The 55810-nt window shown below is 41.0% G+C and carries 58 protein-coding genes, 1 rRNA gene, 1 other RNA gene and 1 pseudogene (1 of these 61 running past the window's edge); 36 read left to right on the top strand and 25 right to left on the bottom strand.

Going from position 1 to position 55810, the window contains the following annotated elements; translation table 11 throughout:
• Positions 1–54: 54 nt before the first annotated feature.
• The 6 genes from rrf to F824_RS0120930 all read left to right on the top strand — a co-directional run bounded on the left by rrf (position 55) and on the right by F824_RS0120930 (position 4742).
• Positions 55–166, top strand: a 5S ribosomal RNA gene (gene rrf, locus F824_RS0120955).
• A gap of 338 nt (positions 167–504) precedes the next feature.
• A complete protein-coding gene (locus F824_RS0120950) occupies positions 505–1752 on the top strand; it encodes a dihydroorotase (protein ID WP_019599902.1) in 1248 nt (415 codons plus the stop codon).
• On the top strand, positions 1745–2257 hold the full coding sequence (locus F824_RS0120945) for a DUF4199 domain-containing protein (RefSeq protein ID WP_026333840.1): 513 nt from the start codon (positions 1745–1747) through the stop codon (positions 2255–2257). The genes F824_RS0120950 and F824_RS0120945 overlap by 8 nt, the downstream gene beginning before the upstream one ends.
• A gap of 6 nt (positions 2258–2263) precedes the next feature.
• Positions 2264–2809, top strand: a complete 546-nt coding sequence (locus F824_RS0120940) for a DUF4199 domain-containing protein (protein ID WP_019599900.1) — start codon at positions 2264–2266, stop codon at positions 2807–2809.
• An 8-nt stretch (positions 2810–2817) separates the two neighbouring features.
• The gene (locus F824_RS0120935) at positions 2818–3780 is read left to right on the top strand and encodes a glycosyltransferase family 2 protein (RefSeq protein WP_019599899.1); all 963 of its coding nucleotides are present in this window, start codon (positions 2818–2820) and stop codon (positions 3778–3780) included.
• A complete protein-coding gene (locus F824_RS0120930; protein WP_019599898.1) occupies positions 3780–4742 on the top strand; it encodes a glycosyltransferase in 963 nt (320 codons plus the stop codon). Before F824_RS0120935 ends, F824_RS0120930 begins: the two co-directional genes overlap by 1 nt.
• Before the next feature lies 1 nt (position 4743).
• Here the strand turns inward: F824_RS0120930 and F824_RS0120925 are convergent, their stop codons facing one another.
• From F824_RS0120925 to fabG, 5 genes are all read right to left on the bottom strand, one after another.
• Entirely contained in the window at positions 4744–5508 is a 765-nt protein-coding gene (locus F824_RS0120925) for a class I SAM-dependent methyltransferase (protein ID WP_019599897.1), read from the bottom strand.
• A gap of 549 nt (positions 5509–6057) precedes the next feature.
• Positions 6058–6231 carry a hypothetical protein gene (locus F824_RS27315; RefSeq protein ID WP_019599895.1) on the bottom strand — a complete coding sequence of 58 codons (174 nt, stop codon included), beginning with the start codon at positions 6229–6231 and terminating at the stop codon, positions 6058–6060.
• Complete coding sequence (locus tag F824_RS0120910; protein ID WP_019599894.1) at positions 6221–6712, bottom strand: hypothetical protein; 492 nt, start codon at positions 6710–6712, stop codon at positions 6221–6223. The genes F824_RS27315 and F824_RS0120910 overlap by 11 nt, the downstream gene beginning before the upstream one ends.
• A gap of 3 nt (positions 6713–6715) precedes the next feature.
• The gene (locus tag F824_RS0120905) at positions 6716–7564 is read right to left on the bottom strand and encodes an SPFH domain-containing protein (protein WP_019599893.1); all 849 of its coding nucleotides are present in this window, start codon (positions 7562–7564) and stop codon (positions 6716–6718) included.
• A 206-nt stretch (positions 7565–7770) separates the two neighbouring features.
• On the bottom strand, positions 7771–8517 hold the full coding sequence (gene fabG / locus F824_RS0120900) for a 3-oxoacyl-[acyl-carrier-protein] reductase (RefSeq protein WP_019599892.1): 747 nt from the start codon (positions 8515–8517) through the stop codon (positions 7771–7773).
• A gap of 362 nt (positions 8518–8879) precedes the next feature.
• Between fabG and lpdA the strand changes: the two genes are divergently transcribed.
• The 7 genes from lpdA (at position 8880) to F824_RS0120855 (ending at position 15733) form a co-directional block, all read left to right on the top strand.
• Positions 8880–10280, top strand: a complete 1401-nt coding sequence (gene lpdA, locus F824_RS0120890) for a dihydrolipoyl dehydrogenase (protein ID WP_019599890.1) — start codon at positions 8880–8882, stop codon at positions 10278–10280.
• Positions 10281–10374: 94 nt separating this feature from the next.
• A complete protein-coding gene (locus F824_RS0120885) occupies positions 10375–10908 on the top strand; it encodes an RNA polymerase sigma factor (RefSeq protein WP_019599889.1) in 534 nt (177 codons plus the stop codon).
• The gene (locus F824_RS0120880; RefSeq protein WP_019599888.1) at positions 10908–11726 is read left to right on the top strand and encodes an anti-sigma factor; all 819 of its coding nucleotides are present in this window, start codon (positions 10908–10910) and stop codon (positions 11724–11726) included. Before F824_RS0120885 ends, F824_RS0120880 begins: the two co-directional genes overlap by 1 nt.
• A gap of 223 nt (positions 11727–11949) precedes the next feature.
• On the top strand, positions 11950–12408 hold the full coding sequence (locus F824_RS0120875) for a DUF2721 domain-containing protein (protein ID WP_019599887.1): 459 nt from the start codon (positions 11950–11952) through the stop codon (positions 12406–12408).
• On the top strand, positions 12398–13327 hold the full coding sequence (locus F824_RS0120870; RefSeq protein WP_019599886.1) for a glycerophosphodiester phosphodiesterase family protein: 930 nt from the start codon (positions 12398–12400) through the stop codon (positions 13325–13327). The genes F824_RS0120875 and F824_RS0120870 overlap by 11 nt, the downstream gene beginning before the upstream one ends.
• Complete coding sequence (locus F824_RS0120865; protein ID WP_019599885.1) at positions 13324–14340, top strand: threonine aldolase family protein; 1017 nt, start codon at positions 13324–13326, stop codon at positions 14338–14340. Before F824_RS0120870 ends, F824_RS0120865 begins: the two co-directional genes overlap by 4 nt.
• Before the next feature lie 130 nt (positions 14341–14470).
• On the top strand, positions 14471–15733 hold the full coding sequence (locus tag F824_RS0120855) for a replication-associated recombination protein A (RefSeq protein WP_019599883.1): 1263 nt from the start codon (positions 14471–14473) through the stop codon (positions 15731–15733).
• Between the two features lie 980 nt (positions 15734–16713).
• On the opposite strand, the gene F824_RS0120845 is transcribed toward F824_RS0120855, so the two are convergent.
• From F824_RS0120845 to F824_RS0120835, 3 genes are all read right to left on the bottom strand, one after another.
• Complete coding sequence (locus F824_RS0120845) at positions 16714–17013, bottom strand: helix-turn-helix domain-containing protein (RefSeq protein ID WP_019599881.1); 300 nt, start codon at positions 17011–17013, stop codon at positions 16714–16716.
• 4 nt (positions 17014–17017) lie between these two features.
• On the bottom strand, positions 17018–17353 hold the full coding sequence (locus F824_RS0120840; protein WP_019599880.1) for a type II toxin-antitoxin system RelE/ParE family toxin: 336 nt from the start codon (positions 17351–17353) through the stop codon (positions 17018–17020).
• Between the two features lie 136 nt (positions 17354–17489).
• Positions 17490–18221: a nitroreductase family protein gene (locus F824_RS0120835; protein ID WP_022582396.1), complete on the bottom strand. Its 732-nt coding sequence runs from the start codon at positions 18219–18221 to the stop codon at positions 17490–17492.
• 93 nt (positions 18222–18314) lie between these two features.
• On the opposite strand from F824_RS0120835, the gene F824_RS0120830 reads away from it, so the two are divergent.
• Positions 18315–19805, top strand: a complete 1491-nt coding sequence (locus F824_RS0120830) for a DUF5687 family protein (RefSeq protein ID WP_019599878.1) — start codon at positions 18315–18317, stop codon at positions 19803–19805.
• Complete coding sequence (locus F824_RS0120825; RefSeq protein WP_019599877.1) at positions 19802–20491, top strand: ABC transporter ATP-binding protein; 690 nt, start codon at positions 19802–19804, stop codon at positions 20489–20491. The genes F824_RS0120830 and F824_RS0120825 overlap by 4 nt, the downstream gene beginning before the upstream one ends.
• On the opposite strand, the gene F824_RS0120820 is transcribed toward F824_RS0120825, so the two are convergent.
• The 3 genes from F824_RS0120820 to F824_RS0120810 form a co-directional block, all read right to left on the bottom strand.
• Positions 20488–20778 (bottom strand): hypothetical protein, encoded by a 291-nt coding sequence (locus F824_RS0120820; RefSeq protein ID WP_019599876.1) that lies wholly within the window; start codon positions 20776–20778, stop codon positions 20488–20490. The genes F824_RS0120825 and F824_RS0120820 overlap by 4 nt on opposite strands.
• Positions 20778–20975, bottom strand: coding sequence for a hypothetical protein (locus tag F824_RS0120815; protein WP_019599875.1), 198 nt, complete (start codon positions 20973–20975; stop codon positions 20778–20780). Before F824_RS0120815 ends, F824_RS0120820 begins: the two co-directional genes overlap by 1 nt.
• A 257-nt stretch (positions 20976–21232) precedes the next feature.
• Positions 21233–21628 carry an arsenate reductase family protein gene (locus F824_RS0120810; RefSeq protein WP_019599874.1) on the bottom strand — a complete coding sequence of 132 codons (396 nt, stop codon included), beginning with the start codon at positions 21626–21628 and terminating at the stop codon, positions 21233–21235.
• 379 nt (positions 21629–22007) lie between these two features.
• On the opposite strand from F824_RS0120810, the gene F824_RS0120805 reads away from it, so the two are divergent.
• From F824_RS0120805 to F824_RS0120730, 15 genes and pseudogenes are all read left to right on the top strand, one after another.
• The gene (locus F824_RS0120805) at positions 22008–22193 is read left to right on the top strand and encodes a hypothetical protein (RefSeq protein ID WP_139189678.1); all 186 of its coding nucleotides are present in this window, start codon (positions 22008–22010) and stop codon (positions 22191–22193) included.
• A 57-nt stretch (positions 22194–22250) separates the two neighbouring features.
• A complete protein-coding gene (locus tag F824_RS0120800; RefSeq protein ID WP_019599872.1) occupies positions 22251–22511 on the top strand; it encodes a DsbA family protein in 261 nt (86 codons plus the stop codon).
• 443 nt (positions 22512–22954) lie between these two features.
• Entirely contained in the window at positions 22955–24184 is a 1230-nt protein-coding gene (locus F824_RS0120795) for a hypothetical protein (protein WP_139189680.1), read from the top strand.
• Between the two features lie 456 nt (positions 24185–24640).
• Entirely contained in the window at positions 24641–25312 is a 672-nt protein-coding gene (locus tag F824_RS0120790) for a hypothetical protein (protein WP_019599870.1), read from the top strand.
• A gap of 11 nt (positions 25313–25323) precedes the next feature.
• Positions 25324–25821 (top strand): hypothetical protein, encoded by a 498-nt coding sequence (locus tag F824_RS0120785; RefSeq protein WP_139189682.1) that lies wholly within the window; start codon positions 25324–25326, stop codon positions 25819–25821.
• A gap of 360 nt (positions 25822–26181) precedes the next feature.
• Positions 26182–27342 carry a hypothetical protein gene (locus tag F824_RS0120775; RefSeq protein WP_139189683.1) on the top strand — a complete coding sequence of 387 codons (1161 nt, stop codon included), beginning with the start codon at positions 26182–26184 and terminating at the stop codon, positions 27340–27342.
• A 67-nt stretch (positions 27343–27409) separates the two neighbouring features.
• Positions 27410–28671: pseudogene (locus F824_RS28145) on the top strand (cysteine peptidase family C39 domain-containing protein); the annotation flags it as partial.
• A 15-nt stretch (positions 28672–28686) separates the two neighbouring features.
• Positions 28687–29613, top strand: a complete 927-nt coding sequence (locus F824_RS28140; RefSeq protein ID WP_394358304.1) for a peptidase domain-containing ABC transporter — start codon at positions 28687–28689, stop codon at positions 29611–29613.
• A gap of 2 nt (positions 29614–29615) precedes the next feature.
• Positions 29616–30920 (top strand): HlyD family secretion protein, encoded by a 1305-nt coding sequence (locus F824_RS0120765; RefSeq protein ID WP_019599866.1) that lies wholly within the window; start codon positions 29616–29618, stop codon positions 30918–30920.
• A 1-nt stretch (position 30921) separates the two neighbouring features.
• Positions 30922–32553 carry a DUF6734 family protein gene (locus F824_RS0120760; RefSeq protein WP_019599865.1) on the top strand — a complete coding sequence of 544 codons (1632 nt, stop codon included), beginning with the start codon at positions 30922–30924 and terminating at the stop codon, positions 32551–32553.
• A 415-nt stretch (positions 32554–32968) separates the two neighbouring features.
• Positions 32969–34111, top strand: a complete 1143-nt coding sequence (locus tag F824_RS0120750) for a DUF4221 family protein (RefSeq protein ID WP_019599863.1) — start codon at positions 32969–32971, stop codon at positions 34109–34111.
• A 469-nt stretch (positions 34112–34580) separates the two neighbouring features.
• On the top strand, positions 34581–35729 hold the full coding sequence (locus F824_RS0120745) for a DUF4221 family protein (RefSeq protein ID WP_019599862.1): 1149 nt from the start codon (positions 34581–34583) through the stop codon (positions 35727–35729).
• Between the two features lie 27 nt (positions 35730–35756).
• Positions 35757–36023, top strand: a complete 267-nt coding sequence (locus F824_RS27290) for a cysteine peptidase family C39 domain-containing protein (protein WP_175526554.1) — start codon at positions 35757–35759, stop codon at positions 36021–36023.
• A 174-nt stretch (positions 36024–36197) separates the two neighbouring features.
• Positions 36198–36395: a hypothetical protein gene (locus F824_RS0120735; RefSeq protein ID WP_019599860.1), complete on the top strand. Its 198-nt coding sequence runs from the start codon at positions 36198–36200 to the stop codon at positions 36393–36395.
• 103 nt (positions 36396–36498) lie between these two features.
• A complete protein-coding gene (locus F824_RS0120730; protein ID WP_026333838.1) occupies positions 36499–37647 on the top strand; it encodes a hypothetical protein in 1149 nt (382 codons plus the stop codon).
• Between the two features lie 55 nt (positions 37648–37702).
• Here F824_RS0120730 and ssrA read toward each other — a convergent pair.
• Positions 37703–38109: a transfer-messenger RNA gene (gene ssrA, locus F824_RS27285) on the bottom strand.
• Between the two features lie 365 nt (positions 38110–38474).
• Here ssrA and F824_RS0120725 point away from each other — a divergent pair.
• The 3 genes from F824_RS0120725 (at position 38475) to F824_RS26345 (ending at position 41196) form a co-directional block, all read left to right on the top strand.
• Positions 38475–39263 carry a DUF481 domain-containing protein gene (locus F824_RS0120725; RefSeq protein WP_033405523.1) on the top strand — a complete coding sequence of 263 codons (789 nt, stop codon included), beginning with the start codon at positions 38475–38477 and terminating at the stop codon, positions 39261–39263.
• Positions 39264–39463: 200 nt separating this feature from the next.
• Complete coding sequence (locus tag F824_RS0120720) at positions 39464–40609, top strand: DNA polymerase III subunit gamma/tau (RefSeq protein WP_019599857.1); 1146 nt, start codon at positions 39464–39466, stop codon at positions 40607–40609.
• A 143-nt stretch (positions 40610–40752) separates the two neighbouring features.
• Entirely contained in the window at positions 40753–41196 is a 444-nt protein-coding gene (locus tag F824_RS26345; RefSeq protein WP_139189685.1) for a DNA polymerase III subunit gamma/tau, read from the top strand.
• A gap of 40 nt (positions 41197–41236) precedes the next feature.
• Here the strand turns inward: F824_RS26345 and F824_RS0120705 are convergent, their stop codons facing one another.
• The 4 genes from F824_RS0120705 to F824_RS0120690 are packed head-to-tail and all read right to left on the bottom strand — an operon-like array spanning position 41237 to position 45734.
• Positions 41237–42226 (bottom strand): DUF3078 domain-containing protein, encoded by a 990-nt coding sequence (locus F824_RS0120705; protein ID WP_019599855.1) that lies wholly within the window; start codon positions 42224–42226, stop codon positions 41237–41239.
• 28 nt (positions 42227–42254) lie between these two features.
• Positions 42255–43850, bottom strand: coding sequence for a lytic transglycosylase domain-containing protein (locus tag F824_RS0120700; protein ID WP_139189687.1), 1596 nt, complete (start codon positions 43848–43850; stop codon positions 42255–42257).
• An 8-nt stretch (positions 43851–43858) separates the two neighbouring features.
• A complete protein-coding gene (locus tag F824_RS0120695) occupies positions 43859–44503 on the bottom strand; it encodes an O-methyltransferase (RefSeq protein ID WP_019599853.1) in 645 nt (214 codons plus the stop codon).
• A 1-nt stretch (position 44504) separates the two neighbouring features.
• Complete coding sequence (locus tag F824_RS0120690) at positions 44505–45734, bottom strand: M16 family metallopeptidase (protein WP_019599852.1); 1230 nt, start codon at positions 45732–45734, stop codon at positions 44505–44507.
• A 204-nt stretch (positions 45735–45938) separates the two neighbouring features.
• Between F824_RS0120690 and F824_RS0120685 the strand changes: the two genes are divergently transcribed.
• Both F824_RS0120685 and F824_RS0120680 read left to right on the top strand, forming a co-directional pair.
• A complete protein-coding gene (locus tag F824_RS0120685; protein WP_026333836.1) occupies positions 45939–47228 on the top strand; it encodes an aminopeptidase P family protein in 1290 nt (429 codons plus the stop codon).
• Positions 47229–47291: 63 nt separating this feature from the next.
• Positions 47292–47720: an NUDIX domain-containing protein gene (locus F824_RS0120680; RefSeq protein ID WP_019599850.1), complete on the top strand. Its 429-nt coding sequence runs from the start codon at positions 47292–47294 to the stop codon at positions 47718–47720.
• A 59-nt stretch (positions 47721–47779) separates the two neighbouring features.
• Here the strand turns inward: F824_RS0120680 and tsf are convergent, their stop codons facing one another.
• The 8 genes from tsf to F824_RS0120635 form a co-directional block, all read right to left on the bottom strand.
• A complete protein-coding gene (gene tsf / locus F824_RS0120675) occupies positions 47780–48610 on the bottom strand; it encodes a translation elongation factor Ts (RefSeq protein ID WP_019599849.1) in 831 nt (276 codons plus the stop codon).
• 222 nt (positions 48611–48832) lie between these two features.
• Positions 48833–49594, bottom strand: a complete 762-nt coding sequence (rpsB, locus tag F824_RS0120665) for a 30S ribosomal protein S2 (RefSeq protein WP_026333835.1) — start codon at positions 49592–49594, stop codon at positions 48833–48835.
• Positions 49595–49637: 43 nt separating this feature from the next.
• Complete coding sequence (rpsI, locus tag F824_RS0120660; RefSeq protein WP_019599846.1) at positions 49638–50024, bottom strand: 30S ribosomal protein S9; 387 nt, start codon at positions 50022–50024, stop codon at positions 49638–49640.
• Positions 50025–50036: 12 nt separating this feature from the next.
• A complete protein-coding gene (gene rplM, locus F824_RS0120655; RefSeq protein WP_019599845.1) occupies positions 50037–50480 on the bottom strand; it encodes a 50S ribosomal protein L13 in 444 nt (147 codons plus the stop codon).
• Positions 50481–50601: 121 nt separating this feature from the next.
• A complete protein-coding gene (locus F824_RS0120650) occupies positions 50602–51312 on the bottom strand; it encodes an RluA family pseudouridine synthase (RefSeq protein ID WP_026333834.1) in 711 nt (236 codons plus the stop codon).
• 364 nt (positions 51313–51676) lie between these two features.
• Entirely contained in the window at positions 51677–52744 is a 1068-nt protein-coding gene (locus F824_RS0120645) for a sensor histidine kinase (RefSeq protein WP_019599843.1), read from the bottom strand.
• 3 nt (positions 52745–52747) lie between these two features.
• Positions 52748–53437, bottom strand: coding sequence for a response regulator transcription factor (locus F824_RS0120640; RefSeq protein WP_019599842.1), 690 nt, complete (start codon positions 53435–53437; stop codon positions 52748–52750).
• Positions 53438–53586: 149 nt separating this feature from the next.
• Positions 53587–54375 carry a DUF3108 domain-containing protein gene (locus F824_RS0120635; protein WP_019599841.1) on the bottom strand — a complete coding sequence of 263 codons (789 nt, stop codon included), beginning with the start codon at positions 54373–54375 and terminating at the stop codon, positions 53587–53589.
• A gap of 185 nt (positions 54376–54560) precedes the next feature.
• On the opposite strand from F824_RS0120635, the gene recA reads away from it, so the two are divergent.
• A complete protein-coding gene (gene recA, locus F824_RS0120630; protein WP_019599840.1) occupies positions 54561–55607 on the top strand; it encodes a recombinase RecA in 1047 nt (348 codons plus the stop codon).
• 73 nt (positions 55608–55680) lie between these two features.
• On the opposite strand, the gene F824_RS0120625 is transcribed toward recA, so the two are convergent.
• Positions 55681–55810, bottom strand: the 3' portion of a protein-coding gene (locus F824_RS0120625) for an ABC transporter permease (protein ID WP_019599839.1). It continues 1121 nt past the right edge of the window; only the last 130 of its 1251 coding nucleotides appear in the window; its start codon lies off the right edge, out of view; it ends in the stop codon at positions 55681–55683.

The raw sequence follows: 55810 nt of genomic DNA, 5'->3' as shown, positions 1-55810 counted from the left end.
GGGCGCTGACCGGAATACATTGTACTTGTTACTTTGTACATGGTACAGCAAAGCATAGGCGGCCTGGCGCAGGGGTCCCACCTCTTCCCATCCCGAACAGAGAAGTTAAGCCCTGCAGCGCCGATGGTACTGGGGTTACTCCCGGGAGAGTAGGCCGCCGCCTTATTGTCATTCAGCTCCCACCCTAAACAGGTGGGAGCTTTTTGCGTTTTGAGGCTTTTGGATTATTGACAACCGATAGAATTTACCCAAAAACCAAGTGACCACTATATTTTTAATTCCCTGTCTCTACCGGTTGATGGATACATGCTAAATTTAAATGGATAAATAGGTCTAGGTCTTTTTTAACAATAAGAATTCAAACCTTAAATTTCTTCAATATTTTTGTTGAGATTGTTTTGAAAAGAAACAATCTCTCTCAAATCCTTATTTTGAAATTCTGAGTGGTCTTATTATTTCCTTTTTTATGATTATTGTTGCAGTTTTGCACAAACATTTTCGGCTATGGCTATTTTATTCAAATCACTCCGGTTAATTGATGCAGAGACAATTCATCCCCCAAAAGACTATATGTATGATGGGGAGCAAATTCAAGTCTTGAACCCAAAGATTGATAAGGAATTTGACGAAGAGTTTGATTGTGCAGATCTATTGGCATCAAAAGGTTGGATAGACCTTCGCTGTATGTGTGGTGAACCTGGCTTGGAATTCAAGGAGTCCATTGAAAGTCTTGGAGCAGTACTTCAAGAAAGTGGATTTTGCAAAGGGGTATTGATGCCGAACACAGAACCTTCCATCCAATCCAAAAATGAAGTCCAATTTTTGAAAAACAGGTCGCAAAACCTTTTTTCAGACTTTCTCATTCAAGGTGCTGCCACCAAAAACAATGAAGGAGAAGATTTCACCGAAATACTCGATTTGCACAATGAAGGGGTCACTATTTTTGGAGATGGGATAAAACCCTTGTCAAATCCGGATCGCTTGCTCAAGGTTCTTCAATACCTTCAGAAGTTTGATGGAACCTTGTTTGACCAATCTTATGATCCTTTGATCGCATTGTTTGGTCATGTCCATGAGGGAACTACATCCACAATCATCGGTGTAAAGGGGATCCCCAGTTTGTCTGAGGAATTGGCTGTGAGAAGGAATGTGGAAATCTTAAGGTATACCGGTGGGAGAATGCATTTTCAAACCATAAGTACCAAAGGTGCCGTCGACATCATTCGCGAAGCAAAGAAAGATGGATTGAATGTCACTGCCGACATTTCGATTTTTCAATTGATGTTTTCAGATGAAGACTTGATCGATTTTGACACCAACCTAAAAGTAATGCCTCCTTTCAGAAGTAAGTCTGATAGAGAAGCCCTAATAGGAGGGTTAAAAGACGGGACGATTGACGCCATTGTTTCCAATCATCAGCCACAGGATAAGGATTCCAAACATATGGAGTTTGACTTGGCCTCTTTTGGGATGATTGGTCTTCAAACCTTTTTGCCAGCGATGGTGAAACTTTCACTGGAGTTGACTTGGCCCCTTTTGATCCAAAAAATCACTTCCGGTCCTGAACGTGTATTGAGATCGAAAGAAACCAAATTCAATACATTGACTGTTTTTGATCCCGAATTGGATTGGGATTATAACCTTTCCAGCAATAAATCCAATTCAAGCAACTCCCCTTGGTTCGATCAAAAACTCACCGGTAAAGTAAAATATGTGGTAAACGGTGCAAAATTTGTAAAAATTCATGAATAGATACCTCCAGTCTTCTTATCGTTTTGGCTTAATAGGCGGAGCTTTCTGCATACTCGCATTTTTGCTGTTCAAGTGGATGGGAATTGATCCCACCAACTTTAGTATGGTATTCGGGTATGTGTTGCTTCCCATTTTCATTTTTCTGGGAATCCGCTTCTTCCGGGACCAAATGAATCAGGGAGAGCTCAGTTTTTCCCATGGAATGTCCATTGGGTTTCTTATTTACTCCATTATTGCCACTGTATCGGGATTGGGTATTTACTTGATTCTCTTGCTTTATCCAGGTCTTTTTGAAGAAATAAAATCCTCAAAAATTACCGTCATAGAAGAAAACAGGGAGTTGATCATCAGTCAATTGAATGAAGAATCTTACCAAATCACCTATGCTAGTCTTTTGGAAATGAGCCCTGCAGATATTGCTTTTAATGATTTTATTTGGAAAATTATCCCAGGTTTGTTTTTTACAATAATAATTTCTATAATTTTAAGGAAAACTAAATTTTAACGACTTATGGAAAACGAGAACACTCCTTTTAAAGCTGGACTGAATTCAGGGTTGATCCTTGGGCTTATTTCAGTGGTATTGACTTATGTCATCTACTTTGTTGACTCAAGTCTTTTGGCGGCATGGTATGTAGGGATCGGTATTTTTGTCCTTTTTATTGGCTTAATCATTTATTTTGGGATTCAGTACAGAAATTCAATCGGGGGTTATATGCCTTTTGGTGCAGCCTTCAATTTTTCATTTATCACCTTGGTGGTGGCAGGGATTATCGGTGTTCTTGCCAATATCCTATTGTTTACGGTTGTGGACCCAGCCTTGCCAAATGTGCTTGTCGATGCTCAAATGGAAACCCAAATAGCCATGTTGGATAAGTTTGGTGCAGGTGATTCCATTTCCTCTGAGCAATTAGACGAAATGAGAACAAATCTACAAAATGCTTATACTCCTTTCGGTCAATTGAAAGGTTTTGGGTTTTTATTGATAGGATATGCTATTTTTGCATTGATCCTTGGGGCGATTTTGAAAAAAAGAGATAAATCCCTGGATTTTTAACATCAAAAATGCTTCAAATTTCCGTTATTATTCCAGTCTTCAATGAAGAGGAATCCTTACCTGAATTGTCAAACTGGATTAGCCGTGTTATGGAAGAACACGGCTTTTCCTATGAAATTATTTTTGTCAACGATGGAAGTACGGATGGTTCTTGGAAGATGATAGCGAAATTGAGTCAAATCAATCCAAATGTCAAAGGAATAAGTTTCACCCGAAACTACGGCAAATCGGCTGCTTTGGACATGGGATTCAGTAAGGCCAAAGGGAAAGTGGTCATTACGATGGATGCGGACTTGCAGGATAGCCCCGAGGAGATACCGGATCTTTATGATATGATTGTTAAAGATGGCTATGATATTGTCTCCGGTTGGAAGAAAAAGAGGTTTGATCCGATTACCAAAACAATTCCTTCAAGGTTTTTTAATTTCATCACCCGGATGATTTCAGGTATCCATCTCAATGATTTTAATTGTGGGTTAAAGGCCTACGATCAAAAGGTGGTTAAAAATATCCATATTTATGGAGAGATGCACCGGTACATCCCCTTGATAGCCAAGTGGAGTGGTTTTTCCAAAATCGGTGAAAAGGTAGTAGAGCACCGCGCAAGGAAATACGGAGAGACCAAATTTGGGATTGAAAGATTCCTAAATGGTTTTCTGGATCTTATTTCGGTTTCCTTTGTCAATCGGTACCGGAAAAAACCCATGCATTTTTTCGGCACATTAGGATCCGTATCATTTCTGGCGGGCTTTTTCATTACTTGCTGGCTGATAGGCCAGAAAATATTCGGATTGTATAAAGGGCTTCAGGTGCGGGAAATTACCGATCAACCCCTGTTCTTCCTTGCGCTTGTCGCTTTGATTGTAGGGATGCAACTGTTTTTGACAGGGTTTTTGGCTGAAATGATGACATCGCACAGTTCAAGAAAAACCGACTACAATATAGAGCAGGAACTGAATTTCAATGATTGATGTATTTTTCTGTAATTGTCCCTGTTTATAACCGTCCCCAGGAAATCAAGGATTTGCTTTCGAGTCTTGAGGGACAAGAATTCAGAGACTTCGAGGTGATTGTCGTAGAAGATGGGTCCAAGATTTCTTCGGAAGAGATTGTAAAAGAATTTACCTCATCGCTCGCGATCAGCTATTATTTTATTGAGAATATCGGTCAGGGATTTGCCCGAAATTATGGGATGGAAAAAGCCAAAGGTCAATACTTCGTACTTTTTGATTCGGATTGCATTATTCCTTCCCAATACTTAAGAATACTGCATGCAGCAATAGCAGACAGGAATCTAGACGCTCACGGTGGTCCCGATGGTGCGGATGTGGATTTTTCCCCATTCCAAAAAGCAATCAACTACAGCATGACCTCGCTTTTGACTACTGGCGGTATTCGGGGAAAATTGAAGAATCCCGGAAGCTACCAAGCCAGAGGGTACAATATGGGGCTTTCCAGAAAAGCCTTTGAGGTTTCCAAGGGTTTTATTGACCCCAATAAAGCCGAAGACATCGAATTGAGTCTAAGATTGAAAAAATTGGGATTCAAACTGGAGCTTGTAGAAGCCGCTTTTGTCTACCACAAAAGGAAAAATAATTGGAGTAGTTTTTTTGCCCAGAGTTTTTCATTCGGAAGAAATAGAATCAATGTGAGTCGCTATCATCCGGAAGCTGTCAAATTTATCCATCTGCTACCCGCCTTTTTTCTCCTGTTTTGTTTGGGGATTTTGTTGGCCGCAATCTTGGGGATTCAACAATATAAACTTGGCTTAGGACTGCTGGGTTTATGGCTTGCCGCAATCCTCGTCCATGCATCTGTGCTTAACAAGTCCCTAATTGTAGGAGGGCTATCTATTTTCACCTCTTTCGGGCAACTGTGTTCCTACGGTGCGGGGCTGCTTTTTGAGTATGCGATAAAATCAGTAAAGGGTTGATTCAATTTCCCTTCTGACAATAAAAAATAATCTCATTTTCCGGCAAAGCGTGTTTCTTAACCAATGTCGGATCAATTTCCTTCACATAATGATCCTCGGTCATTTTTAAACCGGATTGACTCAATCTTTGGGCGTAATCCCTTCCATACTTTCGGACGTGGTCCCGCTGACCGAAAAGTCTTTCGCGCTCGCTTGGATCGGTGATGCTTGCATCTTCTAAGGTGTTCTCCATGTTGTACACCGGAGATTGTATAATTCCCCAGCCTGAGGGTTTCAATACGCGATTGATCTCCCGACAGGCCTGAAGATCATCGGTGACATGCTCCATGACATGGTTGCAAAATACCACGTCAAAGCTGTTGGCCTCGAAGGGGATTTGATGGACATCCATCTTGACTTTTGCCAATGGAGATTCCAAATCTGCGGTGATGTATTCCAAATTGCCCAATTTCTCCATTCGGTCGATAAAGCAAATTTCAGGGGCAATATGAAGGACTTTCAATGTAGCGGTGAAAAAATTGGTTTTTTCCTTCAAAAAAAGCCACATCAATCGGTGCCTTTCTAAGGCCAAACAGTTTGGGCAAAGTGCATTTTCCCTCGCCTTTCGACCATAGGGAAGGAATTTTCGAAAGGAATGAGCACAAACATTGCAGGTGACATTTTTTCCTTTGTAAAAAACAGCCAAAACCCTCAGGAAAAAATGAGAGACAAGTTGTAGGTATTTTCTTGGGACAAAACGGATAACAAAGCTAATGATGGATTTCATGTTTCTTCAAATCAGGCCGCAAATTAATAAATCCCCTACGGTTTAACCCTAAATATGTATTAGATTTCCTAGTGAGGTTATAACTTTTAGAAAATCAGACTATTGAGAGAATATGGTCTATTTCCGTTGTGGTGAATTCATAAACAGGAAACAACCAGCTGATTATGAAGCATTTTTAGGCTAGAATTAAATTGGTAATGCATAAAATGGGTTTAATGGAGAAAGAGCCAATAATTAAAAGTCCAAATCCAGTTCTAAGGTATTTTTTGTATGAGACAATCTGGGTTGGATTTTGTAGAATATTCGCTGATGTTCAATTTTGTTTCTTTTTTTAACCCGTTTTATGCATTATGGACTCAAATCAATAATATAATTAACTGACATTCAATTTGATGCTGATTATTTTTGATTTCACCCTTTTGGTGTCAGGAATTATTATCCCAATACTTTGATTTTCTTTCAGTATCAATCCCATTTGGAAACCTATTCCATATTTCGGGTTTAACTGTAAAGAATTCTATTTCTTCCCCGAAACAAAAGGACCAAGCCCTAATTCGGGTCTTGGTCTTTTTGTTTCGGCAAGCGGCCGGATTTCCTGAGTGCTTCATAGATGATCCACTCGAGTTGGCCATTTGTACTTCGGAATTCGTCCGCAGCCCATTTTTCTACGGCCTTGATAAGCTTTTCGTCTATTCGCAAGGCAAAAGGTTTTTTAGCTGACATGATGGTTTCCCTCCTTCCAATTGGCAATCATTTCTTCCACTTCCTTTGGTTTTTTTGTACTGAAAACCAATTTTTTCCTGTTCAGTTGGACTTCGATCACGTGGTCCGCAGGGAATACATAAGCAGTCTGTTTCCTAGAAAGCCTCCAGCCAATACCCCCATATTCAAATATCCCATCCAATTGTTTAACATTTATCGATTGAACATCCTCTTTCATGATTTTCTTCCATTTGTTGCCAAAAGGAGGAAAGCGAAAGGCTAAGGATTTTTCATCCATTCTCAAGTCAAGTTTTATACTCATAAGTAGAATAAATGTCAAAAGCATTAGTCCTGCAACAATACCCACAGTCATGGGACCATCTTTCCCCAAGTTTCCGGTTTGCCAAAGCACGATTATCAATATCAATGTTGGTGTTTCCAACATGATCATTCCGTACATCAGAAAACTCCCCCGAAAACTTTGCGAATCATTGACCACCATCGGCTATTGGTTCAAAGTGCCTACATTCAAAACTGGGGTTGCCGCTCTATCGGAACATAAAACCACCATCAAATTGCTGACCATGGCCGCCTTTTTTTCATCATCGAATTCAATGATTTCTTTGGTCTTCAGGTCTTCCAATGCCATTTCCACCATTCCAACAGCGCCATCCACGATCTTTCTTCTTGCGGCAACGATGGCCGTTGCCTGCTGACGTTGGAGCATGGCAGAGGCAATTTCCTGGGAATAAGCCAAATGTGATATCCTTGCCTCAATGACTTTGATCCCGGCGTGATGCAAACGCTCTGAAATCTCAGCTTCTAAGGAATGGTTGACATCTTCCACACCAGAGCGTAAAGTGACTTCTGCATTTTCCGCTTCAAAATCATCATAAGGATATTTTCCTGCCATTTTTCGCACCGCGGCATCAGACTGTAAGTGAATGAAGTTTTCATAATCCTCTACTTCAAAAGTAGCTTTGAAAGTATCTTCTACTTGCCACACGACAATGGTTCCTACCATAACAGGATTACCGATTTTGTCATTAACTTTTAATGGCTTGTTTTCAAAATTTCTTACCCGAAGGGAGATTTTGTTTTTGGTCATAAAGGGGTTCACCCAAAAGAAACCATTTGCTTTTACGGTGCCTTTGTAAGCCCCGAATAAAATAAGCACCATTGCCTTGTTAGGCTGAAGCGTGAAAAATCCAGGAAGAATCAGAATAAATCCCAAACCAAGAACAAGTCCCAGAATGTGAATCTCGTTGATAAATGAAAATGCAGTGGCCGGAATCAGGGCTATCGCCACCAAAACCATGAAATAGCCCGAGAAAGGTTTTACGATTTTTTCCATATTGATATGATGTTATAATGATATCATATCAATGTACGAAATAATTTTGAAAAGGATATCCTGGGAGTGTTTTTTTTGAACCGTTTGGGCAGCACTTCCAATAATTGTCTTTTTGGAGTGCTGATTTGACCAAAATCAAAAAATAGCCCCACCAAGAATCTCTCAGCAGGGCAATCTTTGTACAATAGACTTAGTACTTGGGGCTTTTAAGTCAGCATTCCGCCATCCACCTGGAGCACCTGTCCGGAGATGTAAGAACTCATATCGGATCCCAAGAATACGCAGGCATTCGCCACTTCTTCCGGTTGGCCTCCTCTTTTCAAGGGAATGCCATCTCTCCAGCTTTGCACCGTTTTTTCATCCAGTACAGCCGTCATTTCTGTTTCTATAAATCCCGGAGCCACTGCATTGGAACGAATGTTTCTGGATCCCAACTCAAGCGCAATCGATTTGGTAAAACCAATGATTCCCGCTTTGGAGGCGGCATAATTTGCCTGCCCCGCATTTCCTTTGATTCCAACCACTGAGGTGATGTTGATGATAGAGCCTTTTCTTGCCTTCATCATGGTTTTGGAGGCCGCTTTGACGGTGTTGAAGCAAGACTTGAGGTTGATGGTGATCACTTCATCCCAAGCCTCTTCCGTCATTCTCATCAAAAGATTGTCGCGGGTAATGCCAGCATTGTTGACCAATACATCCAAAGCGCCAAACTCAGCCACGACACTGCTGATCAGTTCCTCCGCCGCCTTGAAGTCAGAAGCGTCTGATCGAAAACCTTTTGCTTTGATCCCAAATTCGGCAAGTTCCTTTTCCAAGGCAGCTCCTTTTTCCACACTGGACAAAAAAGTAAAGGCCACATTGGCACCTTCTTGTGCATATCTGATGGCAATGGCTCTACCGATGCCTTTGGAGGCCCCGGTGATCAGTGCGGTTTTGCCGCTTAATAATCCCATATCGTTTTTTGGTTGGTTTTAAATTAAAATCAAAAATAGGGATTAATATTAAAAAGTAAACCTTCCGGAGGATCTGGCCAAGAAAACAACTTATTTCAATGGGCTTTCAAACTACGGGCAAATAAAATTCAACCGATTGGTTGTCATTGAATTCTCTAAATATCTGATGCGTCCTGTAAAGGTCTTCCCAAACCATTCCTCTGATCCAAGTGACAATTGACCAAAATCTAAAGACTGGGTGATGTGTGGTTTAAAATGCATGGAAAGGATTGCGTAGAACTTCGGAGTCAAATTTTTTTCTGTGACCAAAAAGCTTATTTTTGCATAGTTTAATTGAGAAAATAAAATCTAAGAATAAGAATATGTCTTCAACTAAATTTGATCTAATTGTACTCGGTAGTGGTCCAGGTGGATATGTCGCGGCTATCCGTGCATCCCAATTGGGCTTGAAAGCCGCTGTGGTGGAAGCTGCTGAAGTAGGTGGTATTTGCCTAAACTGGGGTTGTATCCCAACCAAAGCCTTGTTAAAGAGTGCTCAGGTTTTTGAATATATCAATCATGCTGCTGATTATGGAATCACGGTAAAAGATGCCAAAGCGGATTTTTCCGGGATGGTCAAAAGAAGTAGGGATGTTGCCGCCAGCATGAGTAAAGGTGTGCAGTTCTTATTGAAAAAAAATAAAATCGAACAGCTGTTGGGTTGGGGCAAAATTCTTCCCGGCAAAAAGGTTGAGGTGGTGGACAAGGACGGCAACAAGACCATCTACTCCGCAGACAACATTATCGTTGCAACTGGCGGTAGAGCCAGAGAGCTTCCCGCCATCAAAATAGATGACGAGAAAATCATCGGCTACCGAAAAGCGATGACCTTGGAAAAACAACCCAAGAAAATGGTCGTGGTTGGTTCAGGTGCGATAGGAGTGGAATTTGCCTATTTCTACGCCGCTATCGGAACTGAGATTACCATTGTGGAATTTATGGACAGAATCGTCCCTAATGAGGATGAAGAGGTCTCCAAAGCCCTTGAGAAGATCTACAAAAAAGCAGGCATGACGATATTGACCAGTACTGAGGTGACTTCCGTAGACACCAAAGGAGCGGGATGTAAAGTGACTTACAAAAACAAAAAGGGTGAAGAAGCCACCATTGAATGCGATGTTGTCCTCTCCGCTGTAGGCGTGATCTCCAACCTTGAAAACATTGGTTTGGAGGATGTTGGGATTTTGGTAGACAAGGGCAAGATCAAGGTGGATGAATTCTACAAAACCAATATGCCAGGCTATTATGCCATCGGTGATGTGGTCAGTGGACCCGCTTTGGCCCACGTAGCCTCCGCTGAGGGGATTATTTGTGTAGAAAAAATTGCTGGACATACTCCTGAGCCTTTGGATTACAATAATATTCCAGGTTGTACCTATTGTTCGCCGGAGATTGCTTCCGTTGGATACACAGAGGCCAAAGCAAAAGAAGCAGGTTATGAAGTCAAAGTGGGGAAATTCCCTTTCTCTGCTTCAGGGAAGGCATCAGCTGCCGGAGCCAAAGATGGTTTCGTGAAATTGGTGTTTGATGCGAAATATGGGGAATTACTCGGAGCTCACATGTTGGGAGCCAACGTGACCGAAATGATTGCGGAAATCGTAGCCATCCGAAAATTGGAAATAACAGGTCATGAATTGATCAAAACTGTCCACCCACATCCAACCATGTCGGAAGCGATCATGGAAGCTGCAGCTGTGGCTTATGGTGAAGTCATCCATTTGTAATTTACCATAAGATGTTTTAATATTATAGGCACAAGATCAAACATTGGTCTTGTGCTTTCTATTTATAGAGATTAAACCAACAAATCGCGGACTTTTGGAAGAAGAACAATTGATTGCCGGACTTAGGGTCCAAGATCGAAAAACGATCGAGTACTTGTATGACAAGTACTCCCGCGCCCTATTCGCCGTCATTTCCAGGATAATTATTGATAAGGATATTGCGGAAGAAGTCTTTCATGATGCCTTTGTGAAAATTACCCGGAAAATAGAGGGCTATGATGAATCGAAGGGAAGGCTATATACCTGGATGGCAAACATTTGTCGCAATTCAGCAATAGACAAAACCAGGTCCAAGGAATTTTCCAAAAGCAATAAGACCAATACGATAGACGACTACGTATATGGACTTGAAAGTGAATCGGGGACTTCAGAATTGGTGGATGGGATAGGAGTAAAAGAACTGCTCAACAACCTGAAGGACGATCAAAAATTTGTGATGGACTGCATCTATTTTAAGGGATACACACATACCGAAGTCTCGGAAGAGTTTGATATCCCTTTGGGTACAGTAAAGTCACGGATCCGTGCAGCGATAAATATTTTGAAAAAGAACTTAGATAAAATTTAGTGGATATTCAAGCATTCATATCGTCGGGAAAACTCGAACTCTTCTTATTGGGAGAGTTGAGTGAAAGGGAGCGTGAGGAGGTAATCAAGCTATCCGAGCAGCATCCTGAAATCAGAAGGGAGCTGGATTTAATTGAAGAAGCAATGTTTGCTTTTGATGACAATAGTGGAGCAACACCTTCCATGGATGTCAAACAAAGGATTTTTGACACCTTGGACAATGAGCGCAAGCCTCAAGGTCACCTGGGTTCGAAAATCGAGCAAACAGCAAAAATTATACCGCTTCAGCCATGGAAAACGTATGCCGCAGCCGCCTCTTTGGTGGCCGTGATCGCTTCTGTTTTTGCTGTCTATTTTGCAACGCAGTATTATGACGTGGATGAAAAGCTTACGGCCATGGTTCAGGAAAAATCAGTGTTGGCACAGGATCTGAATCAATACAAAGTGAATTATGAGCAAACCGATGCACAATTGGAAACCCTTTTGTCAGGAAACTTTGAAAGAATCCAAATGACAGGAGAAGGCTTCGAAATGCAGAAAGATGCGGTAGTGGATGTTTGGTGGGACAAAACCGCTGCATCTGTTTACGTATCTGTCAACAATCTTTCCGGTTTGGAAGAACAATATGATTACCAACTTTGGGCGATTGGAGATCAAGGTCCAGTGGGGATTGGGTTGGTGAATGCGGATCAAAAATTCAGCCTTCAACAGATGAAAACAGTTGCAGCTGCGGGAGCTTTCGCCATTACGATTGAACCCAAGGGAGGCAGTGAAAGCCCGACTTTGGAAAAGCTGGTGGTTTTGAGAGAGGTGGTTTAGAACCATTCATCCCAAGTTTTTAATGATCAAGCCCGGCGGAAACGTAGGGCTTTTTTTGTGAAGCTTACAAAGTCAGGGGAAACGAATGGCCAATTCTTATTTGAACAAAAGGGGATAGTCAATTTTTGAGAATTATTCTGAAAGGAAATCATGAGGATCTGAGACATAGATTTTAATATCCTCTTTTTTATTCTCAAATTGGGCCTTTCAAATCTCCAAGTCAATGGAACTCGAACTCTCCACACCCGCCCTGTTGTTTTCCGCCATCACATTGATGATGCTGGCGTTTACCAACAGGTTTTTAGCAATCGCCAATCTCATCCGTGGCTTGCATAAAAAATTCCTAGAAAATCCTGAAAAAGCCATCATCGTGGAACAAATCCATAATCTAAAGCAGAGGCTGAACATGATCAAAAATATGCAGCTGTGTGGGGTTTTGAGCTTTTTGCTCTGTGTCATTTGCATGTATTTGATATTTAAAGGCTTTACTGTGGCTGCCAATTATGTTTTTATCGGAAGTATGCTTTCACTTCTCATTTCATTGGGTATTTCCTTTGTGGAAATTCAGATTTCCACAAAAGCGCTAAACCTTGAGCTTGCCGATATGGAGGAGATTTTCAAAAAAAGGGCAAGTAGCCTTGATTTCATTTTCAAAAAAGATCAAAAACACAATGAATCTTAATTTCACAAAAAACGGATTGCTATTTTCTTTCGCCCTTCTGTTCCTTGGCTGTCAATCCGTCACCCAACTATCCAGCCCAACAATTGAAATAAGTGATGTCCAAGCAGCACAGGATTTTTACTCCTGGACAGAAGATAGAATCCCCATGGTCAGCGCACATCGCGGTGGTCCATATCCAGGATTTCCTGAAAATTCGATAGAGGCATTTGAAAATGTAAGTAAGCAGACCCCCGCTGTCATTGAGTTTGACGTGGCCATTTCCAAGGATTCAGTTTTGGTCCTGATGCATGACAACACCCTGGACAGAACAACCACCGGCTCTGGGAAAGTAATTGACCACACTTATGCGGAATTAAAGGAGTTGTTTCTGGTGGACAATCAGGGAACCACCACCTCTTTTAGGATTCCCACTTTGGCAGAAGCCCTCCGATGGTCAAAGGGTAAGGTGCTTTTGACTGTTGACGTGAAGCGGGAAGTGCCATTTGAAATGGTGGTGGAAGAAATTGAGAAACAACAGTCAGTACCTTATGCTGCCGTGATCACCTATTCCATTGAGGATGCCAAAAAAGTGTACCAGCTCAATCCCGACCTGATGCTGTCCGTTACGATAAGAAATGAAGAGGAACTCGAAAGATTTGAGGACTCCGGGATCCCATTGAAGAATGCCATCGCTTTTACCGGGACCTCGGAAAGGCCTAAAGCTTTTAATCAATTGCTTCATGACAAAGGGATTTTCACCATTTTGGGGGTTTTGGGTAACCTTGACAAAAGTGCAGCATCCAGAGGGGATCAACTGTATGTTGGTTTTGTCCAAAACGGCGCCGATATTTTGGCCACTGACAGGCCATTGGAAGCAGCCAAAGCCATCCAGGAATTAGTCCCAGAAACGAGTTCAAAATCAAAGTATTTCAAAAAATGATCCTAGACCTAAGAAGTGATACGCTTACCCAACCCACTCAAGAGATGTTGGAGGCCATGTTTACCGCAAAAGTGGGAGACGATGTTTTTGGAGAAGACCCGACGGTGAATGCCTTGGAACAAAAATTGGCTGATCTTTTTGGGATGGAGGCAGGATTGTTTTGTCCTTCCGGTACCATGACCAACCAGATTGCCATCAGGCTCCACACCCGCATTCAGTCGGAAATCATCTGTCATAAATATTCCCATATCTATCTGTATGAAGGCGGTGGCATCATGTCCAATTCCCATGCTTCGGTAAAGCTTCTGGACGGAGAATACGGAAAAATCAGTCCTGGGGATATTGTGGACGCCATCAACGCTGATGATGTTCACGCTCCTGAGACCACCTTGGTTTCTCTAGAAAACACCATGAACAAGGGTGGAGGAAGCATTTATACCTTGGAAGAGATCAAACCCATTAAAGCCATTTGTGATCAAAATGGTTTGAAATTGCATTTGGATGGTGCACGGATATTCAATGCTTTGGCGGTGACAGGCGAAAGTCCCAAGGAATGGGGAGCCTTGTTTGATACCATTTCGATTTGCCTGAGCAAAGGCCTGGGTTGTCCCGTCGGATCGGTTTTGTTGGGGACAAAAGAAGACATCAAAAGGGCCAAAAAGGTCAGGAAATCTTTTGGCGGTGGCATGCGACAGGCGGGATTTTTGGCTGCTGCGGGTATATATGCTTTGGATCACCAAGTGGAAAGATTGAAGGAGGATCACGCAAGGGCCAAAAAGATAGGGGAAATGTTGACAGACCATCCCTTGGTTGCGGAAGTGTTTCCAGTGGTGACCAATATTGTCATTGCAAGACTCAAAGGGATATCGCCCGCAGATATGCTCCAGAAACTGGATGCTTCTGGAATCAAAGCTGTCCGATTCGGAAAAGACCAGATCAGGTTTGTTACCCACCTGGATTTTGAAGAAAATGGATTGACAGAATTTGAAAAAAGGTTAAAGGTGATCAAGTAGAGAAAGAAGGATTGAAGTAAATGGGAAGAGTTTATTCTTTGCCTTGAAATGAACCCTTCGCCAATGAAAACCTGTTCTGAATTGTCCTGGTTTTCCGGGATCCATTATTTTTTTCAAAAACCATATCAAAATGAATCAAACCCCACTTGCCGAAAGGATGCGTCCATCCAAACTGGAAGACTTGATCGGTCAGGAGCATCTTTCCAGTCCCAATTCATTTCTTTTTAGGGCCATCAAAAGTGGAAATGTGCCCTCATTGATTCTTTGGGGGCCTCCGGGAGTTGGGAAGACCACAATTGCCAACATCATTGCCAATGAGATCAAGGCGCCTTTTTATATCATCAGTGCGGTCAGTGCAGGCGTGAAAGATATCCGGGAGGTGATCGAAAAAGCCAAGTTTCAGATGGGAGTAGTGCTTTTTATCGATGAAATCCACAGGTTCAACAAATCCCAACAGGATGCACTCCTGGGCGCGGTGGAAAAAGGAGTGATCCGGTTGATAGGCGCGACTACAGAGAACCCTTCTTTTGAGGTCAATGCGGCATTGCTCTCCAGATGCCAGGTTTTTACGCTCAATTCACTTGGCAAATCAGAATTGGAAGCCATGCTGCGTCAAGCCTTGGAAAAGGATGTTTTCCTGAAGAAACGGGACGTGGTATTGGAAGAGACAGAGGCGCTGTTGCGCATTTCAGGCGGAGATGGAAGGAAGTTGCTCAACCTGCTTGAAATCGTGGTCGAAGGGATTGACGAGGATCCATGCGTCATCACGAATGAGAAAGTCACCGAAATCGCCCAACAGAAAATTGCCCTTTACGATAAATCCGGTGAGCAGCATTATGATATTATCTCGGCTTTTATCAAATCTATTCGGGGTTCCGATCCCAACGCCGCTGTTTACTGGTTGGCCAGGATGATAGAAGGAGGGGAAGATGTGAAATTTATCGCCAGGAGATTGGTGATCCTTGCGTCTGAAGATATCGGGAATGCCAATCCGAATGCCTTGCTGCTCGCCACCAACTGTTTTGAGGCGGTTAAAATCATTGGTTATCCTGAATCCAGGATTATCCTTTCCCAATGTGTGACCTATTTGGCTTCCTCCGCCAAAAGCAACGCCGCCTATATGGCAATCAACAAAGCCCAAGCCTTGGTGAGGGAAAAAGGAGACTTATCCGTCCCACTAGCGCTGCGCAATGCTCCAACCAAGCTGATGAAGGATCTGAATTATGGAAAGGCCTATAAATATGCCCATGATTATCCCGGTAATTTCGTCGCTCAGGAATTTTTGCCTGACGAAATCAAGAACACAAAACTCTACGAGCCCGGAAACAATGCCCGGGAAAATGAACTCCGCAGATACCTGAAGGATAAGTGGCAGGGGAAATATGGGTATTGAAGCCGCGTTATGCCTTAACATTTCCATTACAGGCTAAAATAGCCTTGAAATCAGTAAGTTGTTTATTGTTTCCGACTTCAACCCTATCGGTAAAATGCACTCTTTTCCAAATAGGCTGATTTGATTGCAGTTCCAACCTCGGTTGGAGACTTATTGCATATTTCCATCTAAACCACATCGGGATTCAGCTTGGAGACGGCGGGCATTCCGAGACGCTCTCTTCCAACCTACTCCAATCTTCTTAAAGGGAGTAAACTTTCTATTTACCCTAAACCGCTCCCTGTATCCAAGGTGATGTGTGTGCCTTGAATGGTAGATATAGTTCATTTAAATGAACGTTTCAACGGGTGAAATGCCTGTGCCGATTTTTCGGCATCCCTTACGTGCAGGGCTAATCCCGTTTTGACGGGACAGGCTGTCCCCGAAGCGAAGCAAGTGACATCCTCCATGAACCCCACATTCAGGATGGTGCGCTGGCATACCCTGTTTCCCGCATTACGGTAACTTTCCACCAGACGGTAATAAGCGCTCAGTTTTTCCGACTGTGGATGTTTGCGTAAGGAGAATTTGAAATACATTGGGTAAAGTTCTGTCCTTAACAGCCAAAAAGCAATACCCTCTGTGTACTACAAACCAAACCAAGACCTAATGGCTGAATGCTATAAATTCCCCCATAGGGGGATACAGGTAATCAAAGGGATTTTAACAGAAAATTAATTGAAATTTTTAATTTGACCCCAAAAAGCTGCAATCTGGGTTAAGTGGCTCAGGCAAGTAACGGTTTCATTTCCAAACCTGTTCTATCATTGGGAGTTGGGCTACAAGTTAGTCTAATGGACTAAAACCGAAGCATAATAAGAGCCGTATGCATCGAGAGGTTCACAGCCTGTCCCGAGAATCGGGATACGGTTCTGTGAGAGGTTTAGGGGTGGAATTCCCCTTTACCTACTCGACTAGAGTGTGTTATTCCTTTCGAGTCCTTATAGGAATGTTAACCCAATTCTTTTATTCAATCCTTGTTCAAAAATCCGGATCAATGTCGATAATTGGATATTTCCTTTCCCATTTTCTAGCTTGGAGATATAACTTTTCTTTGTTCCTGCCTTTTCCGCCAATTGCTCCTGGGTAAGATTTGCTTCCTTCCTAGCTTCTTTTAGCATTTCGCTGATGATGAACATCTGGGCATTCTCTTCATACTTATTCCTGCTTTCAGCTCCAATTTTGCCGTGTTCCAGTTCAATCAGTTCATCGAATGTTTTGACTTTGCTATAATCTTTCATAATCTTATTTCTTTGTTTGAAAATATTCCTTCATTAATCTTTCTGCTTTCTCTATTTCCTTCTTCGGGGTCTTCTGAGTCTTCTTTTGAAATCCGTTGAAAAGGACTACTAACTTTCCTTCATCAAAACAGCAGAATATTCTGTAAATATTTGATTGGTATTCCACCCTCACTTCAAATAACCCTTCAGTTCCTTCAAGATGCTTGAGAAACTTCCCGGGTACCCTTTCCACTTGCTTGATCAGTTCAAAAACATACTGAATCTTACTCTTGACCTTTTCATTCTGGCTTTGGTAAAACTCTATAAAGTGGTTTTCATAAAAAATTATCTTTCTTACCATATTTACAAAGTTATCTCAAAAGATAACATTTTCCAAAAGTGAGACGTTCTTTTAATGCACTCTAACAAGTTAGCTGCTTTACGTTACTTATCCGCTGTCTTAGAATTCGGGTTGAATTGAGAAAGAATCAAGTTTTTCACCTCTCAAAAATCACGTCTTTATTCGGAACCCTAAATCTTTCCCCATACACACCTTCAGGCAATCTTTTTCCACAACCAATAATCATGGAAATCTCGGCTGCATCGGGTAGATCGAGCAATTTCTTGACTCTTTTGGAGTCCAAGCCTTCCATGGGGCAGGTGTCATAACCTTCCGCGGTCATGGCATACATAAAAGTCATCGCTGCCAAAGCCACGCTTTTGTGGACGCTGATCCGCACATCCGTCTCTGACACTTCCCGCACCATGGGCTTCTTTAGACCTACAAACCAAGCGAAGACCTGCTTTCCGATCGACCACAATGGATATGTTGCATAAAGTTTTGGGATGAGTTTTCCATAATAGGCTAAGGCTTGTTTTTGTTTTTTGGATGGCGCGTCTTCATAAACAGCCTGGATATGGTTGTAATTTGCAGCAATGCGGCTTTTCCATTTGTCCCGACGGGCCACGACCACCACCAAATTTCGGGATGTAGTTGCCGCCTTTTGCCCCATACAAAGTTTGGCTAAGCGGTCCTTGAGAGGGGACGTTTCGGGGATCTGATAAAACTCCCATAATTGCAGGTTGCTGCTGTTAGGGGCCAAGGTAGCCGTCTCCAAGCATTTCCTGACGACCCCATGGTCAAAAGGTTCGGTTTGATCGAAAATCCTCACAGATCTCCTGTTTTCGACGACATCAAAAAAATCCAGGGAATATTTATTTTCTTTCATTTGGGGATTTTTTCCGAAACTGGTTTTATTATTCAAAACAATATTGGTTTATTTAAGGCCTAATTTATAAAGTTTTTGCCAAATCTAGGTCTTATGGTTGTTGAGTTTATCCGGCTGGAGCTGCTGAAAAGTATCCGCTCCACTTCTTTTGCAAAAAGCGTGATGGTGGGGGTTTTTTTAGCATTCCTTGCCGTTTTACTTCTTGGCTACCTTTTTCTTTTGGGTTTGGTTCTCAAGGACATCATCGTCAAGTACATGGGGATGCCCGATGCCTATGAAGTGGTGAGCGGCAGCTTGATTTACTTTTTTCTTATTGAATTTATGTACCGGTATTTTGTCCAAAAATTACCTGTCATTGATCTGGAGAGTTTCCTTCACCTTCCGATCAAAAAAAGCAGTATCATTCATTTTCTCTTGATCAGGTCCTTTATTTCTCCACTCACACTTGTGGCTTTGCTGGTATTTGGGCCTTTTTCCTATCAGGAAGTTGCCTTCCGATTTGGGAATGCGGCAGGTTTGATGTGGCTGGGTTCCCTGCTCTTGAGCAGTTGGTCATTGCATTGGCTGATGCTGTGGTTCAAGCAGCGTTTTGAGGACAGCCTGATCGGTATCGGAGTGGTCTTTTTGGTGATGTTGCTCGGGCTAGGCTCCAATTACTATGGTTGGTTCAACCTTGGCGATTTGATGAAACCGCTTTTCGATGCTTCCCTCACAAGCCCGATTCCAGTCATTGGGCTCTTGGTCCTTTTTTTTACATGTTATGGCCTGGCCTTTACATATTATCGGAACAATGCCTATATCGAGGATTTGACCTCGGAAGAAAATGTACGTTTTGTCAATCAATCTTTAGGGATTTTCTCCCGGTTTGGCTTGGCTGGCGAATTGGCCGACCTTGAATGGAAATTGATTATCAGACACAAAAAGAGCAGAACCTATCTCATGCTGGCTTCTTTTTTCCTGCTGTATGGATTGATATTTTATACGAATCCCATGTATAAAACCGAAGGTGGGGGATTCAACCACATGTTTGTTTTTGTGGGTTCATTTATCACCGGGATTTTCATGCTGCAATATGGCCAACTGTTTCTCAGCTGGAATTCCTCCAATTTCGATTTTTTCTTGGCAAAAAGGGATGGCCTTGCCTCCTTGGTGAAGGGAAAATACCTGTTGTTTATGGCCATTTCCTTTCTTTGCTTCCTGCTTTCCGTTCCCTATGCCTATTTTGGATGGGATATTTTATTGATACACTTGGCCACCTTTATTTTCAATATGGGCGTCATTATCCATTTGGTCATCTATCTTTCCCTATGGAAACCCAAACCGATGGACTTGAACAAAGGTGCGATGTTCAATTATGAGGGCGTCGGAATTGCCCAATTTCTGATGATCATTCCCATGATGGGCGCGCCCTATGTCGTGTATTTGCCATTTGCCATATTGGTTAACCAATATGCTGGGCTCTTGGCATTGGGGGTGATTGGAGGAATCGGGATATTGGCCTTCCCAAAATTGGCCAAATTTTCCATTGATAGAGTCATTGACAACAGACACGAAATCTCAGCATCTTTTAGACAGGAATTATGATCAGCATACAAGGACTCAAAAAACAATACAAGGAAGCCATCGTGTTGGATGTGGAATCGCTTGACATCTCCAAGAACCAGTGCTTTGGGCTGGTAGGCAACAATGGTGCGGGAAAGACGACCCTTTTCAGGATCATGCTGGATTTGGTCAGGGCCAGTGCCGGGGCTGTGATGGTGGATGGAGAAGATGTGAGCAAGGGAGAGGCCTGGAAATCCAAAGTCGGCGCTTTTCTGGATGAGCACATGTTGCTTTCCTACTTGACCCCGGATGAATATTTCGAAACTCTGCGAAAAATTTACGGTCTTTCCAAGGAGGATCTCATGCTGCATTTGGACAAATTCACAGAATTTTTCAATGGGGAGATTCTGGGCAAGAAAAAATACATCCGGGATTTGTCAAAAGGAAATCTGAAAAAAGTCGGGATAGTCGCCGCCATGATGGGCAATCCCGATGTGGTGATGCTGGATGAGCCCTTTGAAAACCTTGATCCCAGTTCCCAAAACCGCTTAAAAAAACTGGTGGTGCAGGAAAGTCCAAATACCACATTTTTGATTTCAAGCCATGATCTTGTCCATGTTACAGAAATCTGCGACAGGATTGTGCTTTTGGAAAAGGGAAAAGTAATCAAAGACCTCCAAGAAAAGGAGTTGATGGTGGAGGAATTGAATACTTATTTTGGGACCTAAATCAGGTTTTTCAGAATTGTTTTCAGAAAAAAAATTAAATCATATCTTAAAAAAAGAGATTTACCGGAATGGTAGATCTCTTTTTGATTGTACAATACTGAAACTTTTTGAGCTGTGTTGAAGGGTAGTTTTCGTAAAATAGAGAATGATTTCTTTAAGGGGAATCCAATTTTGGGTACAGATGCACCTTGAATAGCCACTGAAATTTCTTCCTCGTTGCTAAAAACATCGATTTTGAAGTTGTCTCCTTCAATATGCAGATCAGAAATCAGCTGTATTTGTTTCATTATTTTTCGGTTGTTGAAATTTTCAATTTTCCGCTAATTCTCCAATTGGTGACGTCATCTGACCCTACTTCTCGGGGAACTCCGATCACAAAATTTTCAAATTCATAGGAGATCACCGCTCCTTTACCTGTGAGTTGTTCGTAAAGACCAATGGCCAAATCTGGCCAAGACTGAATGTTTCCGTTTGATTCTGCCATAATTAAGTTTTTTATTGTTAATGATAATTAAGTAACAGGATCAATGCCTCTTTGTTTTTTTATCTTGGATGTTAGCCGGGATTTGGGATTTGAAAAATAAAAATGGTACTGAGATTTGGACTCAGTTGTAGAAAACCATTTAAAAAAACTGTGACGCTGCCTAATTGGAGATCAAAAACTGGGCATTCTTCGGGAGAAAGCTACTTGATCTTAATGGGTTATTTCTTTTGATATGTTAGGTCCCAGCCTGCAGAAATTCATATTTCCCCATTAGTCCCATTAAAATCCATGTCCATTTTAATGGTATCCCTGGGATATGCAATTACTTTGGCCCCATCTTCAGTAATCAGGATAGGTGTTCTTAAGGCGGATTTTTCTTTGACCAGAATTGTAAGAAGATCTGTTTCTGCTATATCCTTTCCTTCAATGTTGTCTTTGAAATACTCGGATTTCTTGTCGAATAAATCGATTATGCTAACGTCTAACCTTCTCGCCAATTCTGAGAACTGTGTGGGGGTCATTTCGTTTTTAGCAATATCGAGCTCATTGACAATATGTTTATGCAAGGTCAAAACATAGGCATAAGCTTCCCGATCCTCCAATTTAGTACTGTTGTAAAGAAATTTGATTTCATTTTTTCCAAGTTCAAACATGGTCGGAGAGGTTTAGAGGTGTAGAAAATCAAGTAAAATATACCCAATTTTGCCCATAAATTATTCCAGTCGGCTTTTTTGTTTTAGCCGAAAAACAAAAATTGGACTCAAATATTTTTCAACATCATCAAAAAAAGGCAATGATTTGGTGAATTCTACTTTTACTTGTTGATTTAGTTGAAACAGGGGGGGGTAAACGAAGGTTTTAAAAATATTATTCTGTTTCGGCTATTTGGATAATGCAATTGTCTGTAAAACTGTAGGTTGGCGCACAAACTATTTTAAGATTTAATAAAATTAATTTTTAGGTTTGACAACGTAAGTAATCTTTTTAAAGAGATTGTTTCAGATGAATAGGCTTTTTTAACCAATGTTTTTTATGGAGAATCATTATTTGATCGTAAAGAAAATCCTACACTCGATGGATGTTCCTTTTACGAAAGGTTTTTTGAAGGAAAAAGTGGAATCCCACCCTGAACCGCAAAGTCTGCTTTCTCTTTCGGACATCTTGAAACAATATAAGATAGATAGCCTTGGGCTGAAACTTTCGGAAATTGACCTTTAGATCATATTTGTACCGGGTGGAGGGGATGCGCTCCATCTGAAAACAGTCAGGCATATTATGGCCATAGCGGACAAAGGGAATCCTGAAGAAACCAAGAAGGCTCTGGACGATTGGTATCTCGCCGAAAAGAAGGATTATGCTGCCTTTGCTTCAAAGTATCCTATGAATGGGGAACTGAAAGCACAGGAAGCCAATATTCAGTCCATGCTTTCTTGGAGCGAATTAGAAAATATTACCTATACGCCCACCATTTTCATCGATGGCCATGAGTTGCCCAAAGCTTATGCTGTGGAGGATTTGAAATATGTTTTGGAATAGAAACAGGCAAACGGGCCCTAAAAATCTTCAGTCGCTATGAATGGTCACAAATATCGGGTGACTTAAATGTCCGGAGATTTTAACATTCAATAAAATCTAAAATTATGAAAAAATTTAATTTAGAAATGCTAAGACTTACTTCTGAGGAAGTGCTTGGAAGAAGTCAGATGAAGAAAATTACTGGAGGAGACATAAGCTTTACTATGTGTGACTGTTCAAGATCTGGAGGAGGTTCTAGTATAGCTACTTGTTCAGATGACTTGGTAGAACAAGGAGGGAACCGGTGTTGCACTGCTAGTTATGGGTCGGGATCAGTACAATCAAATTGTTAAATTTTAGAATCTGATAAAATCTTAAGAAGGCTGATATTTTCGGCCTTCTTTTTTAAAATTTCCAGAACGTTTTTAAGTCTATTGCAAAATTATCAAAAAAACAAAATACTTATGGTGGACATTTCTTTCTCAAACTTCCAAAGATGGATCAAATTCCACTCAGCAGCTCGCCATATTTTCAGGGGTTTATTTTTTTTAATTTTTTTGATTTCAATTCCCATCTTTTTTTCTTCATGCAAAAATACCGATCGAATAGACGAAATAAAAAAAGGTTACTTTTTTGAATTGGTAGATTCAGTCAAAGTAGATATACCCTATGAATTTGGATTAGTTTCCCCTAAAATGATAGATGGCCATTTGTTGGCGTACAGTTATCTTGATCAAACCTTTCATCTACTTGATTCAATGGGCAAGATTCAAAAATCCATTAAACAGCAAGGAGAGGGACCAAAAGAGTACAGCGAAATTTTGTTTTTTGTTACCATCCACGATGGTCATATAATATTCATGGATGACAAAAAACTAACGTACATCAATTTTCTCGGGGAATGGGTGAAAAGCATTCCATATAATGATCCGAATTTTAGCCGCAGAGGGGGAATTCCATATAATGACATTTATTTTATCGATAAAAATAGTTTTGTGGTCCCTAGCGTACACTTAGATGATCTTGGTTTTAGGGAAGACTACCATGCCGTTTTGGATACGATTCCCATTTGGTTTCATTACAGATATTCTTCTGTTACTGATGAATTTGAAATTGATTCACACGGCCGGTTGGATACGTCAAGCATGTTGTTTTCTCAATTAAAGTTTAATAATTATAAGCCAAGAATTTTTTTGGATAAGGGAGTTGTAAGCACTTATTTCCACTTATTTCCAACGATTTATAAATATAAGATTGGTGAATCTAATTTTCCAATCAGTAAAAAAAAGGTTCTTATTCAAGATTTTAAAAAACCTATTGGTTTGGATTATAAATCTATAACGTTTGAAAACCATATGGAATTTAATAGAGCAGCTGAGATAAACAGCACTTTAAGTTATGTGGTTTCGCTAGAGGATAATCGACTGTTTTTCATATATGGTCAAGGAAAAAACATCAATATGTATGATAGTGATGCAGATGAGGCTCAGGAATCATTGTTTTTTGGATTTATAGAAGATTTTGAAGACGGTAATGAAAGTCGGATTGAATTACCCAAGCACCATGGACATCCTTCATTTGGGCGTGGGATATCCTATTTAGGCGAAAATAGATTTCTTTTTATTTATGAAAATGAGGTAGAAAGAGATTTTTACTGTGGAAAGATTTTTGAATTAAAACCTATCAGCAAATAAGCTACATGTATTTTATAATTAACTTTTATATGAAAGGCTATTAAATATGTTAAATACATTTAAAAATATTTTGTCGCGACGAATGGTCACGTGCTCTTGTTGACCTTAAATATCAGGAGTAAAATTGGAGTTGATTAACGATTTGTTCACTGTTCAACAAGTAAAAAAAAAAAACTATGAAAAAGTTAAGTATTGAAATGTTAAGGCTTACTTCGGAAGAAGTACTGGAGAGAAGTCAGATGAAAAAGATAACTGGCGGCTATGGGGGGGGGAGGTATAAATGTTGCACAACAGGAGGTTGTAGTGCCTGTGTACCATGTCAAACAGATTGCAAGTGTTCTTTTGGAACTCGAACGGCTTGTTAAAATTAATCTTATCATAAAACTGCGCTGTTTATTAAATCAGTGCGGTTTTGTGTTCTTATTATTTGTTATGCTAAAACCTTAGTGATATTAAATGATTACCAAAAAAATTTTTACTATGGTCAAAATTCTCTTTTATTTTTTTTTAATATTTTCTTTTAGTGCTTGCGGAACGGGGCAGAACGGTAATAATATTACTTCTTATGAAGTTAGAGTTGAATTTGAGTTTTTGGATTCCCTCATGGTAGAATCATTATTTGAACTTTATTTAGCTGACAAAAATGAGAATACTGAGCAACTCCTTTTCAATGAGAAGCAGATGAAAGAGTTGATTCTTACAGATCTGGAGGGGAAAATAATTTCACGTTGTGAACCTAATGGAGAAGGCCCGGATAAAGTAGATTCTCCTTTAGAAGTGGCTTTTTGGCAGGATGGAATCGTAATAAAGGAAATATCTTCAGAGCATAAGTTTAATTTTTTTAATCAGAATTTTAAAAAAATAGGCCAAAGTCCCGCGCTCACAAAGAATTTAAATTTTCTTACTATTTACAATTCACATAGGAGTTTCTCAATCTTTGAAAAAGATGGAAAGACCTTAATTGTAGGTCAGGATCTAAATTTGATTGACGAACAGCTTCTAACCGAAAATCCTGAAAATTGTAGTTTATATGAAAGTACAGAAATTGGGTATATTTATGATGTAGATTCAGAATATTATATCCCGAAACTTGGAAGCCAAGACTTGAGCAAAAGTGGGTGGGATTAAAAAATTCCTATGTGCAGGTTTCTAAAACTGATCAAATAGTTGCCGTACTTCCAAGTGTTGGCAATCAGCTGTTTTTTTATGAGTTAAATGGCACAAGTCTTTCTCCAATTTCTCAGATTTCACTTTTCCACCCGGAGCGAAATGAGAATTTAATCTTCAACGCCAATAATGAATATTTTTTATATCCGCTTTTCACACAGCTATTTAGCGGGGGGGATTACTTTTTGGTAGAATTTCACACTGAAGTGCCTCAGGATATTTATGATTCATTTCGGGCAAAAGGAGAGGATTTCCAAAATGATCCTAAATACTGGGAAGCACTGCAAAAGCATTGGAAATCCAAATATATTCTGACGGATAAAAATGGCAATCAAGGAGGCATTTCAGAACTTCCTGTTCCGGGTGTACTACATTTTATAGATGCAGATGATATTTTATATATCAAGCCTAATCAAAATAAAGAATTGGATTACAATGTTTTTTATCGTTATAAAGTGACCTTAAAATAATTTTTCTATAAAATCAAAAATATGAAAAAATTTAATTTAGAAATGCTAAGGCTAACTTCCGATGAGGTACTGGAGAGAAGTCAAATGAAGAAGATTACTGGCGGGTATGGGGGTAGCTGTGGGTATAGACACCCAAGTGGTCAGGTTTGGTGCGGAATGTCATCTTCACAGGCACAAGGTGCATATGCAAATGGAGGGGGCAATTGGTGCTGTGGCAGCTGTCTTTCAAATGGTGGATCTGCCAGTTATTGTTGATTTTCCTTGGGGTTAGGTTTACTCCTAACCCCTTGAAATGGCTTTTTATAGAATTGTATAAATTCAAGAATTTTGTACTGTATATTTAATAATCCTTAAAGTTTTATGAAATTTAAGTGTTTAGTATTTTTGCTCTTATTTTCTCTGTATTCATGTAACCTTAAAACGTCGAAAATAGAAGTTGTTGAATCATTAATTGTTATATCGCTTGAAAAGCTGGACAGTATTCGTATTGATTATATTGGAAACCCCACTGTTCACGATGTGGATCCGAAATCTGGAACAGTACTTTTTATGGAGCACAAAGAGTTTTCTGAAGAGATCTTTATAGCAGATTTTGAGGGGGATATTCGTTCGTCTTTTTCCAAATTTGGGGAAATGCCGGATACTTATGGGGGATTAATGAGTACCATAAAAATTAATGGAACTAATTCATTTTTAGTATATGGATATCGTGGTTTTTTGACTTATGATTTTGACGGAAATCTTTTGTCTTTAATAAAATACGATGATTTTAAAGTGCCAAGCGAATCAAGGATTGCAATGGGGTTTGGAATGGAAAAAATTTCCGATTTTTACCTTTATGTTAACCAAGAATCAAGGCCTTCCGAGACCGCGCAATATGAAGGCCATAAATTATTGTCTTTATTTGACACTGAGGTGGGTAAAAGAACTCCAATCATTGGGTTCCCTGAAAATAGTATTTTTTTGAATGGCAATTATTTTTTTTCTGCTTCGTGGTTTCCTGTGTTCACTCATTATGATGATTATATTTATGTTGCGTTCGGTTCTGAGCCTAAAATTTATGTCTATGAGGCCAATGAACCTTTTAAGGTAAAACATTCTATTTCCCTAAAATTACCCAATTATTATTTTGGAAAAGGTTCTGATGATCCAAATGACTTCAAATATATCGGAATGGTATTTACATCTGGGAGGATTGAGAATATTAAGCGTCTAGGTGAATATTTCATACTGGGATATTTTCCTGGATATGATGCATTAGACACAGAAAAGAGTTTTGAAAATAAGTCACCTGAAGAAGCAATCCATTTTCGGGAAAAGATGCTAAAAAAGTATCCCTCTCGTCTTGCCATTTTAGATTCACTTGGAAATGTCCTCAACGATTTTGTTCCCGATGGACTTGAGCCAAGCAGTATGCTACTACGAAATGGCGAGCTTTGGATGATGGAAATACCCAACGAAGAAGTGGAGGAGGATTATTTTAGATTGTTTAGAGTGGGCATAAAAGAGGAAAGTATCTAACTGCAATAATCGAATTTAGGCCTAAACTATTATCAATTAATCTATTCATCTTATTTCTTCAACTGATTTGAAAACCACCTTCCCCTTCTACAAACAACCTGACTCAAAAGATTGTGGCCCCACCTGCCTGCGCATCATTGCCAAGCACTATGGCAAGCTTATCTCCTTCAAAGAAATCCGGGAGATAACGGAAACGACCAGGGAAGGAAGTAGCTTATTGAAGCTAAGCGATGCTGCCGAAGCTATGGGGTTCAAAACCATTGGGGCCAAGCTGAATTACGAAAAACTCAAACATGCACCCTTGCCCTTTATCGTCCATTGGGACAAGCAGCACTTCGTGGTAGTGTATAAAATCAGAAAAGATATTGTTTATATTTCTGATCCTGCTTATGGGTTGATCCGGTATTCTAAGGAAGAGTTTATTCCCAGATGGATCGGTAATAATGCAAACGAACAGACCAAAGAAGGAATAACACTTTTGCTTGAACCTACCCCAGACTTTAGGAAAATGAAATGGGAGGATAATGAGAAGCGCTCATTGGGATTTCTTTTCAGGTACTTATTCAACTACAAAAATCTTATTGTACAGCTATGTATAGGGCTTTTGGTGGGTAGCCTTTTGCAGTTGATTTTTCCCTTTCTGACCCAGAGTATTGTGGATGTGGGGATCCAGAATCAGGACATCGGATTTATTTATCTGGTTCTTTTCGCCCAGATCATGCTGTTTTTGGGACGGATGAGTGTGGAAGTGCTGAGAAGCTGGATATTGCTCCACCTGACTACACGGATCAATATTTCCCTGGTCTCCGATTTTTTCATCAAACTGATGAACCTGCCCATTTCTTATTTCGATACCCGGATGACGGGGGATATTATGCAGCGTATCGGTGACCACCGCAGGATAGAAAACCTGCTGACCGGTACCACACTCAATACGCTCTTCTCTTTTTTCAATCTTATCGTCTTTGGTGCCGTGCTGATCTACTACAGCCTACAATTTTCCTTATTTTTCTTGGCGGAAGCGTGCTTTATCTTATTTGGGTATTGTTCTTTTTGAAGCGGCGCAGGGAACTGGACTACAAGCGTTTTGCCCAAATGAGCCAGGAACAGAGTACGGTGATCGAGCTGATCAACGGCATGCAGGAAATCAAGATGCACAATGCCGAAAAGCAAAAGCGGTGGAGCTGGGAATTTGTACAGGCCCGGTTGTTCCACGTTTCCATCCAGTCACTATCCCTGGAACAGACCCAGGAAGTCGGCTCGTCCGTCATCAATGAACTTAAAAATATCCTTATCACTTTTACCTCCGCCGTGTTGGTGATTGAAGGAAACCTGACCCTTGGAATGATGCTTGCCCTCCAATACATCATCGGGCAACTCAACGGCCCGATTACAGAACTGGTCGGATTTATCAGGGCCTATCAGGATGCAAGTATCAGTCTGGAAAGGCTAAACGAAATCCATGACAAGGAAGATGAGGAAAGTGCTGAAAAGCAATTTGTCAGGACATTACAGGCCGGCGGCGAACTGATAGCCAAAGACCTTTCCTTTCGGTATGTTGGAGCGGAAGATGCTGTCTTGAACGGAATAAATTTAAGCATTCTGCCCCATAAAGTCACCGCCGTAGTGGGTGCCAGCGGAAGTGGGAAGACAACATTGATGAAGCTGTTGTTGAAGTTTTACGACCCCACAGCAGGGGAAATCGGCTATGGGAAGCATAATCTAAAAACAATCAGTGCCAAAAGTTGGCGGGACCAATGCGGCGTGGTGATGCAGGAAGGCTATGTGTTCAATAATGATACCATTGCGGCCAATATTGCCGTAGGACAGGATCATATTGACCAGGAGAGGTTGGTAGAAGCATCCCGTATCGCCAATATCCTCGATTTTATCCAGTCCCTTCCTTTGGGCTTCAATACCAAAATAGGCAATGAGGGCATCGGCATGAGCACGGGACAAAAGCAACGGTTGTTTATTGCCAGAGCAGTCTATAAAAATCCCGATATTTTGTTTTTTGATGAAGCCACCTCGGCCCTTGATGCCAGAAATGAACGGGAAGTCATGGAAAATCTCCAGCGCTTTATGGAGGGGAAAACGGTATTTATCATTGCCCATAGGTTGAGTACCGTCAAAAACGCCGACCAAATTGTCGTCATTGACCAAGGAAAGATCGTGGAGCAGGGAACCCATGTAGAATTGCTTTATTCCAAAGGTGTCTATTACGATCTGGTAAAAAACCAACTTGAACTTGAAAAGATAAACGGAAGCTGAACATGCCATCAGAACCTATACATAGCGGCAACCTTCACCTTCGTTCCGAGGAAGTACAGGAGATCATATCCAGGCCACCGGCTTGGCTGATACGATGGGGTATTACCCTGGTTTTTATCCTTATCTCACTGGTTCTTGGATTATCTTTTCTGATCAGGTATCCTGACTTTGTGGAGGCAAAGGTATTGGTGACCACCACAGATCCCACAGAGCGGATAGCCGCCCGCATTTCCGGACAGATAGAGACATTGTTTGTAAAAAATGGAGAAAAGGTCGGAATTGGACAGCCTTTGGCAGGCATTAAGAGTACTGCACAACTCGAAGATGTTCTTTACCTAAAAACGACTTTGGAAAACGAGGCCTTTGCCAAGGAGTATGATTATTCTTTTCCAATTGAATCACTTTCTGAATTGGTTCTTGGAGAGATTGGTCTTCCTTTTTTGGATTTCGAAAGAAGTTACATGGAGTATCGACTGTTGAGTGAATTACAGCCCTATGATGGGCAATTGGATGGCAACAGAACTTCTATCGAAGAAATCAAAAAAAGGATACAAAGCCAGACTGCGCAAAAGGACTTGCTGGACCGAAGGCTAAACCTGGCCAAAATTGATTATGAGAGAAATAAAAATCTCCATCAAGATGGCATCATCGCAGACAAGGATTTTGAGTCCAAAGAGATGGAATACCTTCAGATGGAAGAACTGGTCAATCAAATGGCCATATCTATTTCACAATTACAGGAAGCACTTAGCTCTGCCAATCAGACCGTTCGGAATACCGGCATCAATAAGGAAGAACAGGAAGCCCGCTCACTTAAAAACCTGATACAATCCTACCAGAGTTTAAAGCGCAGTTTGAGGGATTGGGAATATACTTATTTGATGAAATCCTCCATCACTGGGGTGGTCAGTTTCCAGAAAATATGGGGAGCCAACCAACAGGTCAATTCCGGTGAGTTGGTATTCACCGTACTTCCGAAAAATACAACGGAGCTCTTGGGAGCCATGAAAATATCCGCTCAGAATGCAGGAAAAGTCAGTGTGGGTCAAAAGGTATTGATCAAATTAGATAACTACCCCTTCCAGGAATTTGGGGCTTTGATCGGTAAAATTACCAACATCTCTGTTTCCCCTGATGATGAATTCAACTATTTGGTTTATGCCTCATTACCCAATGGGACGACAACTTCTTTCAATAGGGAAATTCGTTTTAATCAAGAACTGTTGGGAAATGCGGAAATCATCACCGAGGAGTTGAGTGTTGCGGAGAGGCTGTTTTTCAAGTTCAGGTCATTAATGGTTTACTGATATGAAGTTTGTTCACACATTTTGGATAGATGAAGGCAAAGACCCGTTGGAGGCTGCTTTTGGATGGTGCAGTGCCAAATACCATTTGATGAGTTGGGCACTCAGCAGTTTACAACTCCATAAATTCTATGACAATGTGGAATTGATCACCGACACCAAGGGGAAAGAGTTATTGATTGACCAATTGAAATTACCTTACAAAAAAGTAAGAATTGAACTGGATAATTTAGTCCTAGGAGGTATCCCCGGATTATGGGTAATGAAAAAAATCTATTCTTATACTCTGCATAAAGAACCTTTTTTGAATATTGATGGAGATGTTTTTATTTTTAAGCCTTTTCCCGAAGACCTCCTGTCCGGTCAGCTGATTGCCCAGAACATAGAACAGGATTTTGACTACTACAAGGAACTGGTTGGTCTTGTAGGCAAAACTTTTGGATACGTTCCGTTTCCCATCAAAAGCCAGATTAAAGAATCATTGCCGATAAAGGCCAGTAATGCCGGCATATTGGGAGGAAAAGATTTTCGGTTTTTCGAGGATTATTATAAGCTTGTCCGAAAGTTTGTCACTGAGAACAAACTAGAAATAAGTGAATTGACCCCTGCCCAAATGGTGAACTTTAATGCAGTGGTAGAGCAGTATATTTTTCACTGTTTGAGCAGTGACATGGGGATAGAAGTAAATTACCTATTGGATACCGTTTACGATCCATCCTTTTTTGAATCATTTGCCAATTTCCATCATTTGCCCTTCAAAATCCCATTTATGCACGCATTGGGGGATTACAAGAAAAATGGTTGGGTTTGCGATCAACTGGCAAATAGGCTGAGGCTGGATTATCCTGAGTATTATTATCGTATCATCGAACTTTTTGAATCTCAAGGGGGAGATGACAAGGTACATGGAGCTCATGAGGGTTTCTCTAATTCCCAAAAACTCGTTTCAAGTTTTTCAATAAAATACAGCGGCAAATCTGAAGATGAAAAATTCAGCAGGACCAAAGGAATCATTTCGTCAATTTGTAATCAAGAAGAAATCCCAACCGATATAAGTAAGTTTTCCATTTTTCAAGCAATTGAGTGGCTTGAAAAAGAATTGACTGACGGCAGATCAATGGCAATTTTGAATGATGTCTTTGATTTTGAAAAAGAGAAAATCAGATTAACACAATCCTTGCCTAATGACGACATTATTTGGGATAATGAACAAGAAGCTATTGATAGGGTCAACCTTTCGTTTGCGACGGACCAATGGAAAGAAAAGGTAATGTTGAAATTATCCCCGCTGTCAATGACCATAGAATCCGAATGGGACTGGTCTCAAAATCATGTATTTTTTACCCGGGTAAAACACAATAATATCGAAAACAACCTGACTCTTGAACCTTATTATTACCGGACCTTATTGTTGCCCGATAAACACCATGGCGAGATCATAGAATATTTGTTGAATCCCATGGAAACTTACCTCATATCCCTGCTCTCCAAGGAAGCGCATATTTCAATTACAGTGGTTAAGGAACAAGTGATTTTGTTCTTCGAAAATGTAAATGAGGAAAAGGTTCTGGTATATCTGGAAGAAGCGATCAGGTTTCTGGCATATAGTGGGGTGATTTTCTTAAAGATGGATTAGTTATACTTTAAATGATTTTGGTATAGGTACAAAAATGACATTCTCAACAAGAAAAATATTCACTCGCGATGAATGGTCAGATGCTTCGGCTGACCTTAATGCCCGGGGAATTTAACATTTAATAAAATCAAAAATATGAAAAAATTTAATTTAGAAATGCTAAGGCTAACATCAGATGAAGTATTGGAGAGAAGTCAAATGAGGAAGATTACTGGAGGGTATGCAGGGGGTTGCAGTAATACAGCTTGTGGGGGGCAGGCTATGGTTCAATGTTGTTCTTCTCAAGACTATTGTAGTGGTCCATCAGGTCAATGTATTAGTAGGCCTATTAGGTAGGAATAGTAGTTGAATAATTAATTTCTCAAATAATAAAGGAGCCAAAATTAATTTTGGCTCCTTATTTAAAAAATAAAAAATGAAGTATTTAACACCACTACTGGTTTTATTGATAATATCCTTCTCTTGTGGAAATAAACAACATCATATTGAGAATAAAAATGAACTACAATATTATATTGATAGCATTAAAATAGATCAACAAGGAAGGATTTTGGATATAAGAAGGGGTATTGAAAACTCCGATTTAGATGCTAAAAATAAATCTCTTTTTTTATACAATGGCTTTGATCATTCAATAGATGAAGTGGATCTGGATTGTTTAAAAGTTGTCAATAATTACCCATTTGAATCGGAAGGACCAAATGGAACTGGAACTTACGTGAACAGCATTGAACTGTTGAATGATAGTTTGATTTTTATCAAGTCTTTCGGTAAGTCAGCGGTCTTTCAAAAAGACGGTCATTTAATTGAAAGAATTGATTGGGAAAACTCAAAAGATTCAAATGGTTTGAAATATTTAGGCCTTCCAAAATTCGAACTTGCTTTATTCTCAGAACAACTGATTATTTTTGGCCTAAGTTATAATGAATCTGAACGAGATGTATTTTTGGATATATTATCATTTTCAAAAAATAAATTTATAAGATTTGATATAGATACTAAAAAGTCGTACCGAAATTTTGTTTTGACTATTGACGATCCCCTTGACTATACATATTTGGATCCCTTAGTTTATATGAGGCATGAAAATGACTTGGTAATGGTTAGTCACGAATTTTCAAATGAGGTAGACCTGTTCAACACTAATGGGGACCATTATAAAACCATTAATTATGAACCTAAAATGACTGCCAAACGTGCCAAAGACCTCAGCGGAAAAAGTATTGCATCATCTCAACAGTTAAAAAAGGAGTATCAATATTTAGTAGAACAGGTCAGGTTTGGTCCACCGGTATGGGACAAGGTAAAAGAGCGTTACTTGCGGTTATCTGCATCAAGGACTTTCAGCGATGTAATGACAGAAGAAAATTCATTTTTGCCAGAAGTAAATGAAGTTAAGGTGTATATATCTGTTTTTGATGAAGATTTTAATTTGATTTCAGAGGTTCATATTCCCGAATTGACCACAGAGTTTGTGAAGTATTTCGCTAAAGATGGGAAGCTTTGGGTTTATCAGAATTTCTCAGATGAGTTGGGTTTTCTTGTACTTGATATTTAAACCGTGTCGGTCCGATGTAAATATACATCCCTCACCATATTCATCAACGGCCATGAGTTGCCGAAAGCTTATGCTGTGGAGGATTTGAAATATGTTTTGGAATAGAAACAGGCAAGCAGGCCTTAAAAATATTCAGTCGCGATGAATGGTCACAAACTTCGGGTGACTTAAATGTCCGGAGATTTTAACATTCAATAAAATCAAAAAAAAATGAAAAAGTTTAATTTTGAAATTGCCCAAGCGTCACTCTCCCGTGAGGAGATGAGAAATATTACAGGTGGAAATGGACGAAATGCTATAGGATGTCTCTCAAGGAAATGTGGTTCAGATCACCCAGGTGTATCCTGCTGCGCACAAAGCACATGTAGTGACCTTACAAATGGGTATTGTAGGACAAACTGAAACAATTAAAAAGGCATGAAGTCACAGTAATTGTGGCTTCATTTTTATTCCTTCATAAGAAATACTAATGAAATATTTTATTATTTTAATTTTACTATTATCTGCCTGTACGGCAAGAGAAACTGAACTCGAAAATCCATCAGTGTCTTATTCAATAGATACAGTGAGAATTAATTCTAAGAATGAAATTTTGGATTTGTGGGGATTTGCATCATTTTCTGATTTAGATTATAATAAAAAATCAATTTTTTATTATAATTCTTTTAACCATTCATTGGATAATATAGATCTGGATAAGTTAGAATTTATAAAAAGGATAGCATTTGAAAAAGATGGTCCAAATGGAACTGGCGAAATTTTCGTTGGTTTCGATGTGTTGAAGAATGATCATTTTTTTATTAAATCATATGTGGAATCTGCAATTTTTGATGGTACTGGAAGCTTAATTCAAAAATTAGATTGGAGAAATTCATTAAATGCAAATGGGGAAATATATAACGATTATCCTGTGAGACAAATTATCGTAGAATCAGAAGATTTACTTGTTTTTGGTCTATCATACGATTATGAAAATATTAGAGTTAATCTTGATGCCTTGTCCATAGGAAAAAATAAGGTAGACCGATTAGACCTCAATTCAAAAAAATCATATGGCGACTTAAGCATTAGGAGTGCTCAGTCCGGTAATATTGTTGATCCTAGTATTGAATTAACACATCAAAATAACAAGATCATTATAAGTTATGAATTTTCAAATGATATCGTATATTACGATTACAAAGTTAAAGCCTTGAAATTTGTAAACTATAACCCTACACTGACTCCCCAAAGTGTAAAACCCCCAAATATTAGTGTGGGATCCATGAACGAAATAATTAAAGAAATAAAACATTTCTATGAACAAGTTAAGTATTATCGGCCAGTATGGGATTCTGAAAGTAAGCAGTATTATCGATTGTCAACGAAAACAATTTTTGTGGAGGAAAACAAAGCAAATTCAAAGGCTACTTATGGTGAAACTCAAGAAATAAAGGTTTTTCTAACTGTTTTCGATGCTGAATTTAATCTACTTTCTGAACTTGAGATAGAGGAATTGTCAGACTTTGATAATGATTATTTCATTAAAGATGGGAAGCTTTGGCTATTCATTAACTTAGACGATGAAATGGGGTTTGTCAGAATCAATTTAAATAATGTTATAAGTAACTCAAATTAGGTAATTCAAAAATTAAAAAAATAATTTTTGAAACGCAATTTCTCTTTTTACAAACAACCTGACTCAAAAGATTGCGGCCCTACCTGCTTGAGGATTATAGCCAAGCACTATGGCAAGCTAATCTCCCTAAAAGAAATTAGGGAGATCTCTGAAACGACCAGGGAAGGAAGCAGCTTATTGAAACTGAGTGATGCTGCCGAAGCTATGGGGTTCAAAAACCATTGGGGCCAAGCTGTCTTGGACAGATGCAGAAAATATTACCTACCCACCCACCATATTCATCCATGGCCATGAGCTGCCTAAAGCTTATGCTGTGGAGGATTTAAAATATGTTTTGGAATAGAAACAGGCAAACAGGCCCTGAAAATATTCAGTCGCGATGAATGGTCAGAGGCTTCGGCTAACCTTAATGTCCGGAGAGTCTAATATTCATGAAATTCAAAAATCATGAAAAATTTAAGTTTAAAAATGCTGAGACGTACTTTCGATGAGGTATTGGAAAGAAGTCAGATGAAGAAGATTACAGGGGGTAATGCTTGTAGCCATACACTAACCTGCGAGGATGGTGCGCAGTTTGGCGGTTCGGGTAATTGTCCAATTGACGCTTCCCTCGAATGTGCAAACAACGGAGGCGCAGCTTACTCTGTTGAAACGGGTTGCTCGTGACAGCCTAGGGGTTAGGTCCCACTAGGACCTAACCCCATTTTCACAATTTAGGTGTTGCATTCATTCAAATAAAATAATATTTAGCTATTCTGAACACAATACCATGACTCTAAAAAACTTAATAAATGGGCGGAATGAAGTGTTTTGGAAATTTCTCCCAGTGATTGTAGTGATGTTTTTTTCCTGTCAGGCAAAAGACAGAGAATCCGCAAGCTTGGATATCGATTTGGTAAAGGTTGACTCTTTTGTTGTCAAAAGAGACACGCGTTTTAGGATTTTGGATCATCATTCAAAAAATGGAAATTATCTTGGATATGATCCTATTACCAAGAGTTTTATATTGATTGATGCCCAGGGTGAGATCATTCGGGAAGTATTGAGAATTGGGGAAGGGCCAAACGAATATAACAGTAACCTAAGCTCCGCCGCATTCAATGAGGATGGTGGAGGAGTATTTCTCCAAAGCTCAAATGAACTTATATGGTATGACCAAAATTGGGAAATAAAAAAGAGATGGAAATATGGGCCAAACTTTGGTTTAACAGTATATGGCGGGCCAAGATATAGGACACCTTATTACTTCGGGGAGGATACATCGAGACCTTTTGTTTTTACCTCGTTTTTTCCAAATACCAAAATACCATTTAATGAAATACAAACGAAGTTAGGAAATGGGCATATTGTTGAGCTCTTTGATTCTTCCAATGACACTTTGATTTGGAAACTGCCAATTGATTTTAGTCTGTACAGTGAGTACAACCCAAAAGACAAAGAATTTGACTTGGCGCCAATCTATTACCTCGACACCGAAAACAAATTGTTGCTTCTATCTTTTGACAACTCAATCGCCATAGGAGTGTACGATTTGAATGCGGATTTTAATTTCACGCGGCAGATCAATCTTGAAAAGAGTAATTTGATGGACAATGGGAAGGGTAAGACCGTGAAATTGTTTCCCGTTTATAACCGAGATCTTATGATTCTTCGGTATTCCGGGATGAGCGAGTTGGAGTTGGCAACGAAAAAAGAGGCGAACAGCACGTATTCTCCAATACAGGACTCCAAATTATACCGATTTTACTACGCCAGTGAAGACAAAAACGTCCTTAAAGAGCTGCCTTTTCCGGAAGGTATTGAACCCAATTCTGAACTCATCATTTTGGCAAGTGGAAAATTCTTAATGAGAGACAAAGATGAAGAAGGTGCTGAGATGAACTATTCCAGCTATTCTATTTATGAATTAAGAATGTGATTCAATGCAAAATCCCCTGCAAATCAAGAATTTACAGGGGATTTTTTACATTGAATTGTGGAGCTGGCGAGATTCGAACTCGCGTCCAGATAGGGAAACACTGTACCGTCTACATGTTTAGTCACCTGTTGGGTTTTCGACTCCACACTGCTGGATGACACACCCATGTGAAGCTTATCCACTGAATTTCGCACCTGTCTAGTAGCGTCCCAGGCACTAGTTCTGTCTTATCGACACCCCAGAATCAACCCCAACAGAACGAAGGGTCGCGGGATGTGGCCAGGGAATTTCTATCGAAACTCAACCTTTTAAGCGTTATCTAATCCCCGAAGGGTTAAATTATGCAGCCATGGCGTAATTAGATTCGCCAGCTATGGTTTGTATGAATTATTTGCGGGCGTACATACTCCACCCGACATGCGAGCCCAGTCCTTACACCTCCTGTCAAAACCGGTCAGCCCCATTTGTTTCCAAAATGGATTACAAATATACAACAATTAAAGTTCCTACCGTCTGTCATTTTGATATTGACCAGAATTTTCGCCCTCAGCTACAAGCAATCAACCCACAATATGCATTGCACTGGCGAGTGGGTTTGTAAAGGAAAGAAAATTAGAGCATATTGGGAATAAGGCCTATTCCCAATATGCTGAAGTCAAAAAATACTGGCAACTGACCCATTGGTAAACCATTAGACTGGAATTCAAGTGCTGATGCATCACACGGATGCATTGGATATAGATTGCTTTAAACTCATTTTTTTGAAATTTCTTTGTATTCCTTTCCATAATTTGAAACCTTTGTCCTTTCATCAACCCTCTTTTGTTTTGAGAAAATTAATTTTGTTGCTCCTGATATTTTCCCCTTTTGTATTGCAGGGCCAAATTTTGAATATTGAAAGGGCACGCCTTGAAAAAGATACCAGTAAAGTGTTTTTGGTGAAAGTTGGTGCAGGATTGAGTGTTTATAACCGCAGTGCAGCAGCAGATGAGCCGGTCAACCTGTTCGGTTATAATTTTGACATGAATGCACTTTATTATCCTGGAAAGCATGGGTATATGTTTATTTCCAAATTTGATTACCTGCGCATCAACGATTCCGACTTCTTGAATTTTGGTTTTCTTCACGGCAGGGTCAATTTCCTCAGGGACCGAAAGGTGAATTTTGAGACCTACGTCCAATATTCCTTTGACAATTTCAGGGGGCTGGATCCAAGATGGGTGGCGGGTGGAGCCGTCAGACACAACATCGTCAAAACGGACCGGTTTTCTTTTATATTCGGCGTAGGTGGGCTGTATGAGTTTGAAAAATGGAAACACCCTTCAACTGAGGAAATCGTAGAAGTCAGCTTAATCAAGAGCTCCAATTACATCAGCCTAAGGGCTACCCTAAATGAATTTGTGGACATCAACATGGTCAATTATTATCAAGTCGGTTATGACAAAGAGATCGGGGCATTGAGAAACCGCATCAGCAATTCCACCATACTGAATACCAAACTGACGGATAAATTTTCCCTGACCAATACATTTGAATTGTCCTATGAAGACAAGCCCATCGTGCCCATCACCAAAGTGATCTATTCCTTCAAGACGAGTCTCTCCATCAATTTCTAAACGTCAGGCTTTTAGGTCTCCACATTTGAATTGATATTTTCAGCTTTCGCTCGGCACAAAGGGGATGGTGTAGAAGGAGAATTAAAGTGTAGGCGTATTGATATTTTAATTTCGAAGACAATCAGGGGATTGGGTAAATATTCTCCTTTAAAATCATAAACACCAAGGTCTAAATTCCAATTATTTTATATCTTGCGGTGATGGAAAATTTCGTTGTTTCAGCAAGAAAATACAGACCTTCTGATTTTAAGAGTGTAGTAGGGCAGCAGCACATAACCACTACTTTGAAAAATGCGATTAAAAACAACCACTTGGCGCAGGCATTTCTTTTTTGCGGTCCTAGGGGAGTGGGTAAAACCACCTGTGCCAGAATTCTGGCCAAAACCATCAATTGCCAAAATCAAACCGCAGATTACGAGGCCTGCAACACCTGTGATTCTTGCCTTGCTTTCAACAACAACAATTCCTTCAATGTCCATGAACTGGATGCTGCCTCTAACAATTCGGTGGATGATATCCGCAACTTGGTGGAGCAGGTCCGATATCCGCCCCAGCAAGGGCAATACAAGGTCTATATCATTGATGAGGTGCACATGTTATCCTCCAATGCTTTCAATGCCTTCTTGAAGACCTTGGAGGAGCCGCCGAAGTACGCGATTTTTATCTTGGCGACTACTGAAAAACACAAGATCATCCCTACCATTCTGTCCCGTTGTCAGATCTTTGACTTCAACAGGATTCAGATCAAGGACATTGGCGAGCACCTGAAATACATCGCCTCTGAAGAAAAAATTGAATTTGAAGAAGAAGCCTTGCGGCTGATCGCTTCCAAGGCGGACGGTGCATTGAGGGATGCGCTTTCCATGTTTGATCTGATCGTGACCTATTCGGCAGGAAATAAACTTACCTACCTCGATACGATCAACAATCTCCACATTCTGGATTACGACTATTATTTTAAGGTGGTCGATGCCTTGTTGGAGGAAAGTATTGCGAAGACCTTGTTGATTTTTGACGAAATTCTCAAAAAAGGATTTGATGGGCAGAACTTTGTGACAGGATTGAGCGAGCATTTCAGAGATTTGATGGTTTGTAAAGATCCTCAGATGATCTCATTGTTGGAAGTCTCAGAGTCGGCCAAAGAGCGCTATGTTGCCCAATCGAAGCAAGCGTCATTATCCTTTATTCTTTCGGCATTGAACATTTGCAATTACTCGGAGATCCATTACAAGGCCAGTAAAAACCAAAGACTTCATGTAGAATTGGCCTTGATGAAATTGGCGAAATTGCCTCAGGCGATTTCCCTCGCGGCATTGGCACAAGAGGATTCAAAAAAAAAAGCCTGATTGAGCAACCTTCTGTAGAAGAAAAAGCTCCATCCCTTTTCAAGGATGCCAATCCGTTTGCAGCCAAAAAATCCCCTGTTCAAAAAACCATCTCCATTCCCTCCAATATAAGGGAGGCCCAAAATACGGTAAAGGATGCCCCTTTGGCCTCTCCTGAACAGCCCATAACAGATGATCATCCTGAAGTGATGATATCTGCCCAATCAGCGAAGACTTCAGATACTTTTGACTTGACCAGGGTAAAGGAAGTGGTGGCCGAAATCCTGCTGGAGTTCAAAGCCGATCACAAAAACCTTGAAATGACTGTATTGAAACAGCCCTTTGAGATTGTGGACAACACGATTTTGTTTATCCTAAACGGGGAAATCCAGAAAGATGTGTTTTTAAAAATCAAACCGGAGTTTGTTGGGCTTTTGAGACAAAAACTCAACAATACCCAAGTGAGATTGGACCTGGAGTTGAGGGAAAATATTGCAGACGACACACCAAAACTCTACACTTCCACAGATAAACTGAATTTTCTCAAGGGGAAATCAGGTGCTTTTCGGGATCTCCAGAATAGATTTGGGCTGGAGACCGACTTTTGATATAAATAATCTAGCCGGAAAATTTTAGTCCGGACTCATTTCAAAAATCCACTCCAATTCCAAAATTGATAAGGTTCTGCAGTTGGATTGCCCGTTTTGGAGGGCCATCATTTTGGGAAATAAAAACGCTTTCATCGTAAATCAAGACCGTTTCTATTCGGGTGGTGATGTATTTATTGATCTTCATGTTGATGATGGAGTTAAAATTCACCACCATGTTTCCCAGCCTTTCATAATTGGAAAAAAGATTCAGATCGGCTTTCCACCTGATATTTTCCAAGAGTTGGATGTCTGTAGAGGAGGAGAGGGAAACACCCGCTTCCGGTCTGATATTTTCTCCCGGCATCACGCCAAAAGCCCCGGCATTTTTCAATGAATCGTCCATTACTATCGTGAACCTACCAGTAAAGGGAGAGCCAATGATGGAGATTTTATCCTTGTTCTTGAATTCTCTTCTGTAGTTCAAACCGGTGGAAGACTGAATATAGGCAGGTGCCAGCAAATCCGATATTTTTGCTCTGGATTCTCTTTCTGATCCAGGGGGTCTGAAATAACGATAACCTGACAATAACTGTGTCCGGGCATCTACTTGTGTCGACAGGAACCAAAAATCAGTTAACTCTCGGCCATATTTGCTCAGAAAGATAAAGTTGTCATTGGTTTTTCTGGAAGCAAATCTCCTTTCACTTTGTCTGTTAAATCCAAAATTAACGGTCAGCTTGCTGTCCCATATTTTTTCATCCTTGGCAAAATTGGCAAAAAGGTTTAATCCGGTGTTCAAAGCAAAATTACTGGCGCCACCAGCCGACCAATTCGTCAGGCTGACCTGCTGGATGCTTAAATTGAAATTGCCCCCCTTTTTCCAATAAATGGGCACTTCCGCCTTCTTGATGATGACCGAATCTCCCAGCATGATGATGGTGTCCCCATTGATCAAAAGGGTATCCGCCAACATCGTTCTGTCTTGGGATTTGGCGATTTGCAGTCCTGCAAATACGCATATAAAAAACAGGATCAACTTTTTTATCATTCTTCTGCTGGATGGGGCGATCAAATCATTAGGGTTTTAAAATAGTCAATTTCTGACCAATTCGGATGTTATTGTCGGGCAGATTGTTCCATTTTTTTATTTCATCCACACTTACACCATATCTTTGACTGATCCTGAACAGGTTTTCGCCTTGGCCAACCGTGTGCGCGATGCTGCCGTTTCCATTGCTGGCGGATCTTACAGGTGGACTTGCTGGTGCGGGCTGATAAACGGGTTGGCTCACGCTTGGTTGTGGCGTTTGTTGGGCTGGGGGAGTACTTGCCTGAATCGATCTCGGCGGTGTACTCAATGGGACGATCCTGATCTCCTCATTTCGTTTGCGGTGGTCAACAAGGTTCAGCACCATGCCTGACTTTAAATCCTTGTCTCTTCTGATTCTGTTTTTGGCTTTCAGTGAAGAAAGTTTGATTCCGTACATCTGTGAGATGGCCCAAAGGGTTTCTCCCGGTTGGACGATATGGGTTTGTACATCCGCTTTTGATTTTTTGGGATCGGTATAGTAATATTGTCCCGCTTCTATTTTCTCATTTCTATCCAGGTCATTTACTCTTCTGAATTTCCTTTCCCTGATGCCGATATCTTCTGCAAAAGCCTCCTGACTGGTCGTGGCCGTAGCCATGACACCATCGATGTTGTTGACCTTTATCTGGTTGGGTTGGGTTGCCTTCTGCTGGTTTCCGGTTACTCTCGGGTAGCTTGAAGTTCCTTTGGTATTGGCGGCTTGAGAATTTGGTTGGGTGCCAAAATTCTCCTGATTTGTAATCACTGCTGGTTTTACGGGAACGCTGCCTTCTTTCAGATAAACAACGGTGTAGGTTTTATCGCCGGGAATCTGACCATTTGAAGTCCATTTGTTGTATTCTTTCAAATGAGCTTCGGTGACCCCAAGTTTGGGGGCGATCGCTTTTAAAGTAGTGGGGCCTTGCACCCTGAGTTCATTCAAATACCTGCCATTGCTGACCAATAATGCGCTTTGACCTTCAAAAGCAATTTTGTGGGCCAAGAATTTTTTGAAGTACCAATGGGAATTCCGATCCAAGACGATGATTCTTTTCCCGTTTAGCTCGGTTCCAAAATAGGCTTTTGCCCCACCAAGACCCATTTGGTAGGAGACGAGTGCGCACATCCAATTGTCAAATTGGGCATTGTGTTTCTTGAGGTACAGCGCTGCACCTTTCGTGGAGGAAACGATGTTTTTTCTTTCATCCACTACATTGTCAACCCTCAAAAAAACTTCCTCGGCAGTGCCTTTTTTGAACTGCCAAAAGCCGACAGCATTGGAGGTAGAAACAGCATCTGCGATCAGGCTGCTTTCTTGGATGACCAAGTATTTGAGATCCAGTGGAACGCCCGCTTCACGGAGTTCTTTTTCCACGATGGGCAAATAAAGGTTGATCCGATCGGCCTTGATGTTGAAATAGGTTTTGTTTCTGTACAGGGCATCCACATCCAATTGGATTTCTCTCCGGGCATGCTCATGGATTCTGATGGTAAGGTCCGCAAATTCGATTTCGGAGGGAACCTGTGGGGTCTGTGCATGTGCAAGCGTGCTCAGACACACAAAAATCAGGGATAAAAAGAAAGGAATGTTTTTCGAACTCATATTTTTACTCATAATTTTCTGGCCATCATAATCCCATCGCGGATGGGCAAAAGTATATTTTCCACTCTTGGATCATTCTGTACCATTTGATTGTAATCCAAAAGTGCCTGCGTGTCCTTGTCTGTTTTTTTTCCAGGCTCCACCAATATTTTTCCCGACCATAAAACATTGTCTGCCAGGATAATGCCGCCTGTGTTGACCCTGTCAACGACCAAGTTGTAATAATTGATATAGTTGAATTTGTCGGCATCGATGAAAACCATGTCAAAATTTCCTTCCAGCTGGGGAATGGTTTCCAGGGCATTGCCAAGTCTATAGTCAATTTTGGTGCTGAGTCCTGATCGCTCAAAAAAGCCTCTCACCATCGGTTCCAATTCATCGTTGATGTCGAGCGTGATGAGTTTTCCCTTTTCGCCCAGTCCCCTCGCCATACAGATCCCCGAATAACCCGTATATGTCCCGATTTCGAGGATTACCTGTGGATTGAGCATCTTGGTGAACAATTCCAACAGCTTTCCCTGGAGTTTACCGGAAAGCATTCGTGGCATCAGCACTTTGGCATGGGTTTCCCGGGTGATGTGCTTCAATAAATCATCTTCTTCGGAAGTATGGCTTTCACAATAAGCCAACAATTCCGCTGGGATAAATTCCATTTTATTTTGGTAAATAGGTAAGGAAACTCAATTCATCCTGCGCGAAGACTTCGTTGGAGATTTCCAAAAGTTCTTCGGCGGTGGTGTTCCTGATAATTCCAAAGATAATATCCAAAGCATCAATATATCCCTTATCAATGAGATTTTTCCCGAAAATCAGCATCAAAGAGGCATAATTCTCTTCCGCCATGGCCATTTGTCCAATCACCTGCTCTTTGGCCATGTGGAGCTGCATGGTCCCGAGTTTTTGCGTTCTCAGTTTATGCATTTCATTCAGCACGATTTTCAGGGCTTTTTTGGAGGTGTTTTCCTCCGTCCCATAAAAAATCCCGAAAAAACCGGTGTCCGAGTAAGCCGAATAGGTAGATTCCACACTGTACACATAGCCGTGTTTTTCTCGCAGCGCAAGGTTCAATCGGGAATTCATACTTGGTCCGCCCAATATGTTGTTGAGCAAAAACAGTTTGAACCTCCGGGGATCGTAAAGTGAAAAAGTGGGCTTTCCCATCGCAAACAAGGCTTGGGAAATTTCTTTTTCGATCACTTTGGATTTGGGCTGGTAAGTGGTGAAACCATTCCGGACATAAAGGCTTCTTTTTTCCGGAATTGCGGACAAATAACCCTCGACCTGCTGCAGGACTTTTTTGAAGCTGATATTGCCCACCACCGAAAATACAATCTTGTGCGTGTCCAATCGAGAGGAGACAAAGTCGAACAAATGCGCCTGTTCAAAATTTTTGACGGTTTCCTCACGGCCTAAGATGTTTCTCCCCAGTGCATGCCCTTCAAAAACCATCGCGTCAAAATCATCTTGGATGGAGTCTTCCGGAGAATCGCTGTACATGGACATTTCCTCCAGGATCACTTGCCTTTCCTTCTCCAACTGCTTTTGTGGAAAGGTGCTGTTGAAGGTGATGTCGCACAGCAATTCGGCTGCTTTGTCAAAGTGAACACCAAGAACGCTGGCATAAAAACAGATTTTTTCTTTCGTCGTGTAGGCATTGAGCTCGCCACCCAAAGATTCCAGTCGGTTGAGGATGTGAAAGGATTTCCTTTTTTTGGTCCCTTTAAAAACCATGTGTTCCCAAAAATGGGCCAATCCTTCTTCCTCCTTGGATTCATCCCGGCTACCGATATTCATGATGAATCCGGAATGGACCAATCGCGTATGGGTGATTTCTTGATGAACGATTCTGATGCCGTTGGGTAATTCTTTTAAGTTGTACTGCATGTGAAATAGTTTCCGGCCATTAATTTACAAATATATCAGACTTTGGGCTGAAATTTTTTAGATGAAAGATAAATGGTATTTTTGGTTGGCAAGTATTAACGTAAATTTCAATTTACAAATTCCAAATTGCTTTTATAATCCTCCTTGAATGCCCACAAAGGACGACCGGGAGATTTTACAGTTGTCAACTATCCAATCGAAAAAATGAAATACAATCCACTTCCCCAAAGCTTCTATGTCAACAACAGGAAAAAGCTAAGGGATAAATTGCCCGAAAAATCCATTGCCGTTTTTAATTCAAACGATATCCTTCCCACCAATGCGGACGGAACGGTAAAGTTCAGACAAAACAACGATCTGTTTTACCTTTCCGGGATTGACCAGGAAGAATCCATTTTGGTGCTTTGCCCGGATTTCGCGAATCCAGAAATGAGGGAAATCCTGTTTTTGAGGGAAACCAATGCGCACATTGCCATTTGGGAAGGCCATAAATACACCAAGGAAGAGGCTTTTGCGGTCTCGGGGATAGAAAATATCCAATGGGTTGCCAATTTCGAGGGCGTATTGAATACCCTGATGGCACTCAGCGAGCAGGTATTTCTCAATAGCAATGAGCACCTCAGGGCTGATGTCCAAGTGGAATCCCGGGATTCAAGGTTTATCAAGTCCTGCAAGCGGAAATATCCGCTCCATCATTACAACAGGGTAGCGCCCCTTATGCATCAGTTGAGGGCGGTCAAGGATCAGCCTGAAATCGATCAGATGCAAATCGCCTGTGATATCACGGAGAAAGGTTTTCGAAGAATTCTGTCTTTTGTGAAACCAGGAATCACCGAATATGAAATCGAGGCCGAATACATCCATGAATTTATCCGAAACAGAAGCAAGGGATTTGCCTACGAACCGATCATCGCTTCCGGTGCCAATGCCTGCGTGCTCCATTATATCGAAAACAAGGAAGTCTGCAAAGATGGAGATCTGATACTCTTTGATGTGGGAGCAGAATATGGGAATTACAATGCAGACATGAGCAGGACGATCCCCGTCAACGGTAAATTTACCACAAGACAGCGGGCCGTTTATGACGCGGTGTTAAGGGTCCAAAGAGGAGCCATGAATATATTGAGGCCTGGCGTAAATATCCAGGACTATCACAAAGAAGTCGGGTTGATCATGCAATCAGAATTGGTGGGCTTGGGCTTGATCGACCAAACCGACATCAAAAATCAGGATCCGAAGTGGCCTGCTTTCAAAAAATATTTCATGCATGGAACTTCCCATCATTTGGGATTGGATGTGCATGATGTGGGCACCATGTACGAGCCGATTACTCCCGGTATGGTCTTCACTGTCGAGCCAGGGATTTATATACAGGAAGAAGGCTTGGGTATCCGATTGGAAAACAACATTGTGATTCAGGACAATGGCTATTTGGACCTGATGGGAAATATCCCGATTGAGGCCGAGGAGATTGAGACGTTGATGCATTCCTGATGGAGCGGATTTTTCTTGTTTTCCGTTTTGGAAATAAATTTGGATTGAATCAAACCTAAGACCATGCCTTATACCTATTCCTTTCCATGTCCGGCGCTTACTGCTGATGCGGTAGTGTTCTCCGAAAGTGATCAATGCATCCTGCTGATCAAGCGGGCCAATGAACCTTTCCGGGGCATGTGGGCTTTGCCGGGAGGATTTGTAGATCCCGACGAAGAGCCTTTGGTGGCTTGCCTCAGGGAGTTGCGTGAGGAAACCGATTTACAGCTGGTAAATGGGAATTTGATTGGCATTTTCGGGGAAAAGGGGAGGGATCCTCGGGGCTGGACGGTGAGTGTCGCCTACTTTTTCAAAGTGGATTCTGCGGAGAATTCAAAGGCAAAAGCAGGGTCGGACAGTTCGGAACTGAATTGGTTTTCCCTCAAAAAATTACCGCTCTTGGCCTTTGACCACCAAAAAATCATTGAGGAGGCATTGGCAAAGTTCATGTAAAGACAAAAAGGCTGATTCGTAAGAATCAGCCTTTTTTAATATGGATTTCAGTTTTAGAATTATCCGATGGATATTCTTTTGAATTCAGATACCGTCAAACCTTTGCTGACACTGTCAAGGTATTGGGCGATGGTCAAGCCATTGTCTTTTACAAATGCTTGGCTCAACAAAGTGTTTTCTTTGTAGAACTTGTTCAATTTTCCCAAAGCGATTTTCTCAAGCATTTCCTCAGGCTTGCCTTCTTGTCTTGCTTGGTCTTTGCCTACTTCGATTTCTCTTTCGATCACGGAAGCATCCACACCGTCTTTGTCCACTGCTACAGGGTTCATGGCAGCAATTTGCATCGCTACATCTTTCCCAGCTTCTTCCACGTTGTTGCCTGAAGTATTGACCAATCCAACCAATACACCCAATTTACCATTGGAGTGAATGTAGGAAACAACAGTTTCGGCTTTGATGACTTCGTAATGGGAAATTTCCAATTTCTCACCGATTTTACCGGTCATTTCCACGATTTTTTCGCTGACGGTAAGGTCTTCGAAAGGCAAGCCAAGGATTTCTTCTTTGGAAGAAACATTGTTCTCAACGGCAACCTTGTGCAATGCGTTTGCGAAAGTCACAAAGCCTTCGTTTTTCGCTACAAAATCAGTTTCACAAGTCAAGGAAAGCAAAGTCCCAACAGTTCCGTCAGCGTTTACCTGGGTGATGACAACACCTTCTTTGGTTTCACGGTCTGCTCTGGAAGCGGATACTTTCTGGCCTTTTTTTCTAAGGATGTCGATCGCTTTTTCAAAATCTCCTTCAGCTTCGGTGAGGGCTTTTTTACAATCCATCATACCGGCACCGGTCATTTGTCTGAGTTTGTTTACTTCTTGTGCAGTAATAGCCATTTTTCTATCTATTAAATTGATGTTTTGGATAAAATCTTAATCTGCTTCGAAGTGAAAATTCATTTCGAAGTATTCAGGCCTCAAGAGTTTTATAAAAATAACCTGGTTTTTATTCCTGAATCCGGGGTAATTATAGACTTCAAGGTTTTGATATTAAATGAAAAATTGAACACAGGCATAAAGCTTGTGTTCAATTTTCTATTGTTGAGGAATCATAAATGACTACTCTTTTGTTTCTACGTCAACAGCTTTTTTAGCTTCTTCTTCCTCTACAAGTTTAGCATCATCTTTATCTCTCTTTCTTTCGGAAAGTCCTTCTTCGATGGCTTCGCCAAACGCTTTGATCAATAGGGAAATAGATTTGTATGCATCGTCATTGGATGGGATAGGGAAATCCACCTCGTTCGGGTTGGAATTTGTATCCACCAATGCAAAAACGGGGATGCCAAGATTTTTCGCTTCTGAGATCGCGATGTGTTCTCTTTTGATGTCAACGACAAACAAGGCTGCTGGAAGTCTGGTAAGGTCAGCGATACCGCCCAATACGAGATCCAGTTTTTCTCTTTGTCTTGTGATCATCAATCTTTCCTTTTTCGCAAGGTTCTTGTAAGCTTCTTCTTTCATCAGTTTGTCGATGGAAGTCATCTTTTTCAAGGATTTGCGAATGGTCGCAAAGTTGGTCAACATACCACCCAACCATCTTTCGGTTACGTAAGGCATATTGAGTCTTCTTGCTTCTTCGGCTACTAGGTCTTTCGCTTGCTTTTTAGTGGCTACGAACATGACTTTTTTTCCTGAGCGTACTACTTGCTTGATTGCGTTAGATGCTTCTTCAAGGCATACAAGCGTTTTGTTTAGGTCGATGATATGGATTCCATTCTTCTCCATGAAGATATATGGTGCCATTCTTGGATCCCACTTTCTTGTTAAGTGACCGAAATGGACACCAGCATCTAGTAAGTCTTTATATTCTATATTTGCCATTAATAAATTGATTGAATCTATATAAAATGTTAAACCTGTACTATTAACGTTTAGAGAACTGGAATTTCCTTCTCGCTTTCTTACGTCCTGGTTTCTTACGTTCCACCATCCTTGGATCACGGGTAAGAAAACCTTCTTTTTTCAATGCGGGTCTGTGCTCCTCATTGATTTCGCACAAGGCTCTGGCGATGGCCATTCTTGCTGCTTCTGCCTGACCTGTGATACCGCCACCGTCTACATTGATCTTGATGTCATAAGTACCGTTCTCTTTTACGAGTTCCAACGGCTGTCTTACCACGATCCTGTGTAAATCGAATGGGAAATAGGTTTCAATCGTTCTGCTGTTCACAGTGATTTCGCCATTTCCTGGTGTCATGTAGATCCTTGCAACAGATGTTTTTCTTCTACCGATTGTATTGATAACTTCCATAGACTGCTTAGATTAGAATTTAACTTCTTTAGGTTGTTGTGCAGAGTGAGGGTGTTCAGCACCTTCATAAACAAACAGGTTTCTGTACATTTGTCTTCCCAATCTGTTTTTAGGGAGCATACCTCTTACAGCTTTTTCCACCAAAATGTTTGCTGACTTTTCTTTCAACATCCTTGGGGTAGAAATTCGCTGTCCACCTGGATAGCCCGTGTGACGAACGTAAACCTTTTCGGTCCACTTCTTACCTGTTAATCTTACTTTTTCTGCATTGATGACAATTACATTGTCTCCGCAGTCTACATGAGGGGTAAAAGATGGTTTGTGCTTTCCTCTCAAGATTTTCGCTACCTCACTTGCAAACCTTCCTAGAATGGCAGATTGGGCATCCACTACTACCCAATTCTTTTCTACAGAAGCGGCATTTGCTGACTTGGTTTTATAGCTTAATGTATCCACTGTGTAACTGTTTAATTATTAGCTGATTATATATACTTCACCCTCAAAAAGGGACACAAAGATAGAAGTAATTTCTTTTTATTGCAAAACAAACTTAATTATTCCCCACATTTTCTTTGAGTTACCTGTTTTTCTCAAGCTGTTTGATCAAAACTTCGAAATCTTTTGGGTAAGGTGACGTGACTTCGATCTTTTCCCCTTGGTTGCCCAGGAAGGCAATTGAGTAGGCGTGGAGCGAAACGCGCTGCATGATCGGAAGTTCATCCGTACCCATTTTCAGGTTGAACCTTCTTTTGAGCGCCGAAAGATAAAGCGGTTTTCCGCCATAGAGTTCATCCCCGCAGATCGGTGATTTCAGATAGGAAAGATGGATCCTGATCTGGTGCATTCTCCCGGAGATCGGCTTGCATTCAAGTAGGGTATGGGAATAGTAGGTTTTCAAAGAGGAGAAATAAGTCTGTGCAGATTTCCCTTCCTTATTGACCTTGGCCACTCCCTTGTTGGTGACCGCAAGACTGCGGTCCACGAGAAAATTCTCATACTCGTGGATACCGTCCACTACGGCATGATAGACCTTGTCCACTTTCCTGCTTTCAAACTGCATGGCAATGTTTCGATAGGCTTCCGGATTCTTGGCGATGACAAGGCAACCCGAAGTTTCTTTGTCCAATCGATGACACATTTGGGCGTCCGTGGTGTAAAGCCTGGCCAGGTCCAGAATGTTCTGGGCCTCATGCCTGTCCTTCAACGTCGATAGATAAGGTGGTTTGTTGACCACGATATAATCGTTGTTTTCAAACAGAATAAGACTTTTAAAATCAATTTTTTTCATGCGGCTTGTTTCCCAATGGGCCGCAAAAGTATGGAATTTAATAAAGCAGATGAAATTTTCAGGAAACAAAATTTTAAAACCACCTCTTAATCTCCCTAAAGTATAGGGAAACCCTGACTTATGTCTGTTATGCTCGGAAATTGACTTGGTCGGAATTGAGTACAGCATCTAAGCAGAAAGATGCATTAAGTCCCCAAATGTGGTTGAAACTACTAGAAGAACACAGGTTGAATTCAATTCTTCAATTGTCCCGTTTTGAGTTCTCTGGGTTTCTGGATGGAAGTACTAGGCAAAGGCACCGCTCCATTTTTGCACATTTCTAGGAATGATCATCTGCAATCAAACTGCTTTTGGAGCAGCTGCATTATTGGGTTTTTTTTGGTTTTTCGGGAAGCACTTGATCCAGCGGAAGCTCGAAACTGAAAATTGAGCCTTTGCCAACGGTGCTGCTTACGGAAATTTTGCTTTTGTGGCCTTCCAAGATGTGTTTGACGATGGCCAAACCGAGACCTGTCCCGCCTTTTTCCCGTGATCGGCTTTTTTCAACTCGATAAAACCTTTCAAAAATCCGTTTCAAATCCTCCGGAGGAATGCCTTTTCCGTTGTCTTTCACTTCCACGGTGATTTGATTTTTGTGCGATTTTAGCCTGACTTCCACTTCTCCGCCATCATTGTTGTATTTGATGGCATTTGAAATCAGGTTCTGGCAAACCCTGAAAATCTTGTCCTTATCGGCGATTGTTTTGAAGGTTTTATCCTTGTCATAAAAAAATCGAATCAAGATATCCCTTTTCTCAGCCTTGTGTTCCAGCTCCTCTATCAATTCCTGGAGGAGTTCTCTAAGGTCAAAGGATTCAAAGTGGAATTTGTTGACTCCACTTTCCATTTGACTCAGCGTAAGCAGGTCATGGACCAATTTATCCAAGGCATTGAGGCTTTTGGCGGCCCTTTTGAGGAATTTGTACCGAACCTCCTTGTCATCAACGGCTCCGTCGAGCAAGGTATGGACATACCCCTGGGCGGCAAAAATCGGCGTTTTCAACTCATGCGAGATGTCCGCAATAAACTCTCGGCGGAATTCGGCGTTCTTTTGGAGGGTTTCTATTTCCTTGTTTTTGGCTAAGGCATAGGAATTGATGGTTTTGTTGATTTTTCGAAGGGGAGAAATGGAAGTCCTATTCGATCCATCTGCAATTCCCGTAAGGTCCTTTTTCTGGATTTTTCCCAATACCGTGTAGATATGGCCGATTTCCTTGAAAATCAAAAACTCCAAAGTAACATTGATCAAAATATAGGAAACCGAAAAAGAAATGCCGCCCGCTACGATCAACAAGGTAGGGGTGGCATCATCCATCAGCATCAAGAAAGCCACTGTCAGGGCAGAAATGGCAACGGCCAGAATCAATGAAATACCCCTCGAAGTGGTCAGCATATTTTAATTTAAATCAAATTTGTACCCAACCCCTTTGACGGTCGTGATGTAATCTTCCCCTATTTTTTCCCGTACCTTTCTGATATGGACATCCACCGTTCTTGCCAGGACGAAGACATCCGCCCCCCAGATATTTTGCAATAACTCGTCTCTACTGAAGACCACATTGGGGTTTTTGGCCAAAAAATACAAAAGCTCAAATTCCTTTTTGGGAAGGGTGATGGTTTTCCCACTCTTGTCAATGGTATAACTCGTCCTGTCCACGATGAGATCCTTGATCTTGATTTGGGCCAATTCCTGTTCTTTTTTGGATTCCCTTCTGAACAACGCGGCGATTCTGCTCATCAGAGCGCGAGGCTTGATCGGTTTGTTGATGTAGTCATCCGCGCCCACATCAAATGCGGCCACCTCTGAGTATTCTTCGGACCTTGCCGTAAGAAAAATTATGAATGTGCTTTTCAACTCGGGGATTTCACGGATCTGTCGACAGGTTTCCACGCCGTCCTGATTGGGCATCATGATGTCCAGCAGAATGACATCGGGATGGAATTTTTTGGCCAGTTTGACAGCTTGAATTCCATCCTCGGCAGATTCCACTTCGTAGCCCTCTTTTTTGAGATTATAGGTGAGAATTTCTACTATATCCGGTTCGTCATCCACCACTAGGATTTTGACTTTTTGTTTTTCGCTCATACGGTTAGCGGGAAGATTTTCGCTTTTCTAAACGCTAATTTAAAGAAAGCCTTCACAAAATCGTTTTTTCATGAAGTTTACCTGTGCCAAAACAACATAAAATTCTTTTTGTATCCTCGCATGTTGCTTAATTGTTAACAAAAATTGAATTAATTGTTACGCAATCCTTTTGCTTCAGTGATTTCCATATTCAGTGAGCCCACCATCAAGCGGGCATTTATCCTTACCGGAATTTTGTTTTCGTCATTGGAAACCCAGATTTTGACTGGATGATCCCCCCTGAAGAGTTTGTTTTTCGGCATAATGGGCGAAAAAATCAAGGTTTCAAATTTCCCGAGTGCGGTCGTGATGATTTGCTTTCCCTCATATATTAACTTTAGGTTATGTATTTCCTTGTCGAAGAATCCGACGATCTTGACGGTGTCACCGGGCTTGTATTTTTTCATATCCAAAGTCCGAAGGTGGTAAAATCCGCTGACGAGGTCTTGGACATTGTGGGGGATGGGATAGTCTTTGGTGTCTACCAGCATGCTGTTGTTTCTGTCATAAAGCCTGACGATTGCATTGCGGTTTTGGTGATTAAAGAGGACTTGCTCATGTTTCCGGTACTTGCCCTCTTCAATATGACGGTAAGATTGGTGGGGGATGATCTTGGCGGTGTCGAGGTAAGTTCCCCAGTTGTCATTGACCTTGAAAAGTTTGAAAATCCCCAAGGTTTTACCATAAACGTCGATTTTGTAAGCAGGATTGTCATTGAACCGAGTGAGGTTCGAGCCGATGATCATTTTCGCTTCTGCCGCATCCAAAAAACCATAAGACACCTTGAATGTCAATTCCTCACCTTTTTTGAATGCTGTATTTTTCTGACCATAAAGAGAAAAACTCCCCAGCAGTTGAAATACTATGACAATTACTGACAATACTAAATTTTTTTTCATTAATTCCTCTTTAAGCAAAAAGCTTTCCAATTCTTATTCCAATATTTACGAAGGAATTCACTAATCTGATTAAAATATTACGATTAGCCAATACATTACCCTTAGGAGTTGTAAAACTAATTTGACACTCCAATAATCAATTAATAATTTCATATATTCAAATCAAAGATTTTTAAAACCTTTATATGGACGTAAATACAGAAAAACTTAAAGCCCTTCAGTTGACCATAGATAAACTTGAAAAAAGCTATGGAAAAGGGACAGTGATGAAACTGAGTGACAATAAGGTGCAGGATATTCCGGCCATATCCACGGGTTCTCTGGGCTTGGACATGGCTTTGGGCATTGGCGGGATTCCACGCGGCAGGGTGATTGAGATTTATGGACCGGAATCCTCCGGAAAAACTACCCTCGCGATGCATTGCATCGCAGAGGCCCAAAAAGCAGGCGGCTTGGCTGCCTTCATCGATGCGGAACACGCATTTGACAAATCCTATGCAGAGAAATTGGGGATTCAAACAGAAAACCTTTTGATTTCACAACCGGATAACGGCGAGCAGGCTTTGGAAATTGCCGAACACCTTATCCGTTCTGGAGCCATTGACATTATCGTAATAGATTCTGTAGCAGCATTGGTTCCCAAAGCGGAACTTGAAGGAGACATGGGAGACAGCAAAATGGGACTTCAGGCACGTTTGATGTCCCAAGCCCTCCGTAAACTCACCGGGGCCATCAATAAAACAGGCTGTGCCTGTATTTTCATCAACCAACTTAGAGACAAAATCGGAGTGATGTTCGGTAGTCCAGAAACTACCACCGGTGGAAATGCATTGAAATTCTATGCCTCTGTTCGTCTCGATATCAGAAGGATCGGTCAGATCAAGGAAGGGACTGACAATGTGATCGGAAATAGAACCAAAGTGAAAGTCGTGAAAAACAAAGTTGCGCCACCTTTTAAAGTGATCGAGTTTGATATCATGTATGGACTGGGGATTTCTAAGGTAGGTGAAATCATCGATATTGGTGTCGAACTGGAAATCATCAAAAAGGCTGGTTCTTGGTTCTCTTACGAAACCACCAAATTGGGACAGGGAAGGGATGCCGTCAAAGCATTGCTTTTGGATAATCCGGAATTGATGGAGGAATTGGAAAGCAAGATCAAGGAAAAAGCCGGCTTGGAAGCTCCAGCAAAGCCAGCGAAAGCGAAAAAAGAAAAAGAGGAAAAGGCTTAAATCAATTCCGATAATCTTAAAAATCAATTATAAAAAAGCGTGGCCGATAGCGATATCGGCCACGCTTTTTTTATTAGACAGATCTGATGGCTTCCACGGGGTCCAATCTGGCGGCAAGCGTTGCCGGGACGATTCCCGATACGACCCCGATCGCAGAAGACACACCCAGTCCCAAGATGATGTTTTTCAGAGAGAGGGTAAGG

The organism is Rhodonellum psychrophilum GCM71 = DSM 17998 (genome assembly GCF_000381545.1).
Classification (GTDB): Bacteria; Bacteroidota; Bacteroidia; order Cytophagales; family Cyclobacteriaceae; genus Rhodonellum; species Rhodonellum psychrophilum.
Note: the sequence above shows the minus strand (reverse complement) of the source record. Positions and strands in the feature narration are given on the sequence as shown.

Excerpts from the sequence above, each read along its gene's own strand:
- F824_RS0120640 (WP_019599842.1), bottom strand. The coding sequence starts at position 53,437 with ATGAGCGAAAAACAAAAAGTCAAAATCCTAGTGGTGGATGACGAACCG.
- F824_RS0120800 (WP_019599872.1), top strand. The coding sequence starts at position 22,251 with ATGGCCATAGCGGACAAAGGGAATCCTGAAGAAACCAAGAAGGCTCTG.
- recA (WP_019599840.1), top strand. The coding sequence starts at position 54,561 with ATGGACGTAAATACAGAAAAACTTAAAGCCCTTCAGTTGACCATAGAT.
- F824_RS0120765 (WP_019599866.1), top strand. The coding sequence starts at position 29,616 with ATGCCATCAGAACCTATACATAGCGGCAACCTTCACCTTCGTTCCGAG.
- F824_RS0120645 (WP_019599843.1), bottom strand. The coding sequence starts at position 52,744 with ATGCTGACCACTTCGAGGGGTATTTCATTGATTCTGGCCGTTGCCATT.
- F824_RS0120910 (WP_019599894.1), bottom strand. The coding sequence starts at position 6,712 with ATGGTGGTCAATGATTCGCAAAGTTTTCGGGGGAGTTTTCTGATGTAC.
- F824_RS0120855 (WP_019599883.1), top strand. The coding sequence starts at position 14,471 with ATGAATCAAACCCCACTTGCCGAAAGGATGCGTCCATCCAAACTGGAA.
- F824_RS0120830 (WP_019599878.1), top strand. The coding sequence starts at position 18,315 with ATGGTTGTTGAGTTTATCCGGCTGGAGCTGCTGAAAAGTATCCGCTCC.
- F824_RS0120820 (WP_019599876.1), bottom strand. The coding sequence starts at position 20,778 with ATGAAACAAATACAGCTGATTTCTGATCTGCATATTGAAGGAGACAAC.
- fabG (WP_019599892.1), bottom strand. The coding sequence starts at position 8,517 with ATGGGATTATTAAGCGGCAAAACCGCACTGATCACCGGGGCCTCCAAA.
- F824_RS0120935 (WP_019599899.1), top strand. The coding sequence starts at position 2,818 with ATGCTTCAAATTTCCGTTATTATTCCAGTCTTCAATGAAGAGGAATCC.
- F824_RS0120720 (WP_019599857.1), top strand. The coding sequence starts at position 39,464 with ATGGAAAATTTCGTTGTTTCAGCAAGAAAATACAGACCTTCTGATTTT.
- F824_RS0120700 (WP_139189687.1), bottom strand. The coding sequence starts at position 43,850 with ATGAGTTCGAAAAACATTCCTTTCTTTTTATCCCTGATTTTTGTGTGT.
- F824_RS0120680 (WP_019599850.1), top strand. The coding sequence starts at position 47,292 with ATGCCTTATACCTATTCCTTTCCATGTCCGGCGCTTACTGCTGATGCG.
- F824_RS0120950 (WP_019599902.1), top strand. The coding sequence starts at position 505 with ATGGCTATTTTATTCAAATCACTCCGGTTAATTGATGCAGAGACAATT.
- F824_RS0120815 (WP_019599875.1), bottom strand. The coding sequence starts at position 20,975 with ATGGCAGAATCAAACGGAAACATTCAGTCTTGGCCAGATTTGGCCATT.
- F824_RS0120940 (WP_019599900.1), top strand. The coding sequence starts at position 2,264 with ATGGAAAACGAGAACACTCCTTTTAAAGCTGGACTGAATTCAGGGTTG.
- F824_RS0120790 (WP_019599870.1), top strand. The coding sequence starts at position 24,641 with ATGATTACCAAAAAAATTTTTACTATGGTCAAAATTCTCTTTTATTTT.
- F824_RS0120760 (WP_019599865.1), top strand. The coding sequence starts at position 30,922 with ATGAAGTTTGTTCACACATTTTGGATAGATGAAGGCAAAGACCCGTTG.
- F824_RS27315 (WP_019599895.1), bottom strand. The coding sequence starts at position 6,231 with ATGTCAGCTAAAAAACCTTTTGCCTTGCGAATAGACGAAAAGCTTATC.
- tsf (WP_019599849.1), bottom strand. The coding sequence starts at position 48,610 with ATGGCTATTACTGCACAAGAAGTAAACAAACTCAGACAAATGACCGGT.
- F824_RS0120865 (WP_019599885.1), top strand. The coding sequence starts at position 13,324 with ATGATCCTAGACCTAAGAAGTGATACGCTTACCCAACCCACTCAAGAG.
- F824_RS0120925 (WP_019599897.1), bottom strand. The coding sequence starts at position 5,508 with ATGAAATCCATCATTAGCTTTGTTATCCGTTTTGTCCCAAGAAAATAC.
- F824_RS0120705 (WP_019599855.1), bottom strand. The coding sequence starts at position 42,226 with ATGATAAAAAAGTTGATCCTGTTTTTTATATGCGTATTTGCAGGACTG.
- F824_RS0120775 (WP_139189683.1), top strand. The coding sequence starts at position 26,182 with ATGAAATTTAAGTGTTTAGTATTTTTGCTCTTATTTTCTCTGTATTCA.
- rpsI (WP_019599846.1), bottom strand. The coding sequence starts at position 50,024 with ATGGAAGTTATCAATACAATCGGTAGAAGAAAAACATCTGTTGCAAGG.
- rpsB (WP_026333835.1), bottom strand. The coding sequence starts at position 49,594 with ATGGCAAATATAGAATATAAAGACTTACTAGATGCTGGTGTCCATTTC.
- F824_RS0120805 (WP_139189678.1), top strand. The coding sequence starts at position 22,008 with ATGGAGAATCATTATTTGATCGTAAAGAAAATCCTACACTCGATGGAT.
- F824_RS0120730 (WP_026333838.1), top strand. The coding sequence starts at position 36,499 with ATGACTCTAAAAAACTTAATAAATGGGCGGAATGAAGTGTTTTGGAAA.
- F824_RS0120930 (WP_019599898.1), top strand. The coding sequence starts at position 3,780 with ATGTATTTTTCTGTAATTGTCCCTGTTTATAACCGTCCCCAGGAAATC.
- lpdA (WP_019599890.1), top strand. The coding sequence starts at position 8,880 with ATGTCTTCAACTAAATTTGATCTAATTGTACTCGGTAGTGGTCCAGGT.
- F824_RS0120650 (WP_026333834.1), bottom strand. The coding sequence starts at position 51,312 with ATGAAAAAAATTGATTTTAAAAGTCTTATTCTGTTTGAAAACAACGAT.
- F824_RS0120835 (WP_022582396.1), bottom strand. The coding sequence starts at position 18,221 with ATGAAAGAAAATAAATATTCCCTGGATTTTTTTGATGTCGTCGAAAAC.
- F824_RS0120750 (WP_019599863.1), top strand. The coding sequence starts at position 32,969 with ATGAAGTATTTAACACCACTACTGGTTTTATTGATAATATCCTTCTCT.
- F824_RS0120685 (WP_026333836.1), top strand. The coding sequence starts at position 45,939 with ATGAAATACAATCCACTTCCCCAAAGCTTCTATGTCAACAACAGGAAA.
- F824_RS0120745 (WP_019599862.1), top strand. The coding sequence starts at position 34,581 with ATGAAATATTTTATTATTTTAATTTTACTATTATCTGCCTGTACGGCA.
- F824_RS0120695 (WP_019599853.1), bottom strand. The coding sequence starts at position 44,503 with ATGGAATTTATCCCAGCGGAATTGTTGGCTTATTGTGAAAGCCATACT.
- F824_RS0120735 (WP_019599860.1), top strand. The coding sequence starts at position 36,198 with ATGCTGAGACGTACTTTCGATGAGGTATTGGAAAGAAGTCAGATGAAG.
- F824_RS0120635 (WP_019599841.1), bottom strand. The coding sequence starts at position 54,375 with ATGAAAAAAAATTTAGTATTGTCAGTAATTGTCATAGTATTTCAACTG.
- F824_RS0120945 (WP_026333840.1), top strand. The coding sequence starts at position 1,745 with ATGAATAGATACCTCCAGTCTTCTTATCGTTTTGGCTTAATAGGCGGA.
- F824_RS0120690 (WP_019599852.1), bottom strand. The coding sequence starts at position 45,734 with ATGCAGTACAACTTAAAAGAATTACCCAACGGCATCAGAATCGTTCAT.
- F824_RS0120870 (WP_019599886.1), top strand. The coding sequence starts at position 12,398 with ATGAATCTTAATTTCACAAAAAACGGATTGCTATTTTCTTTCGCCCTT.
- F824_RS0120905 (WP_019599893.1), bottom strand. The coding sequence starts at position 7,564 with ATGGAAAAAATCGTAAAACCTTTCTCGGGCTATTTCATGGTTTTGGTG.
- F824_RS0120845 (WP_019599881.1), bottom strand. The coding sequence starts at position 17,013 with ATGAAAGATTATAGCAAAGTCAAAACATTCGATGAACTGATTGAACTG.
- F824_RS0120825 (WP_019599877.1), top strand. The coding sequence starts at position 19,802 with ATGATCAGCATACAAGGACTCAAAAAACAATACAAGGAAGCCATCGTG.
- F824_RS0120875 (WP_019599887.1), top strand. The coding sequence starts at position 11,950 with ATGGAACTCGAACTCTCCACACCCGCCCTGTTGTTTTCCGCCATCACA.
- F824_RS0120795 (WP_139189680.1), top strand. The coding sequence starts at position 22,955 with ATGGTGGACATTTCTTTCTCAAACTTCCAAAGATGGATCAAATTCCAC.
- F824_RS0120840 (WP_019599880.1), bottom strand. The coding sequence starts at position 17,353 with ATGGTAAGAAAGATAATTTTTTATGAAAACCACTTTATAGAGTTTTAC.
- F824_RS0120810 (WP_019599874.1), bottom strand. The coding sequence starts at position 21,628 with ATGTTTGAACTTGGAAAAAATGAAATCAAATTTCTTTACAACAGTACT.
- F824_RS28140 (WP_394358304.1), top strand. The coding sequence starts at position 28,687 with ATGATGCTTGCCCTCCAATACATCATCGGGCAACTCAACGGCCCGATT.